Source organism: Virgibacillus sp. LDC-1, assembly GCF_030137545.1.
Classification (GTDB): domain Bacteria; phylum Bacillota; class Bacilli; order Bacillales; family Amphibacillaceae; genus LDC-1.
Map to the genome: position 1 here is coordinate 57,672 of NZ_JARUVL010000009.1, position 57,671 is coordinate 115,342.

Below are 57,671 nucleotides of genomic sequence, written 5' to 3' on the forward strand. Positions count from 1 at the left end.
AGTTGAATGGTTATTAGTAGCACAATTCTTTTACCGAAAACCATACGCGATAAGTTACTAGAATTATAAGCCTATCCCAAATAGTAAGCCTATTAATTTAATAAGAATAACTACTATTATGACATCGGGGGAGGCGAACCATAAACCGTTAATTCCATATTCAGAAAGTCCAACTAATGGATATGCTAGAGCAACTAATAGGGAAAAACTGAACCCTAGAAAAAATCCCGAAATAATTGATCCGCGTAATCCGCCTCTAGCGTTACCGAATACCCCTGCAGCTCCTCCCATAAAGAAAAGTCCGATTACAGAAGGCAAAACTGCAACTGGTAAGAAGCTAGATAGGAATGTAACTATTAATCCACCAACTAATGCTGATAGAAACCCGATTGTTACAGCAACCGGTGCATATGAATAAAAGATTGGAACATCAAGTGCTGGTTTTGCTCCGGGAACAATTTTTTCCCCAATACCTTTAAATGCCGGAACAATTTCAGCAAGGAACATACGAACCCCCATTAATAAAATTAATATGCCAACTACAAACTCTAAAGCTTCAAAAATGGCAAATTGATAACGATTAACGCCTCCAGAAATTTCATTCATAACATCTGGGTTAATAAAGCTAGCTGTTATCGAATAAACGCTGATCATAATAATACCCATTAAGATACTCATATCTTTTAGAAAATCGATGGATTTTGGAACCTTCACATCTTCAGTGGATAATGCTTTATTTCCGAGCTTTCCTCCTATCCATCCAGATAAAGAAATCCAAGAACTTCCCCAAAAACCAAAAGCAACATTATCATTTCCGATTACCTTACGTACGGAAGATTGAGAAATCGCAGGGAAAACAACCATTGCTACACCCTGAATAATAGAGCCTAATATAATTGTCATTACACTAGAAAGCCCCATTTGACTAAGTACAATTGCCATTGTTGCTGCAAAGGAAAACATCATGTGACCAGTTAAAAATATATACTTGAATTTTGTAAATCTTGCTATTAAAACATTAATTAAAAACGAGAAGATTAAAATGAAGGCGGTTTCTTTTCCGAGTACAGTTTGGACAGCTGCAGCAATTGCGTTATCTTCTGCAACAATACCAGTTAAGCCAAAAGCTTCTGTAAACATAGTGCTAAAAGGTATTAGTGAACCAACAATAATATTTGCACCTTGTTGAAGGATTAAAAATCCGAACAACGTCTTCATCGTACCTTTAATAATATCTGAGGTTGACTTTCTTAATGCAATCAATCCTAATCCAGCGATTATAGCTATAATAATAGATGGGTTACTTAAAATAGATACCAAAATATCGATCATTGCTATCACTCCTTAGATAGTTTTTCAATTATTGGTAGTACTTTTTCTTTAATTTCATTTTTATCTAATAGATTGTCTATAGAGATAACTGGAACACTCTCACCAGATAACTCGGAGGCAATTTCACTAGAAGCGACCATGAAACTACAATTTTTCCCTTTAGCACTCCCTAGATCTGAAGCTTCGCCATCTACTGTATAGCCGTGTTCTTTTGCCATCGCTTGAATATCCATTAATAACATTAAACTTGTACCAAACCCCATTCCACAAACACTAAGAATATACATTTTAACCCTCCTATATCGTTATTATTTTTGATAATTCAGTATAGTTACTTGCCTTTAAAATTTGTTCATGCGTACGTTGATCACCTAGTACAGTAGCTATTTTTTGCAGCATTTCAACATGGCCATTGTTTCCTATCCCAGTAATGGCGCAAACTAAATTTACCGGGTCGTTTTTTTCGTGACCAAATTCAATCGGCTTTTTTAATCTCAATAGAGAGAACCCTGTTGCGATAGCACCACGTTCCGGACGGGAATGTGGAATGGCTATCCCTGGTGCAATAACTATGTATGGGCCCACATTTTGAAATCCTTCTATCATTGCATAGGTATATTCTTCAGATGCATAACCTGCTTTGACTAATAAATCTCCACTTAAAAGAATAGCCTCCACAGCATCACTTACTTCTGCATCTAATAGTACGGCTTCCTCCCTCAATAAACTCATGTTATTCACTCCTTTATAATTCTATTACGATTACGTCCTGATACTTTTATATGGTATTCATATTTATCTGAGCGGCTTACCAACTCTACCAGCTCAAATGGAGTACCGTTTGGAAGATAAGTAGTTCTAGTAATATGCATTACTGCGTCATCAGGGGATATATTTAATGATGACGCTTCTAAATCAGTAGCAAGCCTAGCCCTAATCTGTTCATCAGCCTCTTCTAGTAAAATGTTGTAGTTTTCTTCTAGCTCTTCATATAATGACTCTCTAGTAAATCCTTTCTTTAGAAAACCAGATATATACTTTTCTCTTAAATAGTTAAACATTAATGCAATTGGCTCTTCATCTACGAGTCTAACTCTTTCTACACAAATAATTTTTTCATTTGGATGTAAACGTAATTTGTTCTTCATCTTTTTAGAGGGTTTTACTTCATAAATATTAAGCCTTTTGGTTTTAGTTTTTTTTCCTTTTAAATGCATTTCTTCCGTCCAACTGGTAATGCTATTAGCGTCTTGAACGATTTTGGTTGATATAACAAAAGTACCTTTCCCTTGTATTTTCTCAACATAGCCATCCGTGACTAACTCATCGATTGCTTTGCGAATCGTAATTCTACTCACTGCAAATTTTTCTTCTAATTCAGCTTCTGTTGGAATTACATCGCCGGTCTTCATACATTGATTTATTTCATTAAATATCTTCTGCTTAACTTGTTTGTATAAAGGGATATTAGTCATGTATAACAATGCCTCCTAACTTTATTAAAGGTTATAATGAATTATTTTTATATCACTATTCATCATAATGAATTTACCATAGAGAATTATACATGTAAAGGCTTTCATAAATATATTTATGAATTTTTATAAAATTATGGCGAATTAGTGTCGGTTTTACTAAGCTTTACTTTAGTAAAAGGCCAGTTATTTTATAATTTATATATATTACTTTGAAAGTGAATTTGAGGAGATAACCTTTATGGATATAAATACATAGGTTCTATGGCTAATCGAATAAACTGGCTCTATTAGAAGAGTCATCACATAAGGTATATTAGAAGAAAGATAAGTGGTTAACAAATTACTTCTAACTATAAATAATATTAAGAGCGCTCTATCCACTAAGGATAGAGCGCTCTATAAGATGCTGGTGAGAGGACTCGAACCTCCGACCCCTTCATTACGAGTGAAGTGCGCTACCAACTGTGCCACACCAGCGATTCATGAAAATGTTATATTACATAAAAGATAATAATATATTATTACATTTTTTTCAATATCTCTGCCTATATTCCGACTTGAAAAGCGATTATATGATTTGTGGAACAAAAAAGAGGTTGAGACAAACCTAAAACAGGTTACTTAAAAGAAGACGAATAATAAGATATGAAAGCAATCTAAGTGTAGTCAAAATACAGAGCCTCCTGCGGGAACAGCAATAGGGGAACGCAGACTAAAACCGCTACGTCCTGTACGTCGAAAGCTCCACTTGGTAAAGGGCTTTTCTTTACCAAGTTAGTTGAGGCCGTGCTGCGGCAAAGAAGACACTGCGAAAGTCATTTTGAGCAGAAGTCACGCTTGTGCCTGTGGTGAAAGCGAAGTATTTTGACGAAGCGATGATAAATGCTGTTTTTGAATACAAATAATCCGAACTGATTCGAGTGAATCGTTCGGATTTTACTATGCACAAAATACTTTTGTCCCAGCCTCTATTAAAAGTGATATGGATAGATTTTTAAAAAGCCGAGCTGGTTCGAGATAAGGCATGCTATCAAAAAAGTAATGAGCATACATAAGAAAAAGAATCCATCCTGTTTTTTTACGTTAAACTGGCGATAGTAGGTTCGGTTTCGATCTCCTGTGAATCCTTTTGATTCCATGGCAATTGCGGTTCGTTCTGCTTTTCGAATCGCGCTTGCAAGTAACGGGATAGCAAATCGCTTATAATGCTTCCATCTTTCATTGTATCCATTGCCACGAGCTCCTCGAATACGGTGAGCAGCATGAAGGAGCTGCCATTCTTCCTTCATCATCGGTAGAAAACGAAATCCAGCAAGTACTCCATAAGCGATTTTCGGAGAAAGTCTCATCTGCTGATTAAGGCTAAGAATAAAATCTACCATATCTGTTGTAAAAATAAATAGTAATGATAGTGCCGCAACGCTTAATACTCGCAAGGCAAGTGCGAGTGCTGTCAAAAGTGCTTCATAGGAAAACGAAAGTCCGAACAAATGGATGACGTTTTCTAGATTCTGGGATGGTGCGCCAACGAAAAGTGTCGTCCAAAGCATGCCAAAAGATAATATACTAAATGGAAGTAAATAGAGCACATAGCGCTTCCAATGAATCTGTCCTCCGATAAAAGTTAGTGTAATTGTCCAAACAAATAAGAGTGCGGGAGTGATAGGGTCAAAAACAAGTGCTAATAAGATAATGGTTACGACGATTGTTAAGGCCTTTACACTTGGATTAAGTTGGTGTAGAAACATTCTTGCCCCTCCTTTCACAGCATCGTTTGAGCTGAATTGGAGTAGGAAGCGTTAATTGCCATTGTTGGAGAAGTTTTTCTGATTTTGCCCATAAATGTTCTGGTTCACAATTTACAGCTATTTCTCCTTGATTCATAACAATGACCCGTGTTGCATGTTCATAGACAAGGTCCATGTCATGGGTAATCATGACGATGGTTGTTCCTGTCTTGTGTCTTTCTGATAAAAGGTGCATCAATTCGCGATTAGAAAGGGCGTCCTGTCCGAATGTTGGTTCATCCAGGATTAACATTGCTTGATTATCAATTAACATCGTTGCAACACTTAACCTTCGTTTTTGTCCTTGACTCAAGTGGAACGGATGGTGATTTTTCAAGTTAGTTAATCCACAGTTATCGAGCATCTCCATTGTTTTTGTTTTTATAACTTCATCTGAAAGCTCCTTTAAACGTAAGCTGTAAGCAACTTCCTCGAAAACGGAATCGGTAATAAATTGATGCTCAGGATTTTGAAATACGTACCCAATGTTATCCCGTAGCTCCTTTTCTTGCCATGAAGCAAGTTGTTTATTCTTTAGAAGAATCGAACCTTCTGAGGGCTGCTCAATTCCTGCAAGCAAACGCGAAAGCGTCGTTTTTCCGCTTCCATTAGATCCAATAATAGCAACAAAATCCCCATGATAGATGTTTATTGACACATTTTGAATAATTTTTTTCTTCCTTTTAGAATAGGCTATTTGGTTTGCTACTAACAATGCCTGCTTATACGTCTGTTTTGGCATGATGTTATTGTCCCAGTATGCTGGTTTATATTGTTCGGCCTGACAAGCAAAAGCGGACAGTGTTAATGGAATAGGGAGTGTTTTATTGTGATAAGGCAATACATAGTTTGCTACCCTAGGTAACCAGATGCCTTCTTTTTGAAGTAAAGGACGTTTATGATTAATCGCACCACGTAATGGGCCATCATAAAAAATAGTTCCATCATTATTAAGTAACACACACCGTTCTGCTAGTTCTGTCCAACCATCAAGCTGGTGTTCAATAATAATGAGGCTACACCCTGTCTGCACTTTTATAGAACGTATCGTTTCAATTAATTCCATTGCCGCCATAGGGTCTAGGTTTGCAGTTGGTTCATCAAGTATCAGCAGCTTTGGCTCTAAAGCAAGTATACACGCGAGCGCCAATTTTTGTTTTTGTCCGCCAGATAAGCTTGAAATAGTAGCCTTCTTAAAAGGCATTAAACCGACTAACTCTAAGGCGTCGTCTATTTTTTTCGCTATTTTCATCTTAGGGATGCGGATGTTTTCTAGTCCGAAAGCTACCTCATCCTCTACTGTGAGCATACAAAATTGTGTTTCCGGATCTTGAAACACAACCCCGACATGTTGTGCAAGCTCCCCAGGACGATAATCTGTTGTTCGTTTCCCATTTATTATGACGTCACCTTGCATTTCCCCGTCCAATTCACGAGGATAAAGTCCATTCAAGCAGTAGGTTAATGTACTTTTTCCGCAACCACTTGGTCCAAGCAGAAGGATGCTTTCTCCTTCCAGTAATTCGAAGTTAACCGCATTTAATGTATCTCTGTTAGATGAAAAATCGTATCGCACATGCAACTGATTTACTTGTAAAAAAGGCATCATGCAGATTTCTTCCTACGTAATTCTTTTCCTAGTGCAAAGCTGGAAAGCACACCTGTCTTAGCTAAGCCGTCACTGATTGCCTTCCCGATTAAACCTGCAATAAGAGCACCACTAATAAGACGTGTGAAAAACATTGCGGTTACGTAACCTGGATGTAAAACCGCATATCCACTCATCACATACCCATACGCAAAGCTCGTAATTGCTGACCCCATTCCAGCTGCTACTAGAACCCAGGTTGAATATATCTTCCATCTTGTAGCAGCAAATACTGCTTCCGCACCAATTCCTTGTACCATACCAGCGATAATGAGCATTGGTCCTGTCGCGTTACCTATTAATACTTCAACCATAGCGGCGATTGTTTCTGATAAGAATGCAGCACCAGGCTTTCGAATGATATAAGCAGCTATAATCGATACGATAAACCAGATACCAAAAATTAGATCATATCCAATCGGTCCAAATAAACCAACGAGAAGCTTCCCAAGTGGAAAAAAAGCTAAATAAATTACGGCGAAGACAACTGATAAAGCGGCCATTACTACCACTTCTTTGAACCGCCAATTACGCATGCTTATCACTCCCAACTTCTGTTGGACTATTGGCAGATAAGGAAACTGTCATTACTGTATGAGAAGAACCGGCTTGAGCAGTCGCTGTAAATACAGTTTCTAATCCTTTAAAAACATCCATGGCATCTCCATCCAAACGAGTAGAATAGTGTGCAGGAGAAACCGTAACATAAGATTTCATTGCTTCAATTTGTTTGTAAATAAGCTCCATATAATCGCCATCTCCTAGTGGATACAATGAAAATTTTGCCCCGGCAATACTTGATAGCTTACTTGCCTTAGCGTGGTTAAGTGGAATATCATCTGCTGCTAAATAAACATCCCCATCCGAATCACCTGGACAGCCTACCGAATAGGTAGCATGAAACGCAATATGTTCACCAGTTGCTGCTGCGAGAACAAAGATCGCTTTTGTAACATCAAAGACGTGTGTTGCTTTGCCACGAATGGTTGTCGTTATATCATCCGTTTTTATCCATACCTTGTCTGTATTTACTTCTTCAAGAACACCAACAATAATTGCTATAAAATTACTGCTCATTGGATGAAGTGAAAAGCTTGCTCCTGTAATTTGTTTACCTGCCCCGCATTCCGTTGTCATTTTCATTCCATTTCCTCCCTCATATTGATTTAAGACAATAAAAAAACTGCATCCCATAGGGAATGCAGTCAACATGGCAAATCATATGAAATAGTCCATTCATGTTTTCTTAGCCGACTGCACTTCCCCACGCTGGTATTATCCAGATCGGGTGCAAAGGGTCAGAATACATTAATTCCTCTCAGCCGCTTTCACAGCTCCCCTAGCGCTTCATACCTGTATACAGTTTTCTTATGGATTATCATATCGTGCTCAACAAAAATTGTAAAGCTCTGTTACATTAGTGGCCTTCTCCGTGTTCATTCGCAATCTCTAATTTCTCATCAAGCTTCCCTTGGTTCATAAATGAGATTGCATCAAAAGATCCAGTAATAAATCCATGATTATATGGACCGTTTTGCGGGTTAGCTGTAAATGTTGGACGAATCATTGCTAGAAAGTCATAAATTGCCTGGTTAGGTACGCCATCTTCCAACCAAATTAATGGTGCATGTTTACCGAGATGAGAAAGGGGTGCACTAGCAATTGCTAGATCGGGTGTAGAAGTCGAAATAAATGACACACCATGTCCAGGTTCATCAAAGCCCCAACCGAAATCAGTTTTTTTATCTTTAAATGCTGCAAAGTTGATGGCGTTCTCTACAACGTTTTTTCCTTCAATGCGTGTCACGTTTCCTAACTTTTTCAAGTCGTTTTCTACATCATTTGAAACAACCGATTTTGGTCCTAAAATATATATGTTTAGAGCATCTTTTTTTCGTTTTTTTAATGCTTCCACAGTTTGTTTTGGAATGTCATTTTGCTCAACATAAAGGACAGGCTCTGGCATGTGGGCAATCCAATTCACTGCTGGCAACGAATAAAGCTTTCCTTTTTCCTCAGAGGAAGCGATTATGACATTTTCAGGGAACGCTCCTGTAAGATTGGCATATTTTTCATCGATGTTGGCTGCGAACGTAGCTGGATCAACACTCTTTATATGGTCAGTTGGATAGTTTTCTAATTTGCTTCGCACGTTTTGAGAAACATCTCCAATAACCATTATTTTAGTTCCATTTTCATTTCCCTTCGGTTGTAAACGCTCAATTTCTTCCAATGTTTTGTTTGGGATACGATTTTCTTCGATAAATAGAATCGGGCCATTGTTAGGGTGATGAATGAGGTTAGCACTTGCCATGGCTATTTGCCAGGAATCCTCCGCAACGAGCAAAATGGTTCCTGGCCTATTTTCAGCATGTGTAGCTGGCCAGATTGTTTGTGAAACATGGATAGACGTGTCTATTAATTTGTCGCTGTCGGAGCCAATGCGTGTTATGTTTTTAGTACTCCCAATGACCAGATTATTAATTGCTTGCTTATTTTCGTTTTGAGGTTGTTGTCTAAATTGTTCATTGCTTGATTCAGAAGCATTCTCCTCTTTCGTTGTTTTACCATGTGTGTTGTTATTTTCCACTTCTGGAGCACAGCCTATAAGAAGGAAGATCGTAATGAAAATAGTGAATGTTGAATTCCGAGACATAGCTTTCTCTCCTTTCATGTCTTTTCACATCAAAGAATTCCCAAAAAAAATGCAGAATATCTGCAGATTGGATTACACTTGAATAACAAAAAAGGTTTATAGTTGGTGTTCTGCATCAATTCTTGATACTTTTGTATTAACCTAGGTAACGTCAAGAAACCTACATATTAGATTGGATAATATAAAAATTTCAATGACCAGAGAGGTAAACGATGGTAAATAAACTTTCTGTAAAAATAGGTGTGTTGTTTTTTGGATTTATCGTAATTATTGAGTCGCTGTTGTTTTTTATCTTGTATATAAATTTAGAAAATGATCGTATTGATGAGGTAATGGGTGGGCTATTAGCAAGAGGGAATTCTCATCGAGATGTGTTAGAAAGTAAATTTGATCAAACAACAATGGAGCACGTTAGTCTAATGGAATCTGCTTCTGAATTTATCGTTGTAATTACAGACGAAGCTGGAAATGTCTTGGAGTCATCTGAGCATGTTGATTCTGAAATGATGCAAGTAATACAGCTTTCAGAAGGTACCGCGATTGCCAAAAAAGGAGAAGTTGTAGAAGACCAATGGAAAGATAGCATGTATATCGCTACAGATAGTCCTATTACAATCAACGATAAGCATAAAGGGCATGTATTTATGTTTGCTCATACAAGTTATGTCAAGAAGATTGTCGATCAGCTAAGTAACCAATTTGTTGTTATTAGTGTCATAACGGTTCTTTTAACGATTGTCGCAATTTTAATTTTATCGCGTGTTATCACGCTTCCGTTAATTCGAATGAAGGAGGCAACAGAAAAGCTTAGTCTTGGGGAAAATAAGGTAGAGCTTACTACGTCTCGTCAGGATGAGCTTGGTGAGTTAGCAAATTCGATTACAAAGCTGTCGAATGATCTGGAGGAAATGAAACAGGCGAGAAATGAATTTTTAGCAAGTATTGCTCACGAGCTTCGAACACCATTAACTTATATAAAAGGATATGCGGATATTATCAATCGACAGGACTTATCACAGAAAGAGGTTGTCGAATATGCCGGTGTTATTCGAGAAGAAGCAGAGCAGCTGACAGCGCTAATTAAGCAATTGTTTGATTTGGCGAAAATGGATCAGCATAATTTTGTGATTGAAAAACAACATGTAAAGCTTTGCTCGATTATTCAAAAAGTATTGGAGCGGATGCAACCCGTCTTTGATGAAAAACAGCTTTCAATTAAGGTTTTCTGTGGGCAACATATAACTGCTTTTATAGATCCTGAGCGGATGCAGCAAGTGTTGATGAATATTTTAGATAATGCAAGGAAGCATTCTCGAACTGGAGGAAGTGTTTCCGTTTCAGTAGTTGATGAGCCAAACGAAGTTGTTGTCATTATTAAAGATGAAGGGGAAGGAATTCCCGCTGCAGATCTTCCTTATATATTTGATCGGTTGTATCGTGTAGAAAAGTCAAGATCGCGTAAAAGCGGCGGCATCGGTTTAGGGTTATCGATTGCCAAAGAAATTGTTGAATCACATGGAGGAAGCATTCATATTGAGAGCGAACAAAGAGCTGGAACAAAAGTGCGAATTCATTTGTCCAAGAGGTGATTATTATGTATAAAGTATTAATCGTTGATGATGAGCAAAGAATGCTTGATTTACTTGCCTTGTATTTGCGACCTCATTCTTACATTTGTCAAAAAGCTTTAGGGGCTAAAGAGGCGTTGTCTAAACTCAAAGAAGATGTGTTTGATATTGTTTTGCTCGATATTATGATGCCGGATATGAACGGATGGGAGCTTTGTGGTGAAATTAGGCGATTTTCAGACGTACCAATTATTATGGTGACTGCACGTGATCAGCAAGAGGATCTTGTGAAGGGACTAAAGCTTGGGGCAGATGATTATATAACGAAGCCTTTTAATGATGGTGAACTCTTGGCTCGTATGGAGGCATTACTTCGTAGAGTTCAACCGCAAGATCGAGTAGAAGTGAATGGTTTAGTATGGGACAAAGATCGATTTGAGGTTTTGTATAAGGGAAAGCAGATTAAAATGACGCCGAAAGAGTTTTCGATGATTGGGAAATTCATGCAAAATCCAGACCGTGTTTTTTCAAGAGAACAATTGATTGAACTCCTTTGGGGATATGATTCTCATACGGAAGGGCGAACCATCGATTCGCATGTCCGTAATATGAGAGAAAAAATTCGCCAGGCTGGATTTCCTATAGATGACCATTTTAGAACAGTATGGGGCATTGGGTATAAGTGGATAAATGCGCAACCTTAAATGCTGTTCCTATTTTCGACATTGTTTCTTCATTATTTCTCGATAAATTTTCGTTAGGATAAAGTCGAAGGGAGGAGTAAAACAATGAAGAAAAAAATGGTAGGCATTGTTTTAGCAGCTACGCTCGTTTTTGGTATAGGGAATATCGCTTTTGCTCATGGTAATAATAATTTAGAAGGCTGGAGCTTTGAAGAAATGCTCCCATTCATGAAAGAAATGCATCCGAATGTACAGGATGAGCAATTAGAACAAATGTATCAAAACTGTCATGGTAACTGGCAGCAATCTCCAATGCAGGATGCTGGAGCATTTTAACGCCTTACATGTAATTTTATAATTCAAACCTGATATGTTATCTTTTATCCTGCATGTAATTGGTAGGAAGGAGAAGTGGGGGAGAAAGAAGAACCCCGTTCATTAAAACTTTTATGATAGAAGAGAGTGTGTGAATTTATCTGCACTCTCTTTTTTCATCCTTTTATATCGAAAATTCGCTTTGCATTTTTTCTGTTCTAATCTAGCCGAAGTATGCTATTTTAAGGGTAGGGAATAAGGAAATATTTTAGTTATTGCCTTTTTCCGCCGTTGGGAATAGCATGGTAGTAAGACATTTTTTGGAGAGGGTTTGGATAATGAAGAAAACGAAAGTTGGTATTATATTTGGTGGAAAATCAGCAGAGCATGAAGTATCCTTGCAATCTGCGAAAAACATTGTAGATGCCATTGATAAAGAAAAATACGATGTTGTGTTAATTGGGATTGATAAGCAAGGAAAGTGGCATTTAAATGATAGCTCGTCCTATTTACTAAATGCGGAGAACCCCAAACTAATTCAATTAAATAAATCAAATGATCCGGTGGCAATTGTTCCAGGAACTTCTGAACACCAGCTTATCCATGCAGCAAATGCAAGTGTATTAGAGCAATTGGATGTTGTTTTTCCAATTGTCCATGGAACACTGGGAGAGGACGGTAGCCTTCAAGGAATGCTGCGTCTTGCCAACTTGCCATTTGTAGGACCAAGTGTGCTTGGCTCATCGATTTGTATGGATAAGGATATTGCAAAACGCCTCTTGCAGGATGCAGGTATTCAAGTAGCGAAAGGTGTTTCCTTCACAAGCGCGAAGCGAAATGCAATCAATTATACTGAAATCGCAAATGATCTTGGTACACCAATGTTTATTAAGCCAGCGAACCAAGGATCCTCAGTTGGAGTAAGCAAGGTAGATACAGAAGCGGAATTTTACGAAGCAATTAGAGTTGCTTTCCAATATGACCATAAAGTAATTATTGAAGAAAATGTGGTTGGAAGAGAAATTGAGTGTTCTGTATTAGGAAATGAGAATCCGATTGCATCACTACCGGGAGAAATCTTACCACAAACAGCGTTTTACTCCTATGAGTCCAAGTACATTGATGAAAAGGGAGCGGATTTAGCCATTCCGGCTAATCTATCTCCTGATTTAAGAGCTAAGGTCCAACAAACAGCAGTTCAGGCATTCGAGGCACTTCAATGTGAGGGGCTTGCTCGAGTAGACTTCTTTTTAACTGCATCGGGTGCATTGTATGTAAATGAGATTAATACATTACCAGGCTTTACAAAGATTAGTATGTATCCAAAGCTTTGGGAAGTAACAGGTATTTCTTATCCACAATTAATTAATAAGCTAATCGATTTAGCAATTGAACGACATGAACGGGATCAGAGCTTGAAAAGCTCTGTTTGGGAATAAAAAAAATAGCAAGTGACCAGCCTACACAGTGCTGGTCACTTGCTTTATATTATGAGCCTTTATAGGTTGAGAATTTTTCTGTTGCTGGAATACGCTCTTTTCGAATAGGCTTTTCATCAAAATAACCTAAGTGAAGGAAACCAACTATTTTTTCGTTTTCTTGTATGTCAAGAATCGCTTTTACGTTTGGATCATAAATATGTGGATTTGTTTTCCACACAACGCCTAGCTGTTTTTCCCATGCTAGCAACCAAAAATTTTGTATCATACACGCAGTTGCTCCGTAATTCTCTTCCCATTGCTTTTGATTATCAGGCTCTTCCATAATAACAACTAGAATTGCACGTGGTTCATTTAAATAGTTTTCCCGATTTTCCTGTTTTTCTTCAGGATAGGTGGCAGCCACTTGCTTAGCGAATGCTGCTTTATGTTCGGCATCGATGAATATAAACCGCCAGGGCTGGCGCATCCCATGTGTTGGCGCCCAAACGGCATTGTTAAGAAGCTCGAGGACGGTTGCTTCTGTAACTTCTTGTTTCGTATACTGCTTTTTTATTGATCGACGATCTTTAATAATTGTCGCAATGCTATCCATATCTATCTCCCCTTTAAATGCCCCATTATTCTATAATGATAATCATTCTCAACTATAGATTGTAATTCATCTAGTTTCATAATGCAACTAGATGAAAAAGTTGGTAAAGTAATGTATGATTGTGCAGGTCGTTTTATGATATACGAGTAAAGGACTTGATTCGTACAAAGATTCAAGTAATAATAAGAGATGGTATTTCGATTCAACTGGGAAATTGTAATACAAATCATGTGAATCATTTCACAATAGGGGGATTTTTAGTGAAGGCATTTTTGCAGAAAAAAGGGGTTTCACTTTCTCTACGTGCGTATGTAATTACCGCGTTAAGCTACATGGCGCTTGGATTATTTTCTTCATTGATTATTGGATTGATTATTAAAACAATTGGTGAACAGTTGTCTTCTTATCAATTTTCAACCGTTGGTGCATACCTAGTCGAAATGGGTACATTTGCAATGGATCCGAAAATAATGGGGGGAGCAATTGGCGTAGCGATTGCATATGGCTTGAAGGCTCCACCGCTCGTATTGTTTTCTGCTCTTTTCGCAGGTGCTTTTGGGGCAGATTTAGGTGGGCCAGCTGGAAGCTATGTGACCGCTTTATTTGCAACAGAAATTGGAAAGCTTGTCTATAAAACAACACGGGTGGATATTATTGTCACACCATTTATAACGATTGCGGCAGGATTTATTACAGGAACCTTGATTGGACAGCCGATCAATTCTTTTATGGTTTGGTTTGGAGGTTTGATTAATTGGTCAACTGAACAGCAGCCTTTTTTGATGGGGATTTTAGTTGCTGTTCTGATGGGGTGGGCTTTAACAGCTCCTATTTCAAGTGTGGCAATTGCACTCATGCTCGGTCTTGATGGGGTTGCAGCAGGTGCGGCGGCGGTCGGATGCTCTGCGCAAATGGTTGGTTTTGCTGTTTCGAGCTATCGTGAAAATGGATTTGGGGGATTGCTTGCACAAGGGATTGGAACTTCTATGCTCCAGGTACCGAATATTTTAAGAAGGCCGATTATTATCCTACCACCGACAATTGCAGGAGCAATCTTAGCTCCATTTGCAACCGTTTGGTTCAACTTAATTAATAACCCGTCTGGTGCTGGAATGGGGACGAGTGGATTTGTCGGTCAAATTATGACGTTTGAAGCAATGGGTTTTTCGTGGCAGTTGTTTTGGATCATTCTTATGTTGCACATTATTGCACCTGCTCTCATTAGCCTCGTCATTTCAGAGTGGTTTCGCAAGCTTGGCTGGATTAAGGCTGGGGACATGAAGATTGTCTATGAATAAATATAATGGTTCTTTTCTAGATTGGAATTTTTGCTTTATTTCGCTTATGCTAATGACAATGAGAAAATAGGGAGGGATGGAAGTTGGATAAATTTATGGAGCGTGCGGTAGACCTATCATTAGAGAACGTTCGTGCAGGCGGTCAGCCGTTCGGAGCAGTGCTCGTTAAAGATGGAGAAGTAGTTGCTGAAGGTGTGAATGAATTGCATATCAAGCATGATGTAAGTGGACATGCTGAATTGTTAGCTATTCGTCGTGCTCAAGAAAAATTACAGACGAATAATTTACAAGGCCATATTATGTATGCGAGCGGTGAACCATGTCCAATGTGTTATACAGCTATGTTCTTTGCTGGGATAGAAAAGGTATATTATTGTTCATCGATGGAGGAGGCAGCAGAAGTTGGACTAGATGCGTCGACCATTCTTTATCATGACTTAAAGCATCAACGAGAAGATCGGAAAACGGTTGAAATGATTTCGATGCCATTAGAAAATGGACAGGATGATCCAATGAAGCTATGGGAAAGAAAGCAGAAATAAATAGATTTACTTTCTTGAGCACACGATTTTCCGTTTAATCTGTTTTAATTTGTTCCCTGTATTTATGGGCGGATAATGGAAGATAAGAGGTTAGGGGGACATGCATGATGCTATATGAAATATTGGTTTTTATTCATGTGCTTTCAGCTATAATTGCGATTGGTCCTGGGTTTATGCTGACATTTATCGTGACGAAGGCAAAGACGATGACAGAACTAAAGCATGCCTATGAAATTCGAAGTAGGATGCATGTAGTTGTTATGGTGGGTGGCATTTTATTGCTCATCACCGGACTAGGAATGGGGCTGTTGCATCCTTTTCTTTTTGCAAAGGGATGGTTTGTCGGAAGCCTTTTTTTATTCATCGTAGCTTTAGCTATGGGACCCTTCGTTTTATCTCCGCTATCAAGACCGATTAGAGCGTTGTTAGCAGAACATGAGGGAGAAGAGATTCCAACGGATTATAAGCTCATGTCAAAAAAGCTCTTTTTAGCGGAGCATGTTGAAAATAGTATGCTATTTATTATCGTTATATTAATGCTATGGAAACCATTTTAACATTGGAAAGGAACGTTTTTACAAAGTGATGTAAAGCGTTCTTTTTTATTTAATGATTTTTTTAAAAAAGTTTGAAACATCTAAAAAACGGGAACTATATATTGCAATCATTTATTGAACATGCTATATTCGATAACAATATATTTTGTTCAATTCACTAATTGTATTTCCGCTTAATAGGTTATAAAAGGGGGTTGAAGCAAATGAGAAAGGTATCATTGGAAGAAGTGTTTACACATCCGATAACACAGAAATATTTAAAACGTTCTGGGATAGCACATGCAGTTGCAGTAACAGAATACGCCTATATTTTTGCCAAGCGCTTTAATGTAAATCCTGATCATGCAACGAAAGCAGGTCTACTCCATGATATTGGTCATTATACATGGTATCGTGATGGCGAATGGGATTATGAGCTTTATAAGGAAAATGATATTCATGCAATTAAAGGTGCGAACCGAGCGCACAAGCTGTTAATTCGTGTTGGTGAAGATCGGCATGCGGCAAAGGAAATTGCGGTGGCCATTTTACTACACACAGATTCCTATTTACCAGAAGGACAGCTCGAGCTTAAACCATTGCAACGAATTGTTAGTCTTGCTGACGAAGCAGATGAAGAATCAGGTGGAAACCACCATTATCGAACAATCGAATTTCACGTCGCTTTAGAACGGATACGTGCCTTAGATAATAAAATTGAAAACGATGAACTTAAGCGTATCTCTCATTCTAAAAAAGAAATGGCTTAGGCTCATCGTTTTATTCATACATCCATCAATGCCGTATTTACGTTCTTTATCATTTGCGTGCGTTTAATTTAGCTTTTCTACGTATTCTTCAAGTGTGAGCTTATTGTCCGTGATTTCCTTTGCTGCTTTTTTACCAACAAAGCGGAGGTGCCATGGCTCATATTGATACTTTGTAATTTCCTCTTTTCCTTTTGGATAGCGAATAATGAATCCAAATTCGCTTGCGTGCGTTTGAATCCATTTCCCTTCCGGAGTTTCTCCAAATTCAATAATTAGATCAAAGCTAACAGCTGGGCTTGTAACATCCATCGTTAAGCCGGTTTGATGTTCACTTTCTCCAGGTCTTGCACTATATTTATTGGCAGCTTCTTCCCCGTTTTTGCTAACGTTCGCTGCAAAAATACTTTGTTGTCTTGTAAACGAACGATATCCGGATTGAGCAAATAAATCAACTCCTGCTTTATCTGCAGCTGCAAACATTTTCTCTAACGCTTCTGCCGCAGGCTTTCGCATTTGCTTTTTAGGGAGATCCTCTGAAAATGGAAAGCGAACAGCTGGTGTTACCAAATCCTCTGGAATAAATGTTTCAGGCAATGCATGTGATTTATTTACTAAAACGAGAATCTCATAAGGATTCGAAACTTCTACCTTTTTATCTGCAGTTAGCTCCGACTTTTTCCACGGTAAAGCCTTACCAGGTGTAATTGCTAGTTGATTAGCTAACACCTTCTCCAAAAGCTGCTTCGTTTTCAACGTATAAATTCCAGTAATCATTTCTTTACTTGTTTGCATTTGAAAATCAGTTATAGCCCAAACTGTTTCCGAATCATATACGTCTGTATTTTTTATAGCATAGCCTGCTTGTATGAGCACCTGCTGCAAATTTGATACTTGTTTTCCGGTATCTCCTTTCTGTAATTCCGAGAAAGGAAGCGTTGGTTTATTTGTTGTATCATCCTGTTTGTCAACTTGCGGGTTTTGCTGTGAATCTGGATTTTTAGGGGTAGCTGTTTCCGAAACGTTTTCCTTCGTATCGGTAGGCTCGTTGGGTGTCGCATTGCAAGCTGTGGCAATGAGTATAGTTAAAGCCATTAGAATGAAGGTGCGACAATACTTGTTGAACATAATCATTATCTCCCTGCTGTTGTTACGGTATCACCGTAAATCATACTTTTCTCTGACATGTAACTGGCAGTACCACCCTTTTATGAGGATAAGAGGGAAAAACTGAAAGTCACATGTTCGATTGTATTCAACTAACAATCAGTGGATGAAAGAAGTCCCTTGATTGAAGTTTCATTGTATCTCTAACTTATATTTTCTCACATATATTTAGCTTTCTGCAATAGGCATAATTAGGCAAAAAAGAGTAGCTGCTTTGCATTTCTTTTGCCAGCGGGTTAAATTTAAATTATATCTAAAGGAAAAGGAAGGGAAGCTATGAAGCATTTTTATAAAAAGGGACAGGATGAACGAAAACCAACCTTGCTCTTATTGCATGGAACTGGCGGTACGGAGAATGATTTACTACCAATCGCCGAAATTATCGATCCAACTGCGTCAATTCTTGGTGTGCGAGGAGATGTATCTGAAAATGGAATGAATCGATATTTTAAACGAATTGCTGAAGGCGTTTTTGATGAAGAAGATTTGCTTTTCCGAACAAAGGAGCTATCCGATTTTTTGGATTATGCCGCTGAACAGTATGAATTTGATCGGAACAATATCGTAGCGATGGGCTATTCAAATGGAGCCAATATTGCAGGAAGCTTACTTTTTCATTATAAGAATGTATTACAGGGTGCTATTTTACTGCATCCGATGGTACCGAGAAGAGGTGTAGATTTACCGCTTATGAAGAATCTGCCTGTTTTTATTGGTGCAGGAAAGAATGACCCAATTTGCCCTGCGCAAGAAACGGAGGATTTAGCTGCTTTGCTTTCCGAAGCTGGCGCATCCGTTCAAGTATATTGGGATGAACAAGGACATCAACTGACAAGAGGAGAGATTATTGAAGCTGCGAAATGGTATAAGCGCTTATTCAAATAGCTAATGAATAAAAAAGGATTGTTAAGTCCTTGTGCATGAAGAGGGAGATGCACAACTCCGCTTTTTATTCATACATATATAGGAAAAAGTATGGGTGGGAATCGGAGTGACATCGAGTGAAGCTTCACGACAGCAAGCGCACCAAATGAATTTTTCGTTATATACGATACTGTTCTTTTGGTGTGCACTTGTGATTGTCTCAAGCGTATATGTGACGACGCCACTTTACAATGTGTTTTCTCTTACATATGAAGTGGGTACAGCAACTTCTACGTGGGTGAGTGGAAGTTTTTCCTTTTGTTATGCAATTGGATTCCTATTTTTTGGGATTCTTGCTAACCGTCTTGGGAGTAAAGAGATCATTGTTCTAGGCCTCGCATTGCTTACACTCATCACCTTTATAATCGGATTTATCGATCATTTTGTGTGGCTCGTTATTTTAAGAGGGATACAAGGATTTGTCGCCGCCACCTTCGCACCAACAGCACTTGCATATGTATTTGAACTTTTTCCGGCTCGATTTCGGATCACTGTGATAGGTTTTATGAGCTTTGGCTATGTAACCGCAGGAATCTTCGGTCAAGTTATTGCTGAAATAGTAAACACCCTGTTTCATTGGCAAGCAGTATTTTTATTGTTTGGCTGTTTCTATTTTGTTACTTATGTTGCTGTAAGACGAATTCTACCGAAAACTGCGCATACGAGTAAAGAAGCAGGACTGCAACAATTTGTTCAGGGGTCGGCAAAAATTTTTCAGCAACGTGATTTTCAGTTATGCTATGGAATTACCTTTTTGCTCCTGCTTACATTTATCGGGATGTATACGGTCTTAGAGGCTACTTTAACGAATGCTCCCTATTTTCTGTCAGACCGGCAAGTATTATTTGTTCGGGCTATTGGGATTATTGGCATGGTGGCTTCGCTTGTTGCGAATCATTTTGTTCGTAGACTGGGGATTGTGCGAGCACTTCGAATGGCTATCGGAATTGCTGTGCTGGGACTGCTTTGTATGGGATTAGGACAAATAGCTGCAATCGTTGTTGGAGCAAGTGTTGTATTTGTCTTCGGTATTTCATTAGTATTTCCTCTTATTATGATGTACATCGGTAAAATAGGGGGAGAACATCGAGCAATTAGTAATGCATGGTATGCGTTTATTCTTTTCGTTGGAGCTACAATTGGTCCTCTCATCGCTGTTACATTAATGGAGATGGGGAGTATTTCCAGTACTTTTGTTGGTCTGGCTGCTATTTTATCAGTTGGCCTTGTTTTGTCGGCTTTGTTAAAAGAATAACGCAAATGCAATGGCATCCACGAAAGGTGAATGCCATTAATGAACCAGTGTTTATCGCCGCTTCTAGTTCTATTTTTCTGCATACAGCTTGCAAATTTCTACAACCGTTTGTGCTGCCTTTTCCATGTTATCTACTGAGATGTATTCAAATTTTCCGTGGAAATTTTCTCCGCCAGTGAAAATGTTCGGTGTTGGCAGTCCCATATAGGAAAGCTGTGAACCATCTGTGCCGCCACGAATTGGCTGAACAATTGGAGTGATGCCGATATTTTTCATCGCTTGATATGCAATATCTACGATTTCTTTAACAGGCTCAATTTTATCCCGCATATTATAATATTGATCTGTTAATTCAAGCTCTACACTTTTTTCACCATAGCTTTCTTTCATTTCTTGAACAAACCGTGTGATGGTTGTTTTTCGGTTCTTAAAGCTTTCTTTGTCAAAATCACGAATAATATAAGAAATGATTGTTTTTTCGACGTCACCATGAATGGAAGATAAATGATAAAATCCTTCATATCCTTCTGTATGCTCTGGTGTTTCCTGGTCAGGTAGCTTACTTATAAATTGTGCTGCCATTCTACTGGCATTCACCATTTTATTTTTGGCTGTTCCTGGATGGACACTATTGCCATGAAAGGTTATCTTGGCAGCGGCTGCATTAAAGCTTTCGTATTGCAACTCGCCTAACGGTCCACCATCAACCGTATATGCATAAGAGGCATTAAATCGTTCGACATCAAATTTGTGTGGACCGCGCCCAATTTCTTCATCCGGTGTAAATGCTACCCGGATTTTTCCGTGCTTAATTTCCGGATGCTTGATTAAATAATGCATTGCGGTCATAATTTCAGCAATGCCTGCTTTATTATCAGCTCCTAGTAGTGTAGTACCATCCGTTGTAATCAATGTATGTCCTTTATAGCTAGGAAGCTCAGGGAAATCTCGTCCAGAAAGAACAACATGCAATGATTCATTTAAAATGAGATCATTTCCATCAAAGTCCTCGACTACTTGTGGATTCACATTTTTCCCCGTAAAATCAGTCGCTGTATCTACATGAGCAAGAAAGCCGATAGTAGGCATTTCCTTTTCGGTGTTAGCAGGGAGGGTAGCCATCAAGTATCCATTTTCATCTAATGATACCTCTTCCATCCCGATTTCTTTCAATTGATCCATGAGTAGGTGGAGTAAATCCCATTGCCCAGGTGTGGATGGAGTTGTTTCGCTTTCTTCATTTGACTGTGTATCTATTTTGGCATACGTAATCAAACGTTTGATTAATTCTTGCTTCATTATGTCAGCTCCTTCTTCGTTATCAGCGATTATTTTCTTCATTTTATCATAATTAACGTAGAAGTATGTTTACGAACATCCCACTTCCATGTATGCTATTTGAAAATAACATAAAAAGAAGGGGTATGCATGATTCGGAAGATCCATGTAGAAGATGCAGAAGCGCTCACAAAGCTTATCCAAGAAGTAGAAAAAGAAAGTAGATTTATGCTGTATGGTGCCAACGAACGCGTTACAAGTGTAGCAAATCAGCGTAAATTGATCGTTTCTTTAGTTCAAGAAGAGAATGGTATGATTTTCGTTGCTGAAAAAGATACAAAGCTAGTCGGATATGTCATGGCAATTGGCAATAAAGTACCAAGAACAAAGCATCGCATGTATGTTGTCGCAGGAATTCTATCCTCACATCGAGGACAAGGAATTGGCACAGCATTATTTGAAAAACTTGATGCTTGGGCGAAAGAAGTCTGCATCCATCGTTTGGAGCTAACCGTCGTTACAGAGAATAAAGCAGCTGTAGCACTTTATCAAAAAATGGGTTATACCATTGAAGGAACAAAAAGAGATTCATTATCGATTGATGGTACTTTCTTTGATGAGTTTTATATGGCAAAATTATTGTAGGAAGATTTTAAAAATAAGGAGGAGCTACATGACGTATTTAATAAGCACAGATCGACTAAAGCGACGGATGAATAACAATACAGTGATTGTGGATACGAGATTTGAATTAGCTGATCCAGATGCTGGAAGACAAGCATATTTAGAGAATCATATCCCTGATGCTGTTTATTTAGATTTAAATCATGATTTGTCCGGAAAGCCGTTGAAGCATGGTGGAACACATCCGCTTCCTGATTTAGATCAATTTGCGCAAAAGCTCGGGAATATAGGGATAGATCATGACACAACCGTGGTTATTTATGATCAGGATAATCACATGTTTGCCCCACGGCTATGGTGGATGCTACATACGTTAGGCCATCGTAAAGCATATGTATTAGACGGAGGCTATGCACGGTGGGTTGCAGAAGGAAATGAAGTGACTCTAGCTGTCCCAAGTCTAACGAAAAAACAGTTTGTGCCGCAAGTAGATGAAACGGCATTTGTTGATATGAAACAGTTAAAAGAAAAGCTAAAGGAAGATGACGCTCTTTTAATCGATTCTCGATCAAAAGAGCGTTACCTAGGTCAAACGGAACCAATGTATCGTAAAGCTGGACATATTCCGGGGGCGGTTCATTACTTTTGGCAGGATGTGCTAACAGAAAAGGGGCGTTGGAAAAGTAATCCTGATTTAGCCCAGCACTTTGCAGCGTTACCTAAAGAGAAAGAAATTATCGTATCATGTGGCTCTGGTGTATCGGCAACACCGAATATATTAGCATTAAAGATGATTGGGTATCAAAATGTAACGCTTTATCCAGGCAGCTTTAGCGATTGGATTTCCTATGAAGAAAATGAAGTAAGAACAGGAGAAGAACATCATGGATAAAAAGCGCTGCGCATGGGTGACAGGGGAGCCAGTGTATATTGCTTACCATGATGAAGAGTGGGGGCGCCCGCAATATGACGATCAGAAGCTATTTGAAATGCTTTGTCTTGAAGGAGCTCAAGCAGGCCTTAATTGGCTAACAATTTTAAAGCGGAGAGAGGCGTATCGGGAGGCTTTTGCGAATTTTGATCCGTCAATCGTATGCAACTATAGTGCTAAAAAGGAAGATACACTCATGCAAAATGCAGGTATCATACGCAATAAGCGTAAGATTCATTCTGTCGTTCAGAATGCAAATGCGTTTTTTAACGTTCAAGCAGAATTTGGCAGTTTTCATGCATATATTTGGCAATTTGTTGGCGGTGAACCAATCGTTAATCATTGGAAAACTATCCATGATGTACCAACATCTACGAAAGCATCTACAGAAATGAGTAAGGATTTAAAAAAACGAGGTTTTTCTTTTGTGGGACCAACGATATGTTATGCATTTATGCAGGCTACAGGAATGGTTAATGATCACACAGATGATTGTTATTTGTCTCCTACAAATAACATAAAAACCTAAATGAGAAGAATAAGGCTGAGATATAATAGAAGCTATTGTAAGCATATGCAGTTTGAAATGGGATCGCTTTTACTACAGGCACAAGTGTGACAGTTCCAAATGCTTATAAGGCTCGTGCGTTCCATTGGACAAGGAACGCACGAGCCGATACATCGTAAGCAGAAAAAACGATCTTTTTTATCAAGATTTCAACTGCTCACTAAATTCATTTATTCAATAAATAGAATCTACATCAAAGTTTCAACTAATTCATTTGAGTTTCTTGGNATCTTTTTTATCAAGATTTCAACTGCTCACTAAATTCATTTATTCAATAAATAGAATCTACATCAAAGTTTCAACTAATTCATTTGAGTTTCTTGGATGAGACATTTTGATCTCATCCCCATTCTTTTTTACAGCTTGAATACGTTAACTTCTTCATTTAATTGCTCTGATAAATTTGCAAGCTCTTCTGCGCTATTGGACACCTCTTCCATAGAACTAGATGTTTGTTGCGCAGAAGCAGCAGCCTCTTCTACTCCAGCGGCAGATTCTTCTGAAACGGAAGCAATTTCTTCAATCAAATGATTCATATGCTCACTATTTTGTGCGATTTCTTTTAGATTTGTAGAAATATAGTTGATTTTATCCGTCATGGAAGAAACGGATTGATTAATCACTTCAAAGTTTTTACCAGTGTCTTCAATTTGATTTGTTCCTTCTTTTACAACGTTATAGCCCGAATTTAGAGAATGAACGACCTGGTCGGTTTCCGTTTGGATACGTTGAACGATCGTTGTAATTTCTCCTACCGATGATGCAACTTGTTCCGAAAGCTTTCTTACTTCATCGGCAACAACGGCAAATCCACGGCCATGCTCGCCGGCTCTTGCAGCTTCAATTGCTGCATTTAAGGATAATAAATTCGTCTGGTCGGAAATATCTTTGATAACAGATACAAGACTCGTAATTTCATTGGATTGCTTGTCTAGTCCTTGTACCATTTGTACGGATTGGGAAACAATGGCATCAATTTTTCGCATCTGATCCACGGATTTCTCCATCATGGTGGCTCCTTGCTTTGTAAGATCTAGAACCTCCTTCGAACTAGTAGCAACCTCAAGACCATTTTGCTCTGAATGATGTACCTTTTCTACAAAATCACGCATCGATTCAGAAAGATCAGCAGCACTTGTTGCTTGTGTTTCTGCACCGGATGATAGCTCCTCCATTGTCGTTGCGATTTGTTCATTTCCTTCTCGAACTTCATTTGCAGATAATTTAAGTGCATCGCTTCGAGACGAAACCGATTGAGAAGCAGATGTCACCTTAAGAAGAATGTTACGGATATTCTTCTTCATTGTGTTGACTGCTTCAGCTAGTTGTCCAATTTCATCTTTTCCTTCATAGTGCATGGATTCGATCGCTAGATTTCCGTTTGCTACTTCAGAGGTGATATCGACAACCTGCTTTAAATTAGCAGAGATTCTGCGGCTAATAAGAATCATTAGGATACTTCCTATGATGACGGCGATTGTATTTGCTATCGCCAATGTTATCGTGATAAGTGTTAAGCTAGCTTTTGTATTATTAACTGCTGTTCCTTGTTCTTTTTTGACAATATCCATAAGTTGATTTACTAAATCTACCGTTTCGGTTCGTAACTCAGAAGATTGATTTCGAATGGACATCGCCATATATTCTTGTTTATTTTCTACTGCGCTACTGATTTCACCGAAGAAAATATCATTGATCTTGGAATCATTTTCTTTAACCTTCGCAAAAATAACCTTTTCGTGCTCTGTTTTTAATTGAGGCTCTAATTTTTCTGTTAAACTGTTAAAGCTTTCCTGATAGGTTGTAAATGCCTCTACATACCGTTTGCTCCCTGTTAGCAGGTAATCGGATATTTGTACATCCTTTACTTGAATAAGTGCAGCCATTTCTGCCATGTCATTAACAAGTAAGCTTCGCTGATCAATTTTTTCAATGTTTGTTTCGGTACTATTAAGCTGTATAAATACAGTAGACCCTGCAACCATAAATAGGATGGCTACAATAAAAAATGCAGATAGATATTTTCTACCTATGCTCACGTTTTTTGCGAAATTCCTTTGTTTGAAGCGAACACGTTTTTCTTTTTGTGCTTTTTCCGTTTTTATCTTAGGTGTTTTAATTTTTCGACTCTTTTGTTTAAAAGCTTGAAATAGTTTTTTCATATAAATCCCCCAAAGTTTTATTCTCCCTTTCTTTAATATCGGCTAAATGAACTGATTATTTAGTCCTATTTAAAATTTTGCGATAATTATAGCGTTTTTATTGAAATCCCCCCATGTTTTCTAGTAAGATACATAATTGTGTGTTCAAGACAGAAGCGAATATCACGGAGCGTCCAAGGAGTTTGAGTACTTGAACGAAAGACGGAGACTCCTGCGGAAAGCGTCAGACTAGAGTGCAAAGTAATGGGTTTAAGTAATGTTTTTTAGAAACAGTGAGAAGCAATAGGTGAAAAATAGTGCCTCATCTTAATATGAGAGGAGGGATAGAATGGATACCGTCTTTTTAGAGGAAGAAAAAAGTAAAGAAGAGATAAAAAAATCACTTGATGATGTGGAACTGCAATTATTTCGTATGAAGGAGAGTATTAAAGAAATCGCTAAAAGAAATGAAGTGATTAGTATTGATCAAACGAGAAAGGACAGTTGGGTGGTTGTGTACGCGGATCGTGATGAAACGGTTTGCCAGTTAATGCTTCATGATTGTCAGCATCCATTTCGTGGGAACTGGGATTCTGCAATTCAAGCCGAGTTCCAGGATGCGCATACGATCCATATTGCAGATATTAAAGGGAAGCAAAATAGAGGCTATGGATCAGTGCTCATCAAACATTTAAAAGAGATTGCTAGAGAAGAAAATGTGCAATACATTACAGGCGATATTGCTGAACGTGATGCAGACCATTTTGATCGATTAACATATTTTTATAGAAAGCACGCATTTCAAGTAGATATTGACTATGAGGAACAGTGCGGAGAAATTCTTTGGAACGATAGTTGAGTAGTTTGAAGATTTTCGTAGTGCATACGTATTAATGTAGAATTACAATTGCGTTTGTTGGGCATTTCTGTGATAAACTAAAAGTAATTCTTTGGAGAAGGGGTGCATGTCATGAAATATGTTACATTAAATAACGGTGTGAAAATGCCACAGTTGGGATTTGGTGTTTGGCAGGTTCCAGATCAGGAAGCAACTCCGGCAGTAGAGAAAGCATTAGAGGTAGGCTATCGTTCGATTGACACGGCAAAGGTGTATGAAAATGAGGCAGGTGTGGGCAGAGCGTTGGCAAATAGTGATGTACCTCGTGAAGAACTCTTTATTACTACAAAAGTTTGGAATAGTGACCAAGGATTTAGCAATACATTAAAGGCTTTTGATGCTAGCCTTGATCGACTCGGACTAGAATATGTTGATCTTTATTTAATTCATTGGCCAACGCCTGAATTTGATGAATATGTAGAAACGTATAAAGCACTTGAAAAGCTTTATCACGATGGACGAGTGAAAGCCATTGGAGTATGTAACTTTAATATAGAACATTTACAACGATTAATCGACGAATGCGAGATTGTTCCAGCTGTAAATCAAGTAGAATGTCATCCGTATTTGCAGCAGCAGGAATTAAAGGATTTTTGCCAACAGCATGATATTTATTTAGAAGCGTGGAGTCCGCTTATGCAAGGTGGAGAAGTATTAGGCAATGGAACGGTGAAAGAGATTGCTAGTCAATATGGAAAGACACCTGCACAAATTATCATTCGTTGGCATCTTCAAGCAGACCATATTGTGATTCCAAAATCAGTAACCCCATCACGGATTGAGGAAAATTTTAACGTGTTCGATTTTGAATTAAGTGGGGAAGACATGGATAAAATTGCGAAGCTTAACCGAAATGAACGAAAAGGACCAGAACCAAACGACATGAATATGCGTTAATATAACTTGATTATCGTCTATAGCATTGAAAAAACCAGACAAGATTCGATCTACTGTCTGGTTTTTTCTGTAATCCTCTATTAAATAAGCATTAAAATAATTCGATAGAAACAATAAAATGCAAAGAGGAAAACAGTAGCTACTTTTAAATTGTTTCGTGCAACATATAAATAGGATATTAAAAATACACCAACATACATAAAACTTGGACCTAGAGACGATAGCCAATAGTGTACTTGAATGTCCAAGATTTCCAGTGGAATCGAGGCAGCTAATAAAATTACTGGAATAATAAACGTTGCACCTAGCTTTTCCATAAAGTAATTTACAGTAAGTTTACTTCCTAATTTCTCAGCATACCATTTATAGACGGGTAAAAGTGCAGCTAAAGCGATGGCATAGGAAATGGCACGACTAAAATGATCAAAGTAATCCTCAAAGGAGGTAAAATAAGATGAAAACTCACCATATAATGTCATTGTGCCAATAAATTCGCTAAGAATAATTAAAGCAACGAATACAATCATGTTGATTAAACCAAACATATGATAGCCTTTATAATCATTGCTTAGAATTAAATCCGGTGTTTGTATTGTTTCTTTGACGAATTGGAAGTAATCTTTCGCAGTGTTGTTCTCAGAGGCCTTAGTTTCTTCTACTACGGAAGTATCCTTGTGATCTTGATTTGTTTGATTTTCCATGAATATTCCTCCCTGTTACTTTTAGCCCAAATACATAGGTTTACCTATTGTACCTTTTGTTGGAATATTTGTAAATAATTCAAAAGTAACAAATATTTTCATATAAAATCATTTTAAATTAGCATAAAAATATAGTATAGTAAAGCTAATATTGTTCATCCATTTTGAAAGGAGTGATGTTTTATGATTTTCAATAGCAAAATAAGCATGACGTTAACTTACATCAAAATGGAGGAACTGTTCGTATAAAAAAGACGCTTCCTCCATCCAATAGGGAGGAAAAAAATTGAATCCATTACACATGCTTGGATGGGACCAAGCAATATCGGTGCAAGATGAATCACAATTTGCGCGCGTTATTACTGTACAAAAAAATAGCTATCAAGTTTCCGATGGTGAAACAGAATATATTGCACATGTAAGTGGTCGTTTTTTAAATGAGGCAACAGATACATTAGATTTTCCAGCGGTTGGTGATTGGGTGAAAGTCCAAAAACTTAAGATGGAAAAGAAAGCAGTAATTACCGGGTTGTTAGCGCGTAAAAGTGCATTTGTTCGGCAGGCTGCCGGATTTAAGACAGAGGCGCAAGTGGTTGCCGCCAACATGGATTATGTACTAATCGTCCATTCGTTAAATCACGATTTAAATGTGAGAAGAATGGAGCGTTATATTCTATCCACTTATGAAAGTGGTGCTAGTCCAATTATTGTATTAACAAAAGCAGACCAATGTAGATTAGATGATGTCGAACAAGCAATAGAAAAAATAGAAGAAGTTGCAATCGGTATTCCGATAGTTCCAATAAGTAGTATTACAGGGCAAGGGTTGGAGCAGTTGGTACCATATATCGAAAAAGGAAAAACGATCGTGTTACTTGGATCATCTGGTGTAGGAAAGTCAACGCTTATCAATGTTTGGATGGAGCGTGATGTACAGGTAACACAAACAATAAGGGAAGATGATAGCAAAGGGCGTCATACTACGACGCATCGTGAGCTTTTTCTTCTTCCGAATGGCGCAATGGTAATTGATACACCAGGCATGCGAGAGCTTCAGCTATGGGATGGCGATACAGCGTTGGATACAACGTTTCAAGATATTGAAGCATTTGCAGAAGTTTGCAAATTTCGTGATTGTCAGCATGAAACAGAGCCCGGCTGTCGAGTCCAAGAAGCAATCGCTGTAGGCGAATTATCTGAAGGGCGATATCAAAGCTATTTAAAGCTACAACGAGAGCTTGCCTTTGAACAAAGAAGACAGGATCAAAAAGCAAAGCTGCTTGAGAAAAGTAAGTGGAAGCAAATTACGAAACAACAAAAATCGCACTATAAGCAAACGAAAAAGAAATAAATGAAATGACTAGCAGGTATTTGCCTGCCAGTCATTTTTAGGATGAAACACCCGTTGTATCGCTTTCTCATATTCATGGAAAAATGCGGGCGCTTTTTGATTGGAATAACCCATATACATATTTGCAGCAATTGCTTCATAATACCATTGCTGTTTTTCTTTTGGTGCATTAAATAAGTGCCACACTTTCTCCCCGATTTCATTATACTGTTTTTCAATATCTAACAAGTTATCTAATTTATCAGCAACAATGAGTTGTTTTACCTCTTCATTTGCAGTTCGAACCAGATCGATTGTATGTTGTTTCCGCTCCTGCCATGATTTCGATTTATCTTCGGTATGTGCGGCAACAAGCGCTGATACAACGGAACCGAATGCATTCTCAATATCCTCGAGCTCACAGGTAGTATCTTCTACGACATCATGCAAATACCCTGCGCAAACAAGCTCATCACGGCAACCAGCGCTTTCTAGTAATGCAGCTACACGAATTGGGTGGGTAATATAAGGAACATTTCCATGCTTGCGAACCTGTCCGCTATGGGCCTGGGATGCAAATGATTTTGCTTTGTTTTTCATTTTAGTTCTCCTTTCGGTAAGGTACAAATCGAGTGTAAGAGTTTCGAGCATTGCTTCCTTTGAGCTTTTAGAATGGTGATTTTCCTTTGGTAATGATTAACAATTTTAGGCATAATGTTATTATAGCACACATGTACTATTTTAATGGCGTGTGCTGAAGTGAATAGAGGCTGGAAGAAGGGATGAAGAGAAGCACTCACACCAGATGTAGATATTGTTTTACTCATTGTCAAGTTATTTTGAGCCTTTTTTCTTTTCAATCCATGGGTAAACAAGTAAACTAAAATAAATTATTTGTTTGGAGAGGAATACGTGTAATGGAGTTTCACTCATATCCTGCTATATATGTCGATTATATCCATTTAAAAGTGAGTAATCTAAAACGCTCACTTTCATTTTATCAAGGGGTTTTAGGATTTAATATGCTAGAAAGCAAGCAAAAAGAAGCGACTTTGACGCTTAATGGGATAGACCCTTTGTTAACTATAGAAGAAATTGAAAACCCAATTCCGAGAAATCCAGGGGAAACAGGGTTATTTCATATTGCCTATCTACTGCCAAAGCGACGTGACTTAGCTAGCACACTTTATCACCTATTAAAGACGGGTTACTCAATACAAGGAGCCTCCGACCATCTTGTAAGTGAAGCCATTTATCTTGCAGATCCAGATGGAAACGGGATTGAAATTTATATTGACCGTGCCCCCGATACATGGAAATGGAATGGACAAAGTGAAGTCAAGATGGCAACTTTGCCTCTAGATGTTGACGATTTATTGAAGGAGACAGAAGAAAGCGTGTGGTCGGGTTTGCCAAAGGAAACCAGAATTGGGCATATTCATTTACAGGTTCATGATTTAAAAGAGGTGACAGCATTTTATTCATTGGGATTTGGATTTGATGTTGTATCTAATTATGGAAAACAAGCACGATTTATCTCGACTAGTGGCTATCATCACCACATTGGATTAAATACGTGGAATAGTCTGGGTGGAAAAAAACCTCACCCTCTTTCTATAGGAATAAAATACTTTCGTGTTGCGTTGTCAAAAGAGCAAAGAGAAAAAGTAAAGCATCGTTTAGTAGATTTAGGCTATTCTGTTAACACTCAGAGTGAATATTATACTGTACAAGATCCAAGTGGAAATATTATTTTATTTTGAGATTTTCCTTGATTGCTTAACAGTTTCGAACTCTTCAATTACTTTTCCATAAATATTTGGTATGATGAAGGTAATTGTGAGGGTTCTTTTTTAAGCTAATAGAAGAAAAACATGACAATAGGATGTGACATAGATGGTGGAGGAAGGAATTAACAGACGGAAAACGGAGCACATTCGTCTTTGCTTGAATGACCAGGTAGAAGGAATAAATAAATCAACAGGCTTAGAAGGGATAGCTTTTATACATAATGCTTTACCAGAAATCAATTTTAATGATATTCAGCTAGGAACATCTTTTTTAAATAAGAAAATTTCTGCACCATTTTTAGTCAGCTCAATGACTGGTGGTTCGAAGCTTGCTACAGATATCAATCAGAATCTTGCAAGAGCAGCAGAGGAAAAAGGGTGGGCGATTGCACTTGGCTCCACTCGCGCCTTATTAGAAAGTGATGCCCATCAGGACTCCTTTCTTATACGAAAGCAAGCGCCAACGGTTCCGTTAATTGCCAACCTAGGTGCTGTTCAGTTAAATTATGGCTATGGCGTAGAGGAAGCACAACGTATTGTGGATCAAACAGAAGCGGATTCACTTGTATTACATTTAAATAGTCTTCAGGAAGTAATTCAGGATGAAGGAGATTTGAATTTTGATTCGCTCTTACCAAAAATAGAACAGCTTTGTAAGCATGTTTCTGTTCCAATTGGAGCAAAGGAAGTTGGCTTTGGTATTGATGGAACGGTAGCTGAAAAGCTTTACAATGCAGGAGTAGCTTACATCGATGTTGCAGGTGCAGGTGGTACTTCGTGGAGTCAGGTTGAAAAGCTTCGCTCACAGGATCCATTACGTAAGGCAGCAGCAGAAGCGTTTAATAACTGGGGAATTCCTACAAAGGACTGTATCGTATCAGTGAAAAGCAAGCTCGGAAATGTTCCAATTGTTGCAAGCGGTGGCATGAAAACAGGTGTAGATGCTGCGAAAGCGATAACCATTGGGGCAGATGTGATTGGCTATGCGCGTCAGCTTCTTCAAGCAGCAACAGAGTCAACAGAAGCGGTCATTCAAGCAATGGATCAAATCGAATTAGAATTAAAAATAACGATGTTTGGAATTGGTGCAAAAACGTTAACAGACTTAAAAAATACGACGCGTGTTTCGATTATGGGGAAATCCTTATTAGAGGAATAAATCATTTCCCATTGCAATGCATCGGTCAATTGGAGCTTCCATTTGACCGATGCTTTTTTAAAAAATTCTGCGCATGAAGGAATAAAATCTATAATCTTTTTCCGATAGCTCCATTCCTATAAGCACAATGATGTATTCCTAATGAAGGAATATGCTAAAATAACATACAGAAATGAGGTGCTATGATGAAAATTGAAGTGTGGTCTGATTTTGTTTGCCCATTTTGTTATATAGGGAAACGAAAACTAGAGAAAGCATTAGAAAGCTTTCCACATACAAAAAATGTTTCTATTGAGTATAAAAGCTATGAATTAAACAAAGACGGTGAAAAAAATCCTGGCATTAGCATCCATGAAGCGCTCTCTCAAAAGTATGGGGTTTCAGTTGAAGAGGCAAGAACGATGAATGAAAACATTGCAATGCAGGCAAGTGAGGTAGGCTTACAGTATCATTTTGATTCAATGAAGCCAGCAAATACCTTTGATGCCCATCGTTTAGCTAAATTTGCTGCTAAAAAAGGCAAAGGTGCTGAAATGACAGAACGATTATTAAAAGCATATTTTACAGATTCCAAGCTAATTAGTGATTATGCAACATTGGTGGATTTAGCTGAGGAAGTCGGCCTGTCACGAGAAGAGGCAGAGGAAATGCTTCATTCAGAAACCTATTCCTTCCACGTGCGTGCTGATGAAAAACAGGCAGAGGAAATTGGAGTCCAGGGTGTACCGTTTTTTGTCTTTAATGAAAAGTATGCGGTATCTGGGGCACAGCCAGTAGAGGTGTTTTCGGAAGTCCTTGAACGGGTGTGGCAAGAACAACATGAAAAGCCAGTACTACAAAGCTTGAATCCACAGCAGTCAGAAACGACTTACTGTACGGATGAAGGTTGTGAAGTAAAGCGAAAATAAAAGGATAGTAAAGACGCAATCTTTTATAATAAAAAGGTTGTGTCTTTTTTTATGTTGCAATCGTCATTTGATTAATTACAACGCTTAAATGAATAGAACTATTTATATAGACATTTCGTATGCCACTATTGACGTTCGTTTGAAATATGCTATACTCGAAATACATGTAATTGATAATGAATATCATTATTAATTAGAATGATATAAAAATAATAATCATTATAAATGGAGCCGTTTTGGGGAGAGGATTGTGGATACATTCGTAATCCTAAAACGAGAAGGACTTACTATGAAAATACGTTATTTAGTAGTTGTGCTTATTCTTTTATCAATCGCCTCCGTTTTTATCGGAGTTTCAAACATTTCTATATTCCATATTTTCTCCATGTCGGAAGAGCAGGTTCATATTCTCACGGTCAGTAGGATTCCTAGACTTATTAGTATTTTAATTGCTGGCATGAGTATGAGTATTTCTGGGCTTATTATGCAACAACTCAGTCGTAATAAGTTCGTTTCACCGACAACGGCTGGAACATTAGATGCAGCAAGACTTGGTGTGCTTGTCTCATTAATGATATTTACGGCAGCTACCCCACTTCAAAAGATGCTTGTGTCGTTTGCATTTGCTTTATTAGGAACATTTTTCTTTATGAAAATCTTGGAGAAGATTAAATTCAAAGATGCTATTTTCATTCCGCTTGTCGGTTTGATGTTCGGAAACATCATCACTTCGGTGTCTACTTTTTTTGCTTATAAAAATGATCTCATCCAAAACATGTCTTCCTGGATGCAAGGCGACTTCTCGATGATAATGAGTGGAAATTATGAAATCATGTATATTAGTATTCCAATTCTTGTGATGGCATATTTATATGCGAATAAATTTACGATCGCTGGAATGGGAGAAGATTTTGCTAAAAATCTTGGGCTTAATTATCGTCAGGTAGTTAATTTAGGGTTAATTATTGTTGCACTTGTTACTGCTTCGGTTGTTTTGTCTGTTGGTGTCATTCCGTTTTTGGGCTTAATTATCCCCAATATCGTTACCATTTATCAAGGGGATCATTTAAAGAAAAGCTTAGTGCATACCGCATTACTAGGGGCAATATTTGTTTTAGCTTGTGACATTATTGGCAGAGTGATTATTTATCCGTATGAGATTCCGATCAGTTTAACAGTAGGTGTGATTGGAAGCGGCTTATTTATGTATCTGCTAATAAGGAGAAAACGCTATGGGTTATAGAAAAAAAACAATCATATTAGCTGTTATCGCTTTGTTATTAGCTATCTTGTTCATTTTCTACGATTTACACGGTAATATTGATTATATTCTGCCGCGAAGAGTCATCAAGGTCGTAGCGATCATTCTTACTGGGGGAGCAATTGCGTTCTCGACAGCAATCTTTATGACGATTACGAACAATCGTATTTTAACGCCAAGTGTCTTAGGCTTAGATTCGCTTTACTTACTCATTCAAACAATCATTATTTTTGTTTTTGGTTCGCGCTCACTCGTGATGATGAATAGTAATGTGAATTATTTGGTCTCTATCGGATTTATGGTGCTTTTCTCACTCGTCCTCTACCAGCTTCTATTTAAAGGCGAGAAGAACAATATTTATTTTCTGTTGTTAATCGGAATGATTCTTGGTACATTTTTCGGAAGCTTTACATCGTTTATGCAAGTACTTATTGATCCAAATGAGTTTATGGTTGCACAGGATAAAATGTTTGCAAGCATTAACAATGTTAATACAAATCTCGTTTATTTATCCATGGCACTTATTATCGGCGTTACGCTGTATTTCCTCCGGTTTTATAAATATTTGGATGTGCTTGCATTAGGGAAAGATCATGCTGTAAATTTAGGGGTTCCATATGATCGCGTCGTTAAACACTTACTCATCGTGGTTGCGGTGCTTATATCGATTGCGACTGCCTTAATTGGACCAATTACATTTCTCGGACTATTAGTGGTCAATCTCGCTTATGAATTTTTAAAAACATATCGTCATTTTTATTTAATTATCGGTTCCATGTTAATCAGTATTATTGCATTGCTTGGTGGCCAGTTTATCGTTGAAAAGGTGTTTACATTTGAGACGACGATTAGTGTTATCATCAATTTTGTTGGTGGCGTCTATTTTATATATCTTTTGTTAAAGGAGAATAAATCATGGTAGATATCAAAAATTTATTCAAGTCATACAATCAGAAAAAAGTGATTGATGATGTGTCTCTATCTATTGAAAAGGGAACAATTACATCCTTTATCGGGCCCAATGGCGCTGGTAAAAGTACATTGATATCAATGGTTAGCCGCTTAATCGCAAAAGATAATGGCGACATTACAATCGATGGCAAGGATATTATGAAAACAAAGAACAATGAGCTAGCTAAGAAAATATCGATATTAAAGCAGTCGAATGCCATCAATTTGAAGCTAACAGTTAAAGAGCTTGTTTCCTTTGGGAGATTTCCTTATTCGCAAGGGAAGCTAGGAAAAGAAGATTGGGAAAAAGTAAATGAAGCAATTCAGTACATGGAGCTTGAAGACATGCAGGATAAATTCTTGGATGAATTAAGTGGTGGACAACGACAACGTGCACATATTGCGATGGTAATCGCGCAAGATACAGAATATATTCTGCTTGATGAGCCGTTGAATAACTTGGATATGCGTCATTCCGTACAAATAATGAAAACATTACGCAGACTTGTGGATGAACTAGGAAAAACGATCTTGATTGTAATTCATGATATTAATTTTGCATCATGTTATTCAGATTATATTGTCGCCTTAAAGGATGGGAAGATTGTCAAGCAAGGTCGTACGTGTGATGTTATCGATAAATGTGTATTAAAGGATATTTATGATATGGATATTGATATTAAGAATATCGATGACAAACGAATTTGTGTGTACTTTTAGATCACTTGTGTTGTCTGCTCGAAACGTCTCATTTGAATAAAAAAAAGCTCCTCGCAATGGAAAAATACGTATAGGAACCATTGCGTGGAACTCTCACATGTTTATTTTAACCTATTTCTACAAATAGGTAAACGCGTTTAGAGAAAAGGCAATTTTTTATATAAACCATCATGTTAAAAGGAGGAATCGATTCTTTAATTATTAAAATAAATAAAGTAAACCATAATGTGGGGCAATGCAGTTGCCAGCACAAGTGATATATATAAGCTGAAAAGGAGATGTAAGCATGAAAAAACTTCAACTGTTGTTAGTGATTGGATTATTAACTTTATTCGTTGCAGCTTGTGGCACATCAGATAAAGATGAGAAAAATGGAGCAAAAGAAGGAACTGCTGAGAAAGCAGAAACAATTACTGTAGAGCATGAATTAGATACGACGGAAGTAACGAAAAACCCTGAGAAAGTCGTTGTATTTGATTTTGGAATTTTAGATACAATGGATAAGCTTGGAATTAAAGTAGCCGGCGTTCCACAAGCAGGTGTTATTCCTTCATACTTAGAAAAATTTGCTAGTGAGGATTACGGAAATGTAGGAAGTTTAAAAGAGCCTGATTTTGAAAAAATAGCTGAAATTAATCCGGATTTAATTATTATCTCTAGTCGTCAATCTGCTGTTTATGATCAGCTAAAAGAGCTTGCTCCAACCATTTATTTAGGTGTTGATCCTACAAAATATATGGACTCATTTAAAGAAAACATGCAAGTTGTAGCAGATATCTTTGATAAGCAGTCGGAAATAGATAACGAGTTAAAAGCAATCGATCAATCAATTGCAGGCCTGCAAGAGAAAACAAAGGATATGGATGAAAAAGCGCTAATCGTTCTTGCGAATGATGATAAAATTAGTGCGTATGGTCCTAATTCACGCTTTGGTTTAATTCATGATGTGTTTGGTGTGCCAGCTGTAGATGATAAAATTGAAGCATCAACACATGGGATGAATGTATCCTTTGAATATGTGCTCGAAAAAGATCCGGCTATCCTTTATGTAGTTGATCGTGGCGCAGCAGTTGGTGGAGAATCCTCTGCTAAACAGCTCGTAGAAAATACGCTAGTAAAGCAAACAAATGCATATAAAAATGATCGTATCAAGTATTTAGATCCTGAATTTTGGTATCTTTCAGGGGGCGGACTTGTATCAGTAAAGGAAATGATAAAAGAAGTAGAAGAGAGTCTGTAATAATTGGGTGGTGATTGGGGGTGTTCTTTTGGAACAACCCCATTTTTTGAACTGTGACGAACATGTATTGCAACGGAAAAGCCAATTAAATTTGTTATGTAATTGTAAACTATGGTAGTCAAGCCTAGCGGTGCAATGCTTTGAGAGACTCGAGGTTTGTTTTCTAACTTGATTTTTTTGTTTGCGTTATGTTTGAATAGAGAAACAATGTACAAGAAGTGAGGTTATTTGAATGAAAAAAATATGGATAGCACTTGTTGCAGGCATGCTTTTACTCGTTATAAGTGCCTGTGGTGATAATAAGGATGATTCTAAAAACAAGGAAGCAGCACAGCAATCGAAAAGTATTGAGATTAGTGATGCGGAAAAGGTAGAGGAAGATAAAGTTGTTGTCCATGTCAATGATCAGGAAATAAAGGGGTCACATTACAATTCGATTTATGTACAAACAAAGATGCGCCTGCATCAGTTTGGACAGGATACGAGTGATAAGGAAACGTTAAAGAATCAAACATTGGACGAGCTTGTAGCACAAGAGCTTATAAAGCAAGATGCCGAGGCACAAGGCGTGAACGTGTCAGAGGAAGAGGTGAAAACGGAATTTGATACGTTTAAAGCTGAAAATAAAGAGCAGCTAGCTGCCTATTTAAAGGAATACCATTTAACAGAAGATACATTTAAGTATCAGGTAAAGCTCAATCTTATTTTAGAAAAATATGTAGATGAAACAATGCAAGTAAAAGATGTTACCGAGGATGAAATAAAGAAAACCTATGATCAATTAAAAGAACAAAACAAAGAAATTCCAAAGCTAGAGGAAATCAAACCAACGATTAAAGAACAGCTTGTAAAGCAAAAGCAGCAGGAGCAGCTACAAGCAAAATTAGAGAAACTAAAAAAGAATGCTACGATTGAAAAGTTAATATAAGCTTGTGCCATCGCTCCAAATGGACGGTGGCTTTTTTATTTATGGAAAATGCTGCTTCATTTACGGTAAAATAAAAGGAAACTGCATGGCGAGCATAATGTAGTGGAGCTCGCTTATAATGAGGGAAAACAGGGTAATAAAAGCTGTGAGATCATATTATACGAGGAGGAGGACATTGAAACGAATCTATATCATTATCACCGTCGTCATAATATCTGTCTTTCTCATCTTATTTCTAAATAGAGGAGAAAAAGAATCCCGTTCCGCGTATTCAAAAAAGATTCCAAGTGTTCCAACGGTTTTTGTGCATGGTTATAAAGGAACCCATCGCTCTTTTAATGGGATGCTGCAACGTTTTGAAAAAGAGTACCAATGGGGTGTGAAAACGTTCGTTTACCAAGTATCGCCTGAAGGGAGAATCAAGGTTGCGAATAGTAGCATGAAGACGAATAAACCGGTATATGTACAGGTTATTTTTGAAGACAATCGTGCGAGCTTTGAAAACACTTCATTTTGGTTAGCTAGTGTACTGCAACATTTGAAAAAAGAGTTTCAAATCCCGCGAATTAATATTGTTGGTCATTCTATGGGCGGGATCATTGCATTAAAATATTTGGAGGACCATGCCGGTGCTGATGCACTTCCACGCACCGAAAAATTTGTTGCCATTGGAAGCCCTTTTGCGGGTATTTACCGGTCTGATTATTTTAATGTTCATCAGGACCAAGCAGCAGTAGATTTAAAGCGTGGTTCAAAAGCGTTAGAAATGTTAAGCACCCGTAAAAATCGAATACCAAAGGAATTGCAGGTGCTCAATATAGGTAGTACAGGAGATGACATAGCGGTAACGGAAAGTGTCCAATCTCTCCAGTCCTTGGTTTCCATTGAACAATACAAAGAGATTATCATTGAAGACAAATCATTAGGTCATAGTGCATTACATGAAAGTACACAAGTAGACAAACTTATTCACGATTTTTTATATGGCACATATGATGGGATTTCAGAGTAGATTTGCCCTATGGATGTCTTGTAGACCGTTTTAAGCGAGGAAAAAACGATAATGAAGCAAGCTGCTATTATTTCCTTTCCTTTTATGAACATCTCTTTTGGTAGAATATCTTATTTTTAGAGTGGAAAGGTATTATTTTTTAGCTTACAATATAAAGGATGGGAATTTTTAATGATCAAATGAAGGAAAATGACTAAAGGAATGGTTTAATTGATAAATCATCATGTGTATGAAGAACTAGTTCGCATTGCATCTAAGCAAAACGTGTTGATGAATGAATGTTTAAAGGATCATCTGTACACGAAGCTCGGGGGCAAGGCTGATTTTTTTGTCACACCAGAAACGTATGAGCAAGTACAGCAAATTGTAAAGCTAGCAAACAAAGAAAACATTGCGTTTACGCTTTTGGGTAATGGCTCGAACTTAATTATTAAAGATGGCGGTATCCGTGGCATTGTGATGAACCTCGGAAAACTGAACAAAATCGCTGGAAACGGTTTGAAAATCACGGCGCAAAGTGGGGCGCGCATTATTGATACTTCACGCGAAGCGCTACACTTACGATTGACAGGATTAGAATTTGCTTGCGGTATCCCCGGCTCTGTTGGAGGAGCGTTATACATGAATGCAGGTGCATATGGCGGTGAAATAAAAGACGTGCTAGAAAGCTGTATTGTCGTCGATCGGAATGGGGAGCTACTGAATTTGGCTGCCGAAGAATTAGCACTAGACTATCGTACGAGCAATATTCCGGACAATGGTTACATTGTATTAGAAGGAACCTTTGCTTTACAAGCAGGTGACTATGAGGAAATAAAAGCAGTGATGGATGATTTGACCTTTAAGCGTGAATCAAAACAGCCGTTAGAATATCCATCCTGTGGTAGTGTGTTTAAACGACCACCAGGATACTTCGCAGGGAAATTAATTCAGGATAGTGGACTGCAAGGAAAGCAAATAGGTGGTGCACAGGTATCCTTAAAGCATGCCGGCTTTATTGTAAATAAAGAGAATGCTACCGCTACGGAATACATTGAATTGATTCAACATGTTCAAGCAACGGTAAAAGAAAAATTCGGTGTCCGTCTAGAAAGAGAAGTTCGTATTATTGGCGAGGATTTAGAGAAATAACAAAGCCAGTACCATTCCATTTAATAATCGGAGTGGTACTGGCTTTTGCATCACTGTTTATAACTAAGAACGGAATCTACTTAAGAAGCTAGCAAGCCGTTCATTTTTAGAGTGCTCTAACACTTCACTTGGTGAACCTTCTTCTGCAATGACACCATTATCAAGAAATACGATACGATCGGCGATTTCCTGAGCGAATTCCATTTCATGTGTTACAAGAACCATTGCCATTTCTCCTTCGCGGGCAATATCTCGAATTACTTCAAGCACTTCACCAACAAGCTCGGGATCAAGCGCAGAGGTAACCTCGTCAAACAGCATAATCTTCGGCCGCATGACAAGTGCACGTGCCATTGCAACACGTTGCTTTTGACCACCGGAAAGCTGGTTAGGGTAATTATCTAGCTTATCTCCAAGACCAACCTTTTCAAGCATTTCGATGGAGCGTTGTTTTGCAGAGGCTTTGCTTTCCTTTTGCACATGAATTGGCGCTGTCATACAATTTTCTAAGATTGTCATATGTGGAAACAGATTGAAATGCTGAAATACCATACCAATGTTTCCTCGAACGGCTCGTAAATGCTTTTCGTTCGCTGGAACTAGCTGACCATTTTTCTCCATGTGCCAGAGATTTTTGCCATCTACAATTATTTCTCCAGATGTCGGCTCCTCTAATGTCATGAGCATACGAATAATCGTTGTCTTTCCAGAGCCACTCGGTCCGATAAGGGCTACTTTTTCTCCAGGTCGAATGTCCAAATTAATGCCTTTTAATACTTCGACATCGCCAAATGCTTTATGGATATCTTCGTATTTCACAATGGGTTCCATTTGAGAAAAATCTTGTTTTTTTATCTCTTTTTTAATCGTAGTATCTGTCATTACACTACAGCTCCTTTACTTTCTTGTAGGGCTTCATCCTTATCAAAACGGCGATTGATTTTTTGTTCTAGCTTCCGAATCATAATAGCAGAAGGATAGCTTAGAACAAGGAATAAAATCGCTACAATCGTTAGAGATTCTAAATATCGGAAATGCTGTGCACCGAATTCATTGGCAATATGCAGCATACCTGTAACACCAATCGTCGCTGCAAGGGGAACTTCCTTAAACATAATAATTAAATAGTTTCCTAGCATTGGAATGGTAGGTGGAACTGCCTGTGGAAGAATAATCTTTCTCCATTTCTGTATGGTAGAGAAATTTAACGCTTTAGAAGCCTCCCATTGCCCTTTATTTACACTTTCAATTCCTGAACGATAAACCTCACCAATATACGTACTATAATGTAGACCAATTCCAAGCACCGCACTTAAAAATGCTGGTAGCGATACCCCAATTCCAGGAATCATTGGCCAAGCATAATAAATAAAAAACAACTGAACAAGTGGAGGGGTGGATCGGATAAACTCCATCACCCATGTTACCGTCCAATGAACGATTTTAATAGGGATACGTCTTAAAAATGTCCAAGCGAATCCAAAAATGAGTGCAAAGAGATAGCAAGCGATTGTCAGTGCTACGGTAATACTAAGCCCTTCTAGAATGAGTGGGAATGCATCAAAGAATAAGTCCCATTTCCAATTCATTGACTAGCCACCCCTTTCTTTGAAATGCTTTCCATTTTTCTAGTAAGAAAGATCAATGGTAAAGCAAGTATAAAATAAAATACGAGCACGAGAAAATAAATAGTTGGTGCCATGGATAGTTCTGAGCTTCGTAGTAGATTTCCATGATATAAAATATCTGTCATACCGATTAACGATACAAGGGATGTAGCTTTTAGCATCTGAATTAAATAATTGCCAAACTCCGGTAGCATCATTTTAATTGCTTGAGGTAAAATAACGAGTCGCATCTTCTGAAAACGATTCATATTAAGTGCAGTTGCAGCTTCGGTTTGTCCGTTTGCCACAGATAGGATCGAGCCACGAACAACCTCTGACATATAAGCACCATAATTTAGGGCAATTGCTAATACACCTGCTAATAGGTCATTCCCTAGATTTATATTAAATAGCATCGGGATGGCATAATAAAACCAAAAAAGCTGTACAATCAACGAAGTGCCTCGAAACACTTCAACATAAACGCCAGTAAATTTCCGTAAAAATACATTGTTTGATAGGCGGCACAGTCCTGCAATAAAGGCAAAAAGATAGCCTAAGGCAGCAGATAATACGAGAACAATAATTGTAATATTCATCCCTTTAAGCAGGACGGGAAATACTTCCGTTATTGTATTCAATGTAAATCACTCCTTTTAGAATGTTTTTTATGGCGTCAAACGAAGCAAGTTCAATGCGAAGTAAAACATGCTTCTATCGAAGATGAATATAACGTGTTATCCATCTGGAGAGACGCGGGTAAGGAGAAGGAGGTAGAAAAGGAGATTAATGAAAGCACGCTACACACAAAAGAAATGGGTCTGACTCCCCTGGGTAAGGGAGCCGGACCCTGTGGAGTTTTCTATCATTTTTTCTTTTCTAGTTAAGTAGGATGAAACCGTTTATTCAATTTCTCCTTTACATACTTTCTCTGTTGTAATAGTATCTGGAACACTATTTAATTCTCCGTCAAAGTAGTTATTGTTCAATATTTCAGCAATCGTTCCATCTTCTTTTAGCTTTGCAAGTTCCTTGTTGTAAGCTTCGCGTAAGGCGTTATCTTCCTGATGGAAGGCAGCGGCACCATAGCTTGGCACACCTTCTATATCTGGTTGCTCAAAATCGGCAACAAATTCTAGCTTATCGGAGTTTGCTGATTCTAAAGCCATCCGTACAGTTGCTTCTGTCCCCGTTGTTGCATCCGCTCGGCCTGATTCAACTGCTGCAAATGTAGCCGGGATGTCTGGCGCGTTTTGGATTTGGCTTGGGTCGACTCCTTCACTTTTCAAGAAATCATTTTCAGTTGCTCCTGACATAACAGATACGACGGCCTCCGGATTAGCTGCAATATCTTTATAGCTTTTCAAATCGAGAGGATTTCCTTTTTGTACGATAAGTCCTTCCCCATATTTCATTTCTGGATCACCAAAGGCCACATTTTCACAACGATCTGGTTTAATGGCCATTCCAGCAGTGACAACATCGAACTTTCTAGCATTAAGTCCAGAAACTAACTGACCAAATTCCGATAGTTTTCCATCAACTTCTTCAATGCCAAGTTCTTTGAAAACAGCCTTTGCTATATCTACTGCGGCACCTTTTAGTTCTCCATCTTCTTCATATGCATACGGCTTTTCATTGGCAAAGCCGACAGTTACCTTACCAGCTTCTTTTAACTTTTCTAGTGAGTTGTCCTCTCCATCTCCACTTGTATCAGAACCACAAGCAGCAAGTAGAAAGAAGGACATCCCTAATATTGAAGCAATGACTATTTTTTTCACCTTATAAAGACCTCCCTTTTTTTCTGTAACGTCTGCGTTTCACATGATATGGAAAACGAGAGCTTCCCACGCAGACACACTTTAATACTATCGATATTAGAATTATCATTCAAACGTAGTATATTTGGATAATTCGAATATATTTTCGGTATAAAGGGATTGAGAAAGATAGGCTTGTGTATACTGAAACATCCTCCCATATTGTTAATTTTGCTCTTAAATACCAATGAATTGCTATAATTTCCTTTTAACTGGATGTTGATGATTGGGGAAGGAAGTTATATGGATGTTTGGTATAATAAAATTATATAAAGTGTTTGGCTAGTGAAGCTCTGGTGGAGACATTCAGATAGCTGGCAATGGGGAAAGGGGGAGTAGTGATGATTGGTTGGATTATTGGGATGATTGCAATCTGTGTTGTTATTTTAGTTTTATCATTATTTACTATTTCGAAAGGGTACGCATATAAGCATACGATTGATCCGCTCCCAGATAATGATCAAGCGGGCAACGCATCGGAAGGTAATAATACACCTTAAAACAACTCTAAAAAAGGGATCAATCATCGTTTATTGGTGAATCGACCCCTTTTTTGTTTACAACGTTATTATGAAGTAGCATATTTCGTTTTGAATAATGAAAGGAATTTCTAAAGCAAAAACGTGAAACCTTTCGTTTACCCTTACAGTATAATAGAAGAAAGGAGGGAAATAATGATTGTACTTTTCGTTTGTGTGATCGGTTATCTCTTTGGCTGTTTGCATGGATCTCAGTTAGTTGGAAAGCTAAAGAAAATTGATATTAAAAGCGCAGGAGTTAAAAATGCTGGCGCGTCTAATACAACTATCCTCTTAGGCTGGAAATATGGGATTTTGGTCGGACTTATAGATATTTTTAAAGGCACGTTAGCAATCTTACTTGTTTTATTTCTTTTAAATGAAAATGGAATTACTGGAGATACAAGAAATTTGCTAGTTTATGTTACCGCACTTTTTGTTATTTTAGGACATAATTATCCGGTTACTATGAAGTTTAACGGTGGAAAGGGAACAGCTTCACTTGTTGGCATTCTCCTGGCAATCGATTGGAAAATAGCCGTTATTGGAATTGGTATTCTTCTATTATTAACGTTTACAACAGATTATCTTGTCATTGGTGTTCTTTTTATGTATGTTTCATTTTTAATTACGACATATTTCTTTTTCGGCATAGAGCCAGCACTCATTGTTGTTATATTATCTTTTTTAAGTGTGATGAAGCATCTGGATAATTATAAACGGATTCGAACAAAAGAAGAAACGAGAATATCGAGCATGTTTGGGAAAAAGGCTAGTTAGGAGATGAAGAAGATACATGTTGCATAGCATCATTTGGATATTAATTGCATTATTATTTATCGGTAGTTTTATCGGATTGGTTTTTCCAATCATTCCTTCCGCGCTGTTTATATGGGTAGCATTTATTTTATACCATTTCATTATTGACACAACGGTGCTTAGTGTTTCCTTTTGGGTTATCATGGTCATCCTTACAGCCATTTTGTTCGGTGCAGATATCATCACAAACCGTTTTTTTGTAAAGCAGTATGGAGGGAGTAAGTGGGGAGAACGCGTTGCGGCATTAGGTGTTATTGTTGGCTCTTTTATCCTTCCTCCGTTTGGTATTCTGCTCGTCCCATTCATTGCTGTTTTATTCGTGGAAATGGGTCAAAAAAGAACGAGCAGTGAAGCAGTTAAAGCGGCTTTTGGTTCGCTTTTAGGGTTTTTAGGAGGTACATTTGCAAAATTCGTTCTGCAACTTATTATGATTACGTGGTTTTTGATTGTTGTTTTATTTTAACGATTTATTTGATGAAGCGGCTGGAACACGAAGTTTACTTCGTTGTTCGAGCCGCTTTTTGAGAGAAGGGCGGAGGAGCTACTTCTGATATTAAGCATCTGAGTCTAAAAAGTCCCCCACTTGTTTTTCATAAGGTGTCATATCATAGTTAAAATAAAGCTTTGTCGCTAAGCGAACGGGGTCACCGAAGAAGAATCGTTCGTATAATGCTTCCCGTGTTCCAAAAGAGCTCATAGATACATCCCATGCGAGTCGGAAAAGCCTGACGCGATCTTTTGCATCTTTCGTTGCAGCTTGTAAATAATGCTCGAGATCTTTGCTGTTTTCAGAATGAAAAGCTTGCTCTGATGGAATAGACATTAAGCCACTTGTACCTAATTGCTGTATAATCTCGACAAAACGAGGATATGCACGTGGGAATATGTTGCTAGCAATTTGTAAAACTGTTTGATCAGGACGCATGAAGCCTGAATCATCTAATTTTGCTTGTGCTTCTGATTGAAGTAACAATGCTTTCATAGTTTCTAAAGCGATAATTATTTCGGACGCTTTCTCCTGCACGTGCTGATATTCTTGGATTTGAATCGTTTTAATGATGGATTGCACAATGCCTAAAATAAATTCTGTTTTGATAACTTGTCGGGAAACGACTTGGTGAAGCGCGAAGGCATTAAAAGAACTTGCCGGAATAAACCGATTTGAGATGGGCAAGTTGTCATAGTAGAAAACGCGCTCCCATGGAACGCATACATTGTCGAATACAACGATTGTATCCATCTCCTCATATTTTGAGCTTAACGGATAATTAAAGGTGTTCTCACCAAGAACAAATGATTCGCGACAAATAAAGGATAAGCCACTCGTATTACTCGGAATGGCAAAAGCAAATCCGTTTGCTTTATCTTGAATGCCACCGGCTGAGAAAACCATGATTTCATCGGTTATTCCTCCTTGTGTCGCAAGAAGTCGAGCTCCCTTAATGATTAATCCTTCTTCATTTTTATCCACTACTTTTGCAGCAATCGGTGCATCGTTTTCTTCAATATAAAACTGGGCTCGATTTACTTGGGGATCAACAAATGTATGTGTGATAGATAAGTCATTTTCTCGTGCAAATGCATAGAATTGATGGATATTTTCTGGAAAGCAGTTTTCCTCTCCATTCAACAAATCACTAGAAGCAGCGAATGCCATTAATACGGTGTTCATGTAATCTGGACTTCTGCCCATCATCCCATTCGTATGCTTTGCCCATTGCTGAATCATTTGTCTTCTTTTAGTAAGCTCTTCTTTTGTTGTCGGTTGTAAAAAAGAAAGTCCCACAGGCTCCCCGCTTAGAGGAGACGTGTACGTCATGGATTCCTGTTGTGTTGCAGTATGCTGTAAATCATACAATGCTGCTTGTGTCTTCATCACGCCTTTAAAAGCAGGATGCTCTGATTTTTTTCCGGTTACGCGTTTCCCGTCAATCCATATCCTTGTATTTAAGCTATCAATTCGGTTTATATAGTCATTTCCGGTTATAGCAGGCATGTTTTCACCTCTAATATGGTAGTTAGTATTTGTTTTTAGTTTATTGATTGTGATTAAATTTTGTTACAAAGGTATGGAATGGAAACTTTAACTATGTCGAACGTAATTTATGCTAAAAAATAAGCTTAAAAATCCATCTGCTCTTTTTTCCATGCTATAATGACGATAGCAAATAAGCGGAACTAAAAATAAATCGAGGAGGCAATCTTATGGGAAAGCGTGCATTGCTTAATGTTGACTATACGGTTGATTTTGTGGCTGATGAAGGAAAGCTTACCTGTGGTTTACCTGGACAAGAACTAGCAACATACATTGCGGATGAAACAGAGGCATTTATTGAGGCAGGTGATTTTGTCGTATTCGCGATTGATGCACACAAAGAGGGAGATCAGCTTCATCCGGAAAGTAAGCTATTTCCGCCGCATAATATTATTGGCACAACTGGTCGTGATTTATATGGCAGATTAAAAGCGGTCTATGAAACACATAAGGAAGCTCCAAATGTTCATTATATGGATAAAACACGATACAGTGCCTTTGCAGGAACTGACTTAGAGCTAAAGCTGCGTGAACGCGGGATAACAGAGTTGCATTTGGTCGGAGTTTGCACCGATATTTGTGTTTTGCATACGGCAGTGGATGCCTTTAACAAGGGTTTCGATATTGTTGTTCATAAAAATGGTGTTGCCAGCTTTAATCAAGCAGGTCATACATGGGCATTAGCTCATTTTAAAGAGACATTAGGAGCACGCGTCATATAGACGACGGGAGGTGTTGTGCATGTCGCAATCAATTTTTATATCGAATCAGTTTGATGCCTATCCATTGCGAAAAGCAACGCCTTCGGATGCAGATGCTGTAATTCGTATATTGAAGGATGCTGCGGTATGGATTCAGGCGAAAGGCATTTCCCAATGGGAGTATTTACGCGCTGGTGGCGAAGATAATGAGATTATCCAAGATATTCACAAAGGTACGACATATGTTGCGGAAGCGAAAAACGGACAAATTAAGGCATCGTTTAATCTTTCCGATATACAGAATGCTTGGGATCTTGAAATGTGGGGTGAAAAGCATGACCACGCTTATTACTTACATCGCTTGGTCGTTCATCCAGAATATCGTCATCGGCAGCTGGGAAAAAAACTACTCGCATGGATTGATCAAAACCTTGGAGGGAACAATAGCTGTATCCGGCTAGATTGTGTTGGCAGGAATGACGTGTTAAACAAGTTTTATCAACAGGCTGGATATACGTATATTGGAAAAGCAGGCGTTGGCGAAGATGCTTTTTCTTTATATGAAAAGCGATTGCTGCGCAGTTCTTGACTTTACAGTGCGCCCCCTTTATATTAGGATTAATGAAGCTTTACGAGTTTTATCAAATGCTCGTTTAATTAAATAAGAAAACGTTGAAAAGGATTAGTACAGATAGTGTCTATGGTAGAGAGGGAATGGCTGGTGAAAATTCCTATAGACGATACTGGAACCTGCCTTGGAGTTTCGCACTCAGATGCTATTATGCTGAAGAGCTGCGCGGTTTTTACCGTTATCAAATGAAGTGTGCATGTTGTTTGTTTTAAATGGAATCGACAGCTGCAAACAAGGGTGGTACCACCAATCCTCGGTCCCTTACAGGATGGGGGTTTTTTTGTATGCAAAAGCGTGTAATGAGAGATGAAATAAATATTATATTGAGGTGCTAGAGATGGGAAAAAAGAACAAGCAATTTGTAGAAAAAGTAACGGCAATGGAGGACGACTTTGCCCAATGGTATACTGACGTGGTAAAGCAATCAGAGCTCGTTGATTATGGCTCTGTTCGTGGAACAATGATTATTAAACCATATGGCTTTGCAATCTGGGAAAATATTCGCGATGAATTTGATCGTCAGTTTAAGGAAACAGGACATTCCAATGTTTATTTTCCTTTATTTATTCCAGAGAGCCTATTACAAAAGGAAAAGGATCACATCGAAGGCTTTGCTCCAGAAGTAGCGTGGGTAACCCACGGAGGTGACGAAGAACTTCAGGAACGACTTGTTGTTCGTCCAACATCGGAAGTGCTTTTTGGTGAATATTATGCAAAGAATATTCATTCATATCGTGATCTTCCAATGCTTTATAATCAATGGGCAAATGTCGTACGCTGGGAAAAAACGACGCGACCATTTTTACGCTCTTCTGAATTTTTATGGCAGGAAGGACATACGTGTCACGCTACACGTGAAGAAGCTCAAGAAGAAACGAATAAAATGCTTGGAGTCTATGCGGATGTATGCGAAAACTACCTGGCAATTCCTGTACTACAAGGGCAAAAAACTGAAAAAGAAAAATTTGCTGGGGCAGAGTACACATTAACGATTGAAAGCTTAATGCACGATGGAAAGGCATTACAATCCGGAACCTCCCATTACTTAGGAACAGGTTTTGCGAAGGCATTTGATATCCGTTATCTTGATAAAAATGGCGATCAACAGCTTGTTCATCAAACATCGTGGGGTGTATCTACGCGAATTATGGGCGCATTGATCATGGTGCATGGAGATAATCGTGGGTTAGTTTTACCACCAAAAATTGCCCCAACTCAAGCAATTATTGTTCCGATTGCACAGCATAAGGAAGGTGTGCTTGATAAAGCATATGCATTAAAGGATGCGTTAAAACAGCATGTCCGTGTAGATATCGATGCAACAGACAAAATGCCTGGCTGGAAATTTAATGAGTATGAAATGAAAGGGATTCCTGTTCGTATTGAAATGGGACCAAAGGATATAGAGAAGGAACAAGTAGTTCTTGTACGCAGAGATACGGGAGATAAGGAATTTGTTCCATTAACGGAATTAGAAAGTCGATTACCAAAATTATTAGAAGAAATCCAACAAAATATGTATGATAAAGCATTGGCCCATCGTCAAGAGATGACTTCCGTTGCTACAACAATGGATGAGTTTTCTTCTGTGTTAGAAGAAAAAGGCGGATTTATTAAAGCAATGTGGTGTGGAGATCTTGCTTGTGAAGAGAAAATTAAAGAGGATACATCGGCTACCTCTCGTTGTATTCCTTTCGAGCAAGAACGTGTATCTGAAACTTGTGTTTGCTGTGGCAAGCAAGCAAAAGAAATGGTTTACTGGGCAAAAGCTTATTAATCGTTCAAGTTGTTGCTTGGTTTTTCCACAATAGAAATAAGATGATGTTTTTCCGAAGCGGAACCATCATTCATGCGAATAAAAAGTCCGGAAAGGGCTTTTTATTTTTGCGCAAAAAAAGAAAAACGGCAATTAATTTTAAAAAGTAGTTGCATTTTTATTGTATATCATGGTATAAATATACATAATAACTTATAAAAATACATACAGGTGAATAAAAATGAAAACAAAGCTAAAAACAGAACTAGAAAACATAAAAGAAGCATTGATCGAGATGAGTGATCATTTATATGCAAATCCAGAGCTAGGAGATGAAGAGTATGCATCAATGCAATTGCTCACGGATTATCTCCAAGCACATGGATTTCATATCGATAAAGGAATTGTTGATCGGCCGACAGCTTTTCAAGCAGTGTATAAAAGTCCAAAGGCAGGACCGACGATAGCCTATTTAGCAGAGTACGATGCACTTCCAGGTGTTGGACATGGATGTGGTCATAACTTAATTGGAACGATGAGTGTTGGGGCAGCTGTTACGCTAAGTAAAGTGCTGGAGGAAGTTGGAGGCACTGTCATTGTCTTTGGAACACCTGCTGAAGAAACAAATGGTGCAAAGGTGCCAATGAGTGAGAAAGGCATTTTTAAAGGCATTGATGCGGCAATGATTCTGCATCCAAGTGATCAATCCTACCAAAGCGGAGAATCGTTGGCGATGGATGCGATCCAATTCGCCTATACAGGAAAGTCCGCACATGCTGCTGCTTCACCAGAAAAAGGAATTAATGCACTGGATAGTGTGATTCAATTATTTAATGGCATCAATGCATTACGGGAGCATGTGCCATCAGATGTACGGATGCACGGAATCATTGCTGAAGGAGGAAAAGCTGCAAATGTCGTCCCAGATTATGCTGTTGCACAGTTTTATATTCGCGCGAAGGAACGCGTGTTATTAGATGAAATAGTTGCAAAGATAAAGGCAATTGCAAATGGTGCAGCATTGATGACCGGTTCAAAGCTAGAAATCTCAAACTATGAATTAAGCTATGACAATATGGTAACAAATGAAGCATTGTCACATGCATTTACTGCGAACTTAGAAATGATAAGTCCTTATCCAATTGAAGCAGCAAAAATGGGGTCAGGCTCAATAGATATGGGAAATGTGAGCCATGTTGCCCCAGCAATTCACCCTTATATTGGAATGAACCAACCAGGGTTGGTTGCCCATACGACAGCATTTGCAAATCAAACAATTACGGATGAAGGACACCGCACCCTCGTTGATGGTGCTTTAGCTTTAGCTTATACCGGCTATGACCTATTATCGGATCGTGCATTATTACAAAAAGTAAAAGATGAGTTTCATAGAAAGTAAAGGGAGAGAAGAAAATGAAAAAATCAATGATAACTGGAATTTTATTTATTTTATTTGTTAGTTTGTTAACTGCGTGTGGATCATCAGAACAATCGAAGAAAGGTGAACAAGGAGAAGAAAAAGTGTTGAAAATGGCGACCTCTGCTGATTTCCCTCCATTCGAATCACGTGATAAGGAAGGGAATTTTGAAGGCTTTGATATTGATTTAGCACAGGCGATTGCCGATGAACTAGGCTATAAGCTAGAAATTGAAGATATGAAGTTTGATGGATTAGTAGGAGCGCTGCAATCTAAGCGTGTGGATATGGTATTAGCTGGAATGAGTGCGGATGAAAAGCGGAAAAAGAATGTGGATTTCTCCAAGGAATACAATCGTTCAGGAGAGATGTTCATAAGTAAAGCGGATCAGTTTGCATCTGATTTAACAGCCTTAAAAGGAAAAACAGTAGGTGTTCAGCTTGGTACGATTCAAGAAGAAGGAGCAGACAAGCTTGCAGAGGAATATGGATTTCAAGTTAAGAAGGTTGATAATGCTAGTGTTTTAATTCAAGAGCTGCAATCGAATCGCATTGATGTTGCTTACATGGATAAAACCGTTGCAAAAGGATATATCGATTCACAAGGTCTGAAAGGATTTGATGATCCCACAACAAGCTCACCTGGCATGGGAGTTGCCTTTCCAAAGGGCAGTGATTTAGTAGAGAAAGTAAATAACATCCTTGATAAATTTGAAAAAGATGGCACCATCGATGCATTAAAGAAAAAGTGGCTTACAGAAGATCAGATATAAACGAAAGGTGAGGTGTGAGGCATGAATTTGGACTTTAGCCAAATCGTGCCTTATATTCCTTTTATGTTAGAAGGAATATGGGTAACGTTAAAGTTTGTAAGTGTTTCGATATTGGTTGGTTTTATTCTTGGTACACTACTCGCATTGTGCAAGATTACGAAGCTGCCTTTTCTAAAAGGCTTTGCCGATGCGTATACTTCTATTTTTAGAGGTACGCCACTTATCTTGCAATTAATGATTATTTACTTTGCAGTTCCACAATTAACTGGCTATGACATTTCGGCATTTTTATCCGCTGTCCTTGCATTTGGTTTAAATTCTGCAGCATATGTGTCTGAAATTATTCGCGCAGGTATTATGGCAGTAGATCGCGGACAAACAGAGGCCGCGGAAGCACTTGGTGTTCCGTATAAAGACATGATGATGCATATCATTCTCCCACAGGCAATAAAAAATATCCTGCCTGCATTGATGAATGAATTTATTACATTAACGAAGGAATCTGCCATTGTTTCTGTTATCGGATACCTTGATCTGATGCGTCGTGCGCAAATTGTTGGTGCCGACATTTATCGGAATTTTGAACCGTTGCTATTTGCGGGGCTTATTTATTGGGTCATGGTGTTCGTCTTAACACAAATCGGTAAGGTTGTAGAACGGAGGCTTCGTTACAGTGATTAACGTAAATAATTTAACAAAAAAGTTTGGAAAAACAACTGTATTAAATAATATTTCTACTTCGATAAATCGGGGCGAGGTAGTAGCAATTATCGGTCCTTCTGGATCAGGAAAATCAACATTTCTTCGCTGCTTAAACCAGTTAGAGCAGCCATCCTCCGGAGAAATATGGATAAATGGAAAAGAAATTGCACAGGAGAAGAATAAGGAGCTTATCCGCAAAAACATTGGGATGGTGTTCCAGCATTTTCATTTATTTCCGCATATGACCGTGTTGAAAAATATAACGTATGCACCGCAAACCGTGAAGAAGATTAGTGAAAGTGAAGCGAAAGAAAATGCATTGGAGTTGTTGAAAAAGGTTGGATTAAGTGAGAAAGCAGAAACCTTTCCGAATCGATTATCAGGAGGACAAAAACAACGTGTAGCAATTGCTCGTGCATTGGCAATGGAACCCGAAATCATGTTATTTGACGAACCAACATCTGCGCTTGATCCAGAAATGGTAAAAGAGGTACTAGACGTCATGAAGGATCTTGCCAATACCGGAATGACAATGGTGATTGTAACTCATGAGATGGGGTTTGCTCGTGAGGTAGCAGATCGTATCTTGTTTTTAGATGAAGGACAATTAATGGAAGATGAAAAGCCAGATTCCTTTTTTACCCACCCAAATACCGAGCGTGCCCAAGCATTTTTAGAGAAAATATTGTAGTCTAAACGAAATAAAAACACGTAGCTAACTAACTACGTGTTTTTTAATGCTTCTTCTATTGAAGCTTTGAGTTTTTCTGGTTTTGTTTGTGGAGCAAAGCGACCTAAAATTTCCCCATTACGTCCAATAAGGAATTTTGTAAAGTTCCATTTAATTTGATTGGTAAGCATTCCTTTTGTTTCCTTTGTTAAATACTGAAACAAAGGATGGGCGTTCTCACCTTTTACATCAACTTTGCGAAACATTGGAAATGATACACCATAATTTTTCTCGCAAAATTGGGCAATTTCCTCATCCGTGCCTGGATCCTGATTAGCGAATTGGTTGCAAGGAAATCCGAGAATGGTTAAGCCCGCATCACTAAATTCCTCATGTAATGCTTGCAATCCTTCAAACTGCGGGGTAAAGCCACATTTACTTGCAGTATTCACAATAAGCAGTACATTGCCTTGATAATCCTTTAAGGATTTTTCTTCTCCAGTAATCGTTGTTACGGAATAATCGTATAACCCCATTTTGATCATCTCCTCTTAACCGTATGATAGCGAAGTAGCGGATACACGTCAAAGCATAATGCTTCGTTATATAAGCTGCTAGTTATCCAAAAAAGAAAATACAAATTTATGTGGGACACACATAAAAAACAAATCCAGATGTCTTCCAAGAGAAGACATCTGGATTTTAGTTAGATTGCTGCTTGTGTAGTTTCTTGTTCAATCGAATCAAGTCGTTGTTGAATTTCTTCATCTGTTAAGTTGTGTTCTTTTACATAAAGATTGCGAGGAGTTACACGGCATTCATGTGTACAGCCACGCATATATTTATGCTCATTTTCCTCTGAGCAAAGAATTTGTTTGTTACATTCTGGGTTAGCACAGTTAACATAGCGTTCACACGGTGTGCCATCAAAATAATCTACCCCAACAATTACATGTTCCTTTTGGTTAACGGGAACAGAGATACGCTCATCAAAAACATAGCATTTTCCATCCCAAAGCTCTCCTTGAACTTCAGGATCCTTCCCATACGTAACGATTCCGCCATGCAGCTGATTTACTTCATCAAAGCCCTCGCGTTTTAACCAACCGGAAAACTTTTCACAGCGTATTCCACCAGTACAATACGTTAAAATGCGTTTACCTTCAAGCAACTCTTTATTTTCTCTTATCCAATCTGGTAATTCGCGGAATGTATGGATGTCTGGGCGAACAGCACCACGGAAATGACCAAGATCATATTCGTAATCATTGCGGGCATCGATGACAATGGTATTTTCATCCTGCATCGCTTCAAAGAACGCTTTGGGCTCTAAATAATTTCCAGTGATTTCTTTCGGATTAATATCATCTTCTAGACGAAGTGTTACTAATTCTTTTCGTGGACGAACGTGCATTTTTTTGAAAGCATGGCCTTCATGAAGATCCATTTTAAATACCATTTCCTTGAAGCGTGGATCGTTATGCATCATTTCCATATACGCATCCGTCTGCTCGATTGTACCCGAAACCGTCCCATTGATTCCTTCATGTGCTACCAGAATACGGCCTTTTAAACCCGTTTCCTTACAAAATTGAAGATGCTCAGCAGCAAATGCTTCTGGATCCTCAATCGTTACATAATGGTAGTAAAGTAACACACGATATTCTTTCTTGTTCTCCATCTTTTTTTCCACCTATCATTTATATTTGCAAGATACAAATGTGTGGGGTTTATTTGTAAATCATTCTTGCATAAAGGTTATTATAACAACCTTTATGCGTAATTTCAAAGTAAAATTTCTATCCGCTAAACATTAAAGCCTGCAACCGTTAAGGGGCAAGTTCTGATATCGTTGGTATCTTCTCCCTTTAACTAGTTAGTTGATTTCCATTAAATGTATATAAGCAGACTACAATTGCCCGCTTCTAATTTAAACAAAATGAACATAATGTGAATTATTTCACAAAAAGAACATGATTTAATGTTTTTATTATTTTTTTATGTGAGTAAGAGCGATTATTTATCTAATGATGTCAATATTTAACGTAAAATTTCGCAGGCAAAGTATAAAGACATTACATACGAACGATTAATATAATTAACTTGTACAAACGAACGGGGGGCTGCTTATAAGGACATGCCAAATCGAGGCATTTTGATTTCAGAGTTTATAGCGTTTCTGTGAATAGTGGATTGATAGACATTCTATACATCGTAGATCGCACATCTCCAAGCCTGTAACTATTCTCTGCACTTATTTTCGAATTAAATGTAAAGGCTTGGGTAATTTATAAAGGATGGTTATCCATTAATAGGAAGGTGTTCCTTTCTCACGCAGTACCTCTAAAACACAGCAATTAAAAAATATTAAATGATATGGAGGAAACGATGATGAAAAATAAGAAAAGAAATGTATTTTCTGTCATTGCAGCATTATTGTTTATGCTTATTTCAGGCTTTCAAGTATTTGCTGCAGAAGCAACTGCAGAAATTCAAACACCAACAGGGTTTTATGCTGTTTTGGTAATTGTTCCGTTAATCGTTATTTTAACGTTATTATTCTTGAAGGTAGATATGTTAGCTGCCGGTTTTGTTGGTGGTACATTGGCAATGCTAATTGGTGGTATTGGATTAGCGCAGGCAAATGAACAATTCTTATCTACAATCCCTGGCATGCTATCTATTACTGTTCCGATTATTAACTCGGCAATCGCGATGGCTGTATTTAAATCAGGTGGTTACACTGCAGCACTTGCACTAGTAAGACGTAAAATAGGAAATAAAGGAGAATACATGGCTGCATTTATCGTTATTTTGCAAGCGGCAGCTACGTATATGTCTGGTATTGGTGGCGGAAGTGCAATGGTTATTGCGCCATTGGCATTTGCTGCTGTTGGGGCTATTCCTGAGCTTATCGCAGCAATGTCTATCGCAACCGCTGTTTCCTTTACGACATCACCTGCTTCGCTTGAATCTGGAATCGTATCAAAGCTTTCTGGAATTCCAGTTGCAGATTATGTAGCAGAGATGCGCATTTTCACCCTAATTTTTGTTGTTCTATCCGTAATATTAGGATTCTATGGAGCTAAAAAACGTAAAGTTGTATTTAAAGGTGAAGAAAATAGTGAATTTGCTAATTTAAATAATGGCCAATTGTTTAAGATTACGATTCCAGCAATTTTTATGCTTGCTGCTGTAATTCTTGGACCATTTGTAAATAAAGCAATTGGCTTTGGATTAATTAATCCGCTCGTATATACAGTTGTTACCGTTGCTTTAATCTATGTATGTACAAAGTTTAACCTGAATGAATCAATGGAAGCAGTCGTTGATGGTTCAACTTATATTCTTACTCGTTTATTTGCAGTAGGTATTTTCTTATCCTTCATCAATATCATTGGTGACACAGGAGCGTTTCAAGTAATTGCCAGCTTGGCAGAAGCCGCACCTGCTGCTTTAGTTGTTCCTGCAGCTGTTTTAGCGGGTATTCTAGTAGGTATTCCTGCCGGTGCTTATGTAGGATCAATTCTTGGTCTTGTATTGCCGGTTGCTGTTTCGTTAAATTTCTCACCAGTTGCCTTAGGATTCGTAGCAATGGGTGTTGGATTAGGTAGTCAATTAAGCTTTGTTAATATTACGATGCAAGCATTATCAGCTGGTTTCCAAATTCCGATTATTCAAGTTGTAAAAGGAAACGGAAAATGGGTTGGAATGGCAATGGCATTACTTTTAGTAATCGCATTCTTCTTAGGATAAGTTTAAAA

At 38.1% G+C, this 57,671-nt stretch carries 59 protein-coding genes, 1 tRNA gene, 1 riboswitch and 1 other annotated feature; of the genes, 37 read left to right on the forward strand and 23 right to left on the reverse strand.

The annotated features are described in order from the left end of the window. Positions 1 to 63: 63 nt before the first annotated feature. The 10 genes from QBK89_RS09500 to QBK89_RS09545 all read right to left on the reverse strand — a co-directional run bounded on the left by QBK89_RS09500 (position 64) and on the right by QBK89_RS09545 (position 8,901). Positions 64 to 1,332: a PTS ascorbate transporter subunit IIC gene (locus QBK89_RS09500; protein WP_284140809.1), complete on the reverse strand. Its 1,269-nt coding sequence runs from the start codon at positions 1,330 to 1,332 to the stop codon at positions 64 to 66. Positions 1,333 to 1,337: 5 nt separating this feature from the next. Next, on the reverse strand, positions 1,338 to 1,619 hold the full coding sequence (locus tag QBK89_RS09505) for a PTS sugar transporter subunit IIB (RefSeq protein ID WP_284140810.1): 282 nt from the start codon (positions 1,617 to 1,619) through the stop codon (positions 1,338 to 1,340). A 10-nt stretch (positions 1,620 to 1,629) separates the two neighbouring features. Then, positions 1,630 to 2,064: a PTS sugar transporter subunit IIA gene (locus tag QBK89_RS09510; protein WP_284140811.1), complete on the reverse strand. Its 435-nt coding sequence runs from the start codon at positions 2,062 to 2,064 to the stop codon at positions 1,630 to 1,632. Positions 2,065 to 2,069: 5 nt separating this feature from the next. Beyond that, entirely contained in the window at positions 2,070 to 2,807 is a 738-nt protein-coding gene (locus QBK89_RS09515; RefSeq protein WP_284140812.1) for a GntR family transcriptional regulator, read from the reverse strand. Positions 2,808 to 3,214: 407 nt separating this feature from the next. Beyond that, positions 3,215 to 3,287 (reverse strand) — tRNA-Thr (locus tag QBK89_RS09520). Between the two features lie 494 nt (positions 3,288 to 3,781). After that, the gene (locus tag QBK89_RS09525; protein ID WP_284140813.1) at positions 3,782 to 4,558 is read right to left on the reverse strand and encodes an energy-coupling factor transporter transmembrane component T family protein; all 777 of its coding nucleotides are present in this window, start codon (positions 4,556 to 4,558) and stop codon (positions 3,782 to 3,784) included. Further along, positions 4,539 to 6,206: an ABC transporter ATP-binding protein gene (locus QBK89_RS09530; RefSeq protein ID WP_284140814.1), complete on the reverse strand. Its 1,668-nt coding sequence runs from the start codon at positions 6,204 to 6,206 to the stop codon at positions 4,539 to 4,541. Before QBK89_RS09530 ends, QBK89_RS09525 begins: the two co-directional genes overlap by 20 nt. Then, entirely contained in the window at positions 6,203 to 6,781 is a 579-nt protein-coding gene (locus tag QBK89_RS09535; protein ID WP_284140815.1) for an ECF transporter S component, read from the reverse strand. The genes QBK89_RS09530 and QBK89_RS09535 overlap by 4 nt, the downstream gene beginning before the upstream one ends. Next, complete coding sequence (locus tag QBK89_RS09540; protein ID WP_330949354.1) at positions 6,774 to 7,388, reverse strand: YkoF family thiamine/hydroxymethylpyrimidine-binding protein; 615 nt, start codon at positions 7,386 to 7,388, stop codon at positions 6,774 to 6,776. Before QBK89_RS09540 ends, QBK89_RS09535 begins: the two co-directional genes overlap by 8 nt. Positions 7,389 to 7,489: 101 nt before the next feature. After that, positions 7,490 to 7,596, reverse strand: a riboswitch (TPP riboswitch). 66 nt (positions 7,597 to 7,662) lie between these two features. Further along, the gene (locus tag QBK89_RS09545) at positions 7,663 to 8,901 is read right to left on the reverse strand and encodes a cell wall-binding repeat-containing protein (protein ID WP_284140816.1); all 1,239 of its coding nucleotides are present in this window, start codon (positions 8,899 to 8,901) and stop codon (positions 7,663 to 7,665) included. A gap of 212 nt (positions 8,902 to 9,113) precedes the next feature. On the opposite strand from QBK89_RS09545, the gene QBK89_RS09550 reads away from it, so the two are divergent. From QBK89_RS09550 to ddlA, 4 genes are all read left to right on the forward strand, one after another. Beyond that, the gene (locus tag QBK89_RS09550) at positions 9,114 to 10,490 is read left to right on the forward strand and encodes a sensor histidine kinase (RefSeq protein ID WP_284140817.1); all 1,377 of its coding nucleotides are present in this window, start codon (positions 9,114 to 9,116) and stop codon (positions 10,488 to 10,490) included. A 5-nt stretch (positions 10,491 to 10,495) separates the two neighbouring features. Continuing rightward, complete coding sequence (locus tag QBK89_RS09555; protein ID WP_284140818.1) at positions 10,496 to 11,173, forward strand: response regulator transcription factor; 678 nt, start codon at positions 10,496 to 10,498, stop codon at positions 11,171 to 11,173. A gap of 84 nt (positions 11,174 to 11,257) precedes the next feature. Beyond that, entirely contained in the window at positions 11,258 to 11,488 is a 231-nt protein-coding gene (locus QBK89_RS09560; RefSeq protein ID WP_284140819.1) for a CUE domain-containing protein, read from the forward strand. Positions 11,489 to 11,805: 317 nt separating this feature from the next. After that, positions 11,806 to 12,906, forward strand: coding sequence for a D-alanine--D-alanine ligase (gene ddlA / locus QBK89_RS09565; protein WP_284140820.1), 1,101 nt, complete (start codon positions 11,806 to 11,808; stop codon positions 12,904 to 12,906). Positions 12,907 to 12,955: 49 nt separating this feature from the next. Here ddlA and QBK89_RS09570 read toward each other — a convergent pair whose 3' ends face one another. Continuing rightward, entirely contained in the window at positions 12,956 to 13,501 is a 546-nt protein-coding gene (locus QBK89_RS09570; protein ID WP_284140821.1) for a nitroreductase family protein, read from the reverse strand. 260 nt (positions 13,502 to 13,761) lie between these two features. Here QBK89_RS09570 and QBK89_RS09575 point away from each other — a divergent pair, with 260 nt between their 5' ends. From QBK89_RS09575 to QBK89_RS09590, 4 genes are all read left to right on the forward strand, one after another. Then, positions 13,762 to 14,799 carry a PTS sugar transporter subunit IIC gene (locus QBK89_RS09575; protein ID WP_284140822.1) on the forward strand — a complete coding sequence of 346 codons (1,038 nt, stop codon included), beginning with the start codon at positions 13,762 to 13,764 and terminating at the stop codon, positions 14,797 to 14,799. Positions 14,800 to 14,882: 83 nt separating this feature from the next. Beyond that, positions 14,883 to 15,341, forward strand: a complete 459-nt coding sequence (locus QBK89_RS09580; protein ID WP_284140823.1) for a nucleoside deaminase — start codon at positions 14,883 to 14,885, stop codon at positions 15,339 to 15,341. 104 nt (positions 15,342 to 15,445) lie between these two features. Further along, positions 15,446 to 15,898, forward strand: coding sequence for a DUF2269 family protein (locus QBK89_RS09585; RefSeq protein WP_284140824.1), 453 nt, complete (start codon positions 15,446 to 15,448; stop codon positions 15,896 to 15,898). A 203-nt stretch (positions 15,899 to 16,101) separates the two neighbouring features. Further along, entirely contained in the window at positions 16,102 to 16,647 is a 546-nt protein-coding gene (locus tag QBK89_RS09590) for an HD domain-containing protein (protein ID WP_284140825.1), read from the forward strand. Between the two features lie 63 nt (positions 16,648 to 16,710). Here the strand turns inward: QBK89_RS09590 and QBK89_RS09595 are convergent, their stop codons facing one another. Further along, positions 16,711 to 17,772, reverse strand: a complete 1,062-nt coding sequence (locus QBK89_RS09595; RefSeq protein ID WP_284140826.1) for a D-alanyl-D-alanine carboxypeptidase family protein — start codon at positions 17,770 to 17,772, stop codon at positions 16,711 to 16,713. A 315-nt stretch (positions 17,773 to 18,087) separates the two neighbouring features. Between QBK89_RS09595 and QBK89_RS09600 the strand changes: the two genes are divergently transcribed. Next, the gene (locus tag QBK89_RS09600; RefSeq protein ID WP_284140827.1) at positions 18,088 to 18,696 is read left to right on the forward strand and encodes an alpha/beta hydrolase; all 609 of its coding nucleotides are present in this window, start codon (positions 18,088 to 18,090) and stop codon (positions 18,694 to 18,696) included. Positions 18,697 to 18,802: 106 nt separating this feature from the next. Then, on the forward strand, positions 18,803 to 19,990 hold the full coding sequence (locus QBK89_RS09605; RefSeq protein ID WP_284140828.1) for an MFS transporter: 1,188 nt from the start codon (positions 18,803 to 18,805) through the stop codon (positions 19,988 to 19,990). A gap of 69 nt (positions 19,991 to 20,059) precedes the next feature. On the opposite strand, the gene pepT is transcribed toward QBK89_RS09605, so the two are convergent. Next, complete coding sequence (gene pepT, locus QBK89_RS09610; RefSeq protein ID WP_284140829.1) at positions 20,060 to 21,289, reverse strand: peptidase T; 1,230 nt, start codon at positions 21,287 to 21,289, stop codon at positions 20,060 to 20,062. A 129-nt stretch (positions 21,290 to 21,418) separates the two neighbouring features. Here pepT and QBK89_RS09615 point away from each other — a divergent pair, with 129 nt between their 5' ends. From QBK89_RS09615 to QBK89_RS09625, 3 genes are read left to right on the forward strand one after another with little or no spacing between them, the layout of a single operon-like run. Continuing rightward, positions 21,419 to 21,913 carry a GNAT family N-acetyltransferase gene (locus tag QBK89_RS09615; protein ID WP_284140830.1) on the forward strand — a complete coding sequence of 165 codons (495 nt, stop codon included), beginning with the start codon at positions 21,419 to 21,421 and terminating at the stop codon, positions 21,911 to 21,913. A 28-nt stretch (positions 21,914 to 21,941) separates the two neighbouring features. Next, positions 21,942 to 22,784: a sulfurtransferase gene (locus QBK89_RS09620; RefSeq protein WP_284140831.1), complete on the forward strand. Its 843-nt coding sequence runs from the start codon at positions 21,942 to 21,944 to the stop codon at positions 22,782 to 22,784. Beyond that, the gene (locus tag QBK89_RS09625) at positions 22,777 to 23,352 is read left to right on the forward strand and encodes a DNA-3-methyladenine glycosylase I (protein WP_284140832.1); all 576 of its coding nucleotides are present in this window, start codon (positions 22,777 to 22,779) and stop codon (positions 23,350 to 23,352) included. The genes QBK89_RS09620 and QBK89_RS09625 overlap by 8 nt, the downstream gene beginning before the upstream one ends. Positions 23,353 to 23,747: 395 nt before the next feature. Here the strand turns inward: QBK89_RS09625 and QBK89_RS09630 are convergent, their stop codons facing one another. Beyond that, positions 23,748 to 25,553, reverse strand: coding sequence for a methyl-accepting chemotaxis protein (locus QBK89_RS09630; RefSeq protein ID WP_284140833.1), 1,806 nt, complete (start codon positions 25,551 to 25,553; stop codon positions 23,748 to 23,750). A gap of 328 nt (positions 25,554 to 25,881) precedes the next feature. Between QBK89_RS09630 and QBK89_RS09635 the strand changes: the two genes are divergently transcribed. Both QBK89_RS09635 and QBK89_RS09640 read left to right on the forward strand, forming a co-directional pair. Then, entirely contained in the window at positions 25,882 to 26,391 is a 510-nt protein-coding gene (locus QBK89_RS09635; RefSeq protein ID WP_284140834.1) for an N-acetyltransferase, read from the forward strand. A 111-nt stretch (positions 26,392 to 26,502) separates the two neighbouring features. Continuing rightward, positions 26,503 to 27,327, forward strand: a complete 825-nt coding sequence (locus QBK89_RS09640) for an aldo/keto reductase (protein ID WP_284140835.1) — start codon at positions 26,503 to 26,505, stop codon at positions 27,325 to 27,327. Positions 27,328 to 27,407: 80 nt separating this feature from the next. On the opposite strand, the gene QBK89_RS09645 is transcribed toward QBK89_RS09640, so the two are convergent. Beyond that, positions 27,408 to 28,028, reverse strand: coding sequence for a hypothetical protein (locus QBK89_RS09645; protein ID WP_284140836.1), 621 nt, complete (start codon positions 28,026 to 28,028; stop codon positions 27,408 to 27,410). Positions 28,029 to 28,329: 301 nt separating this feature from the next. On the opposite strand from QBK89_RS09645, the gene rsgA reads away from it, so the two are divergent. Beyond that, a complete protein-coding gene (gene rsgA, locus QBK89_RS09650; protein WP_284140874.1) occupies positions 28,330 to 29,379 on the forward strand; it encodes a ribosome small subunit-dependent GTPase A in 1,050 nt (349 codons plus the stop codon). Between the two features lie 9 nt (positions 29,380 to 29,388). Here the strand turns inward: rsgA and QBK89_RS09655 are convergent, their stop codons facing one another. Continuing rightward, a complete protein-coding gene (locus tag QBK89_RS09655) occupies positions 29,389 to 29,958 on the reverse strand; it encodes an HD domain-containing protein (protein ID WP_284140837.1) in 570 nt (189 codons plus the stop codon). A 317-nt stretch (positions 29,959 to 30,275) separates the two neighbouring features. On the opposite strand from QBK89_RS09655, the gene QBK89_RS09660 reads away from it, so the two are divergent. The 10 genes from QBK89_RS09660 (at position 30,276) to murB (ending at position 40,458) form a co-directional block, all read left to right on the forward strand. Then, a complete protein-coding gene (locus QBK89_RS09660; RefSeq protein WP_284140838.1) occupies positions 30,276 to 31,121 on the forward strand; it encodes a VOC family protein in 846 nt (281 codons plus the stop codon). A gap of 136 nt (positions 31,122 to 31,257) precedes the next feature. After that, positions 31,258 to 32,307, forward strand: a complete 1,050-nt coding sequence (fni, locus tag QBK89_RS09665; RefSeq protein ID WP_284140875.1) for a type 2 isopentenyl-diphosphate Delta-isomerase — start codon at positions 31,258 to 31,260, stop codon at positions 32,305 to 32,307. Positions 32,308 to 32,492: 185 nt separating this feature from the next. Then, positions 32,493 to 33,215: a DsbA family oxidoreductase gene (locus tag QBK89_RS09670; protein ID WP_284140839.1), complete on the forward strand. Its 723-nt coding sequence runs from the start codon at positions 32,493 to 32,495 to the stop codon at positions 33,213 to 33,215. A 289-nt stretch (positions 33,216 to 33,504) separates the two neighbouring features. Beyond that, the gene (locus tag QBK89_RS09675) at positions 33,505 to 34,458 is read left to right on the forward strand and encodes an ABC transporter permease (RefSeq protein WP_284140840.1); all 954 of its coding nucleotides are present in this window, start codon (positions 33,505 to 33,507) and stop codon (positions 34,456 to 34,458) included. Then, positions 34,448 to 35,398: an iron chelate uptake ABC transporter family permease subunit gene (locus tag QBK89_RS09680; RefSeq protein WP_284140841.1), complete on the forward strand. Its 951-nt coding sequence runs from the start codon at positions 34,448 to 34,450 to the stop codon at positions 35,396 to 35,398. The genes QBK89_RS09675 and QBK89_RS09680 overlap by 11 nt, the downstream gene beginning before the upstream one ends. Further along, positions 35,392 to 36,147: an iron ABC transporter ATP-binding protein gene (locus tag QBK89_RS09685; protein WP_284140842.1), complete on the forward strand. Its 756-nt coding sequence runs from the start codon at positions 35,392 to 35,394 to the stop codon at positions 36,145 to 36,147. Before QBK89_RS09680 ends, QBK89_RS09685 begins: the two co-directional genes overlap by 7 nt. Positions 36,148 to 36,433: 286 nt before the next feature. Beyond that, complete coding sequence (locus tag QBK89_RS09690; protein ID WP_284140843.1) at positions 36,434 to 37,387, forward strand: siderophore ABC transporter substrate-binding protein; 954 nt, start codon at positions 36,434 to 36,436, stop codon at positions 37,385 to 37,387. A 232-nt stretch (positions 37,388 to 37,619) separates the two neighbouring features. Next, the gene (locus tag QBK89_RS09695; RefSeq protein ID WP_284140844.1) at positions 37,620 to 38,315 is read left to right on the forward strand and encodes a SurA N-terminal domain-containing protein; all 696 of its coding nucleotides are present in this window, start codon (positions 37,620 to 37,622) and stop codon (positions 38,313 to 38,315) included. Between the two features lie 175 nt (positions 38,316 to 38,490). Next, positions 38,491 to 39,327 carry an alpha/beta fold hydrolase gene (locus tag QBK89_RS09700; RefSeq protein WP_284140845.1) on the forward strand — a complete coding sequence of 279 codons (837 nt, stop codon included), beginning with the start codon at positions 38,491 to 38,493 and terminating at the stop codon, positions 39,325 to 39,327. Between the two features lie 210 nt (positions 39,328 to 39,537). Next, entirely contained in the window at positions 39,538 to 40,458 is a 921-nt protein-coding gene (murB, locus tag QBK89_RS09705; protein ID WP_284140846.1) for a UDP-N-acetylmuramate dehydrogenase, read from the forward strand. A 63-nt stretch (positions 40,459 to 40,521) separates the two neighbouring features. Here murB and ehuA read toward each other — a convergent pair whose 3' ends face one another. From ehuA to ehuB, 4 genes are all read right to left on the reverse strand, one after another. Beyond that, positions 40,522 to 41,289: an ectoine/hydroxyectoine ABC transporter ATP-binding protein EhuA gene (gene ehuA, locus QBK89_RS09710; protein WP_443089777.1), complete on the reverse strand. Its 768-nt coding sequence runs from the start codon at positions 41,287 to 41,289 to the stop codon at positions 40,522 to 40,524. 50 nt (positions 41,290 to 41,339) lie between these two features. Beyond that, a complete protein-coding gene (gene ehuD, locus QBK89_RS09715; RefSeq protein ID WP_284140848.1) occupies positions 41,340 to 42,047 on the reverse strand; it encodes an ectoine/hydroxyectoine ABC transporter permease subunit EhuD in 708 nt (235 codons plus the stop codon). Next, a complete protein-coding gene (gene ehuC / locus QBK89_RS09720) occupies positions 42,044 to 42,706 on the reverse strand; it encodes an ectoine/hydroxyectoine ABC transporter permease subunit EhuC (RefSeq protein ID WP_284140849.1) in 663 nt (220 codons plus the stop codon). Before ehuC ends, ehuD begins: the two co-directional genes overlap by 4 nt. Before the next feature lie 261 nt (positions 42,707 to 42,967). Next, the gene (gene ehuB, locus QBK89_RS09725; RefSeq protein WP_284140850.1) at positions 42,968 to 43,846 is read right to left on the reverse strand and encodes an ectoine/hydroxyectoine ABC transporter substrate-binding protein EhuB; all 879 of its coding nucleotides are present in this window, start codon (positions 43,844 to 43,846) and stop codon (positions 42,968 to 42,970) included. A gap of 380 nt (positions 43,847 to 44,226) precedes the next feature. Here ehuB and ytzI point away from each other — a divergent pair, with 380 nt between their 5' ends. From ytzI to QBK89_RS09740, 3 genes are all read left to right on the forward strand, one after another. After that, on the forward strand, positions 44,227 to 44,385 hold the full coding sequence (gene ytzI / locus QBK89_RS09730) for a YtzI protein (RefSeq protein ID WP_284140851.1): 159 nt from the start codon (positions 44,227 to 44,229) through the stop codon (positions 44,383 to 44,385). Positions 44,386 to 44,559: 174 nt separating this feature from the next. Beyond that, positions 44,560 to 45,183, forward strand: coding sequence for a glycerol-3-phosphate acyltransferase (locus tag QBK89_RS09735; RefSeq protein WP_284140852.1), 624 nt, complete (start codon positions 44,560 to 44,562; stop codon positions 45,181 to 45,183). 16 nt (positions 45,184 to 45,199) lie between these two features. Next, a complete protein-coding gene (locus tag QBK89_RS09740) occupies positions 45,200 to 45,685 on the forward strand; it encodes a DUF456 domain-containing protein (protein ID WP_284140853.1) in 486 nt (161 codons plus the stop codon). 90 nt (positions 45,686 to 45,775) lie between these two features. Here QBK89_RS09740 and hpaB read toward each other — a convergent pair whose 3' ends face one another. Further along, complete coding sequence (hpaB, locus tag QBK89_RS09745; protein ID WP_284140854.1) at positions 45,776 to 47,218, reverse strand: 4-hydroxyphenylacetate 3-monooxygenase, oxygenase component; 1,443 nt, start codon at positions 47,216 to 47,218, stop codon at positions 45,776 to 45,778. A 209-nt stretch (positions 47,219 to 47,427) separates the two neighbouring features. Between hpaB and QBK89_RS09750 the strand changes: the two genes are divergently transcribed. The 7 genes from QBK89_RS09750 to QBK89_RS09780 all read left to right on the forward strand — a co-directional run bounded on the left by QBK89_RS09750 (position 47,428) and on the right by QBK89_RS09780 (position 53,928). Then, positions 47,428 to 47,979: a cysteine hydrolase family protein gene (locus QBK89_RS09750; protein WP_284140855.1), complete on the forward strand. Its 552-nt coding sequence runs from the start codon at positions 47,428 to 47,430 to the stop codon at positions 47,977 to 47,979. A gap of 19 nt (positions 47,980 to 47,998) precedes the next feature. Continuing rightward, positions 47,999 to 48,547, forward strand: coding sequence for a GNAT family N-acetyltransferase (locus QBK89_RS09755; RefSeq protein ID WP_284140856.1), 549 nt, complete (start codon positions 47,999 to 48,001; stop codon positions 48,545 to 48,547). A gap of 74 nt (positions 48,548 to 48,621) precedes the next feature. Next, positions 48,622 to 48,854: a binding site (T-box leader), on the forward strand. Between the two features lie 72 nt (positions 48,855 to 48,926). Next, entirely contained in the window at positions 48,927 to 50,366 is a 1,440-nt protein-coding gene (gene proS, locus QBK89_RS09760; RefSeq protein WP_284140857.1) for a proline--tRNA ligase, read from the forward strand. Positions 50,367 to 50,586: 220 nt separating this feature from the next. Further along, on the forward strand, positions 50,587 to 51,744 hold the full coding sequence (locus QBK89_RS09765) for a M20 family metallopeptidase (RefSeq protein ID WP_284140858.1): 1,158 nt from the start codon (positions 50,587 to 50,589) through the stop codon (positions 51,742 to 51,744). A gap of 14 nt (positions 51,745 to 51,758) precedes the next feature. Continuing rightward, the gene (locus QBK89_RS09770) at positions 51,759 to 52,535 is read left to right on the forward strand and encodes a transporter substrate-binding domain-containing protein (protein ID WP_284140859.1); all 777 of its coding nucleotides are present in this window, start codon (positions 51,759 to 51,761) and stop codon (positions 52,533 to 52,535) included. A gap of 21 nt (positions 52,536 to 52,556) precedes the next feature. Next, complete coding sequence (locus QBK89_RS09775; RefSeq protein WP_284140860.1) at positions 52,557 to 53,216, forward strand: amino acid ABC transporter permease; 660 nt, start codon at positions 52,557 to 52,559, stop codon at positions 53,214 to 53,216. Further along, entirely contained in the window at positions 53,209 to 53,928 is a 720-nt protein-coding gene (locus QBK89_RS09780) for an amino acid ABC transporter ATP-binding protein (protein ID WP_284140861.1), read from the forward strand. The genes QBK89_RS09775 and QBK89_RS09780 overlap by 8 nt, the downstream gene beginning before the upstream one ends. Before the next feature lie 32 nt (positions 53,929 to 53,960). Here the strand turns inward: QBK89_RS09780 and QBK89_RS09785 are convergent, their stop codons facing one another. Then, positions 53,961 to 54,443 (reverse strand): glutathione peroxidase, encoded by a 483-nt coding sequence (locus QBK89_RS09785; protein ID WP_284140862.1) that lies wholly within the window; start codon positions 54,441 to 54,443, stop codon positions 53,961 to 53,963. Positions 54,444 to 54,613: 170 nt separating this feature from the next. Beyond that, entirely contained in the window at positions 54,614 to 55,588 is a 975-nt protein-coding gene (gene trhO, locus QBK89_RS09790; protein ID WP_284140863.1) for an oxygen-dependent tRNA uridine(34) hydroxylase TrhO, read from the reverse strand. A gap of 707 nt (positions 55,589 to 56,295) precedes the next feature. Here trhO and QBK89_RS09795 point away from each other — a divergent pair. Next, entirely contained in the window at positions 56,296 to 57,663 is a 1,368-nt protein-coding gene (locus tag QBK89_RS09795; protein WP_284140864.1) for a citrate transporter, read from the forward strand. Positions 57,664 to 57,671 lie beyond the last annotated feature (8 nt).

Excerpts from the sequence above, each read along its gene's own strand:
- QBK89_RS09500 (WP_284140809.1), bottom strand. The coding sequence starts at position 1,332 with ATGATCGATATTTTGGTATCTATTTTAAGTAACCCATCTATTATTATA.
- QBK89_RS09505 (WP_284140810.1), bottom strand. The coding sequence starts at position 1,619 with ATGTATATTCTTAGTGTTTGTGGAATGGGGTTTGGTACAAGTTTAATG.
- QBK89_RS09510 (WP_284140811.1), bottom strand. The coding sequence starts at position 2,064 with ATGAGTTTATTGAGGGAGGAAGCCGTACTATTAGATGCAGAAGTAAGT.
- QBK89_RS09515 (WP_284140812.1), bottom strand. The coding sequence starts at position 2,807 with ATGACTAATATCCCTTTATACAAACAAGTTAAGCAGAAGATATTTAAT.
- QBK89_RS09525 (WP_284140813.1), bottom strand. The coding sequence starts at position 4,558 with ATGTTTCTACACCAACTTAATCCAAGTGTAAAGGCCTTAACAATCGTC.
- QBK89_RS09530 (WP_284140814.1), bottom strand. The coding sequence starts at position 6,206 with ATGATGCCTTTTTTACAAGTAAATCAGTTGCATGTGCGATACGATTTT.
- QBK89_RS09535 (WP_284140815.1), bottom strand. The coding sequence starts at position 6,781 with ATGCGTAATTGGCGGTTCAAAGAAGTGGTAGTAATGGCCGCTTTATCA.
- QBK89_RS09540 (WP_330949354.1), bottom strand. The coding sequence starts at position 7,388 with ATGAAAATGACAACGGAATGCGGGGCAGGTAAACAAATTACAGGAGCA.
- QBK89_RS09545 (WP_284140816.1), bottom strand. The coding sequence starts at position 8,901 with ATGTCTCGGAATTCAACATTCACTATTTTCATTACGATCTTCCTTCTT.
- QBK89_RS09550 (WP_284140817.1), top strand. The coding sequence starts at position 9,114 with ATGGTAAATAAACTTTCTGTAAAAATAGGTGTGTTGTTTTTTGGATTT.
- QBK89_RS09555 (WP_284140818.1), top strand. The coding sequence starts at position 10,496 with ATGTATAAAGTATTAATCGTTGATGATGAGCAAAGAATGCTTGATTTA.
- QBK89_RS09560 (WP_284140819.1), top strand. The coding sequence starts at position 11,258 with ATGAAGAAAAAAATGGTAGGCATTGTTTTAGCAGCTACGCTCGTTTTT.
- ddlA (WP_284140820.1), top strand. The coding sequence starts at position 11,806 with ATGAAGAAAACGAAAGTTGGTATTATATTTGGTGGAAAATCAGCAGAG.
- QBK89_RS09570 (WP_284140821.1), bottom strand. The coding sequence starts at position 13,501 with ATGGATAGCATTGCGACAATTATTAAAGATCGTCGATCAATAAAAAAG.
- QBK89_RS09585 (WP_284140824.1), top strand. The coding sequence starts at position 15,446 with ATGATGCTATATGAAATATTGGTTTTTATTCATGTGCTTTCAGCTATA.
- QBK89_RS09590 (WP_284140825.1), top strand. The coding sequence starts at position 16,102 with ATGAGAAAGGTATCATTGGAAGAAGTGTTTACACATCCGATAACACAG.
- QBK89_RS09595 (WP_284140826.1), bottom strand. The coding sequence starts at position 17,772 with ATGTTCAACAAGTATTGTCGCACCTTCATTCTAATGGCTTTAACTATA.
- QBK89_RS09600 (WP_284140827.1), top strand. The coding sequence starts at position 18,088 with ATGAAGCATTTTTATAAAAAGGGACAGGATGAACGAAAACCAACCTTG.
- pepT (WP_284140829.1), bottom strand. The coding sequence starts at position 21,289 with ATGAAGCAAGAATTAATCAAACGTTTGATTACGTATGCCAAAATAGAT.
- QBK89_RS09615 (WP_284140830.1), top strand. The coding sequence starts at position 21,419 with ATGATTCGGAAGATCCATGTAGAAGATGCAGAAGCGCTCACAAAGCTT.
- QBK89_RS09620 (WP_284140831.1), top strand. The coding sequence starts at position 21,942 with ATGACGTATTTAATAAGCACAGATCGACTAAAGCGACGGATGAATAAC.
- QBK89_RS09625 (WP_284140832.1), top strand. The coding sequence starts at position 22,777 with ATGGATAAAAAGCGCTGCGCATGGGTGACAGGGGAGCCAGTGTATATT.
- QBK89_RS09630 (WP_284140833.1), bottom strand. The coding sequence starts at position 25,553 with ATGAAAAAACTATTTCAAGCTTTTAAACAAAAGAGTCGAAAAATTAAA.
- QBK89_RS09635 (WP_284140834.1), top strand. The coding sequence starts at position 25,882 with ATGGATACCGTCTTTTTAGAGGAAGAAAAAAGTAAAGAAGAGATAAAA.
- QBK89_RS09640 (WP_284140835.1), top strand. The coding sequence starts at position 26,503 with ATGAAATATGTTACATTAAATAACGGTGTGAAAATGCCACAGTTGGGA.
- QBK89_RS09645 (WP_284140836.1), bottom strand. The coding sequence starts at position 28,028 with ATGGAAAATCAAACAAATCAAGATCACAAGGATACTTCCGTAGTAGAA.
- rsgA (WP_284140874.1), top strand. The coding sequence starts at position 28,330 with ATGCTTGGATGGGACCAAGCAATATCGGTGCAAGATGAATCACAATTT.
- QBK89_RS09655 (WP_284140837.1), bottom strand. The coding sequence starts at position 29,958 with ATGAAAAACAAAGCAAAATCATTTGCATCCCAGGCCCATAGCGGACAG.
- QBK89_RS09660 (WP_284140838.1), top strand. The coding sequence starts at position 30,276 with ATGGAGTTTCACTCATATCCTGCTATATATGTCGATTATATCCATTTA.
- QBK89_RS09670 (WP_284140839.1), top strand. The coding sequence starts at position 32,493 with ATGAAAATTGAAGTGTGGTCTGATTTTGTTTGCCCATTTTGTTATATA.
- QBK89_RS09675 (WP_284140840.1), top strand. The coding sequence starts at position 33,505 with ATGAAAATACGTTATTTAGTAGTTGTGCTTATTCTTTTATCAATCGCC.
- QBK89_RS09680 (WP_284140841.1), top strand. The coding sequence starts at position 34,448 with ATGGGTTATAGAAAAAAAACAATCATATTAGCTGTTATCGCTTTGTTA.
- QBK89_RS09685 (WP_284140842.1), top strand. The coding sequence starts at position 35,392 with ATGGTAGATATCAAAAATTTATTCAAGTCATACAATCAGAAAAAAGTG.
- QBK89_RS09690 (WP_284140843.1), top strand. The coding sequence starts at position 36,434 with ATGAAAAAACTTCAACTGTTGTTAGTGATTGGATTATTAACTTTATTC.
- QBK89_RS09695 (WP_284140844.1), top strand. The coding sequence starts at position 37,620 with ATGAAAAAAATATGGATAGCACTTGTTGCAGGCATGCTTTTACTCGTT.
- ehuA (WP_443089777.1), bottom strand. The coding sequence starts at position 41,289 with ATGGAACCCATTGTGAAATACGAAGATATCCATAAAGCATTTGGCGAT.
- ehuD (WP_284140848.1), bottom strand. The coding sequence starts at position 42,047 with ATGAATTGGAAATGGGACTTATTCTTTGATGCATTCCCACTCATTCTA.
- ytzI (WP_284140851.1), top strand. The coding sequence starts at position 44,227 with ATGATTGGTTGGATTATTGGGATGATTGCAATCTGTGTTGTTATTTTA.
- QBK89_RS09735 (WP_284140852.1), top strand. The coding sequence starts at position 44,560 with ATGATTGTACTTTTCGTTTGTGTGATCGGTTATCTCTTTGGCTGTTTG.
- QBK89_RS09740 (WP_284140853.1), top strand. The coding sequence starts at position 45,200 with ATGTTGCATAGCATCATTTGGATATTAATTGCATTATTATTTATCGGT.
- hpaB (WP_284140854.1), bottom strand. The coding sequence starts at position 47,218 with ATGCCTGCTATAACCGGAAATGACTATATAAACCGAATTGATAGCTTA.
- QBK89_RS09750 (WP_284140855.1), top strand. The coding sequence starts at position 47,428 with ATGGGAAAGCGTGCATTGCTTAATGTTGACTATACGGTTGATTTTGTG.
- QBK89_RS09755 (WP_284140856.1), top strand. The coding sequence starts at position 47,999 with ATGTCGCAATCAATTTTTATATCGAATCAGTTTGATGCCTATCCATTG.
- proS (WP_284140857.1), top strand. The coding sequence starts at position 48,927 with ATGGGAAAAAAGAACAAGCAATTTGTAGAAAAAGTAACGGCAATGGAG.
- QBK89_RS09765 (WP_284140858.1), top strand. The coding sequence starts at position 50,587 with ATGAAAACAAAGCTAAAAACAGAACTAGAAAACATAAAAGAAGCATTG.
- QBK89_RS09770 (WP_284140859.1), top strand. The coding sequence starts at position 51,759 with ATGAAAAAATCAATGATAACTGGAATTTTATTTATTTTATTTGTTAGT.
- QBK89_RS09775 (WP_284140860.1), top strand. The coding sequence starts at position 52,557 with ATGAATTTGGACTTTAGCCAAATCGTGCCTTATATTCCTTTTATGTTA.
- QBK89_RS09785 (WP_284140862.1), bottom strand. The coding sequence starts at position 54,443 with ATGGGGTTATACGATTATTCCGTAACAACGATTACTGGAGAAGAAAAA.
- trhO (WP_284140863.1), bottom strand. The coding sequence starts at position 55,588 with ATGGAGAACAAGAAAGAATATCGTGTGTTACTTTACTACCATTATGTA.
- QBK89_RS09795 (WP_284140864.1), top strand. The coding sequence starts at position 56,296 with ATGATGAAAAATAAGAAAAGAAATGTATTTTCTGTCATTGCAGCATTA.